This window comes from Vibrio sp. TH_r3 (assembly GCF_033101115.1).
Classification (GTDB): Bacteria; Pseudomonadota; Gammaproteobacteria; order Enterobacterales; family Vibrionaceae; genus Vibrio.
Map to the genome: position 1 here is coordinate 1 of NZ_JAWMPW010000024.1, position 49,914 is coordinate 49,914.

General features: G+C 39.1%; 44 protein-coding genes and 1 pseudogene. 16 read left to right on the forward strand and 29 right to left on the reverse strand.

What is annotated here, in order from left to right:
* The 5 genes and pseudogenes from R3X26_RS15690 to R3X26_RS15710 form a co-directional block, all read right to left on the reverse strand.
* A pseudogene (locus R3X26_RS15690) lies at nucleotides 1–227 on the reverse strand (transposase); the annotation flags it as partial.
* Between the two features lie 197 nt (nucleotides 228–424).
* Nucleotides 425–1,033 (reverse strand): Crp/Fnr family transcriptional regulator, encoded by a 609-nt coding sequence (locus tag R3X26_RS15695; protein WP_317718272.1) that lies wholly within the window; start codon nucleotides 1,031–1,033, stop codon nucleotides 425–427.
* Nucleotides 1,034–1,088: 55 nt separating this feature from the next.
* Complete coding sequence (guaD, locus tag R3X26_RS15700; protein WP_317718273.1) at nucleotides 1,089–2,441, reverse strand: guanine deaminase; 1,353 nt, start codon at nucleotides 2,439–2,441, stop codon at nucleotides 1,089–1,091.
* A gap of 74 nt (nucleotides 2,442–2,515) precedes the next feature.
* Nucleotides 2,516–3,226, reverse strand: a complete 711-nt coding sequence (gene deoD, locus R3X26_RS15705; protein WP_317718274.1) for a purine-nucleoside phosphorylase — start codon at nucleotides 3,224–3,226, stop codon at nucleotides 2,516–2,518.
* Nucleotides 3,227–3,331: 105 nt separating this feature from the next.
* Nucleotides 3,332–4,552 carry a NupC/NupG family nucleoside CNT transporter gene (locus R3X26_RS15710; protein WP_317718275.1) on the reverse strand — a complete coding sequence of 407 codons (1,221 nt, stop codon included), beginning with the start codon at nucleotides 4,550–4,552 and terminating at the stop codon, nucleotides 3,332–3,334.
* 514 nt (nucleotides 4,553–5,066) lie between these two features.
* Between R3X26_RS15710 and codB the strand changes: the two genes are divergently transcribed.
* The 3 genes from codB to codA are packed head-to-tail and all read left to right on the forward strand — an operon-like array spanning nucleotide 5,067 to nucleotide 8,758.
* On the forward strand, nucleotides 5,067–6,323 hold the full coding sequence (codB, locus tag R3X26_RS15715) for a cytosine permease (protein WP_317718276.1): 1,257 nt from the start codon (nucleotides 5,067–5,069) through the stop codon (nucleotides 6,321–6,323).
* A 6-nt stretch (nucleotides 6,324–6,329) separates the two neighbouring features.
* Entirely contained in the window at nucleotides 6,330–7,517 is a 1,188-nt protein-coding gene (locus R3X26_RS15720; RefSeq protein ID WP_317718277.1) for a PucR family transcriptional regulator, read from the forward strand.
* Nucleotides 7,514–8,758 carry a cytosine deaminase gene (codA, locus tag R3X26_RS15725; protein ID WP_317718278.1) on the forward strand — a complete coding sequence of 415 codons (1,245 nt, stop codon included), beginning with the start codon at nucleotides 7,514–7,516 and terminating at the stop codon, nucleotides 8,756–8,758. The genes R3X26_RS15720 and codA overlap by 4 nt, the downstream gene beginning before the upstream one ends.
* 190 nt (nucleotides 8,759–8,948) lie before the next feature.
* On the opposite strand, the gene R3X26_RS15730 is transcribed toward codA, so the two are convergent.
* The 4 genes from R3X26_RS15730 to R3X26_RS15745 all read right to left on the reverse strand — a co-directional run bounded on the left by R3X26_RS15730 (nucleotide 8,949) and on the right by R3X26_RS15745 (nucleotide 12,611).
* Nucleotides 8,949–10,307 (reverse strand): Na+/H+ antiporter NhaC family protein, encoded by a 1,359-nt coding sequence (locus R3X26_RS15730; protein ID WP_317718279.1) that lies wholly within the window; start codon nucleotides 10,305–10,307, stop codon nucleotides 8,949–8,951.
* 31 nt (nucleotides 10,308–10,338) lie between these two features.
* Entirely contained in the window at nucleotides 10,339–11,538 is a 1,200-nt protein-coding gene (locus R3X26_RS15735) for a pyridoxal phosphate-dependent aminotransferase (protein WP_317718280.1), read from the reverse strand.
* A gap of 2 nt (nucleotides 11,539–11,540) precedes the next feature.
* Nucleotides 11,541–11,915: a Rid family detoxifying hydrolase gene (locus tag R3X26_RS15740; protein WP_317718281.1), complete on the reverse strand. Its 375-nt coding sequence runs from the start codon at nucleotides 11,913–11,915 to the stop codon at nucleotides 11,541–11,543.
* A 66-nt stretch (nucleotides 11,916–11,981) separates the two neighbouring features.
* Nucleotides 11,982–12,611 (reverse strand): transcriptional regulator, encoded by a 630-nt coding sequence (locus R3X26_RS15745; protein WP_317718282.1) that lies wholly within the window; start codon nucleotides 12,609–12,611, stop codon nucleotides 11,982–11,984.
* 515 nt (nucleotides 12,612–13,126) lie between these two features.
* On the opposite strand from R3X26_RS15745, the gene R3X26_RS15750 reads away from it, so the two are divergent.
* The 6 genes from R3X26_RS15750 to R3X26_RS15775 all read left to right on the forward strand — a co-directional run bounded on the left by R3X26_RS15750 (nucleotide 13,127) and on the right by R3X26_RS15775 (nucleotide 19,777).
* Complete coding sequence (locus R3X26_RS15750; RefSeq protein ID WP_317718283.1) at nucleotides 13,127–13,645, forward strand: hypothetical protein; 519 nt, start codon at nucleotides 13,127–13,129, stop codon at nucleotides 13,643–13,645.
* Between the two features lie 123 nt (nucleotides 13,646–13,768).
* On the forward strand, nucleotides 13,769–16,189 hold the full coding sequence (locus R3X26_RS15755) for a fimbria/pilus outer membrane usher protein (RefSeq protein ID WP_317718284.1): 2,421 nt from the start codon (nucleotides 13,769–13,771) through the stop codon (nucleotides 16,187–16,189).
* Nucleotides 16,182–16,922, forward strand: a complete 741-nt coding sequence (locus R3X26_RS15760; RefSeq protein ID WP_317718285.1) for a fimbria/pilus periplasmic chaperone — start codon at nucleotides 16,182–16,184, stop codon at nucleotides 16,920–16,922. The genes R3X26_RS15755 and R3X26_RS15760 overlap by 8 nt, the downstream gene beginning before the upstream one ends.
* Complete coding sequence (locus R3X26_RS15765; RefSeq protein WP_317718286.1) at nucleotides 16,919–17,554, forward strand: hypothetical protein; 636 nt, start codon at nucleotides 16,919–16,921, stop codon at nucleotides 17,552–17,554. The genes R3X26_RS15760 and R3X26_RS15765 overlap by 4 nt, the downstream gene beginning before the upstream one ends.
* 70 nt (nucleotides 17,555–17,624) lie before the next feature.
* The gene (locus R3X26_RS15770; RefSeq protein ID WP_317718287.1) at nucleotides 17,625–18,620 is read left to right on the forward strand and encodes an OmpA family protein; all 996 of its coding nucleotides are present in this window, start codon (nucleotides 17,625–17,627) and stop codon (nucleotides 18,618–18,620) included.
* 137 nt (nucleotides 18,621–18,757) lie between these two features.
* Nucleotides 18,758–19,777: a hypothetical protein gene (locus tag R3X26_RS15775; protein WP_317718288.1), complete on the forward strand. Its 1,020-nt coding sequence runs from the start codon at nucleotides 18,758–18,760 to the stop codon at nucleotides 19,775–19,777.
* A gap of 90 nt (nucleotides 19,778–19,867) precedes the next feature.
* On the opposite strand, the gene R3X26_RS15780 is transcribed toward R3X26_RS15775, so the two are convergent.
* Entirely contained in the window at nucleotides 19,868–20,551 is a 684-nt protein-coding gene (locus tag R3X26_RS15780) for a PA14 domain-containing protein (protein WP_317718289.1), read from the reverse strand.
* A gap of 487 nt (nucleotides 20,552–21,038) precedes the next feature.
* On the opposite strand from R3X26_RS15780, the gene R3X26_RS15785 reads away from it, so the two are divergent.
* Nucleotides 21,039–21,230 (forward strand): hypothetical protein, encoded by a 192-nt coding sequence (locus R3X26_RS15785; protein ID WP_317718290.1) that lies wholly within the window; start codon nucleotides 21,039–21,041, stop codon nucleotides 21,228–21,230.
* A 103-nt stretch (nucleotides 21,231–21,333) separates the two neighbouring features.
* Here the strand turns inward: R3X26_RS15785 and R3X26_RS15790 are convergent, their stop codons facing one another.
* The 4 genes from R3X26_RS15790 to R3X26_RS15805 form a co-directional block, all read right to left on the reverse strand.
* Nucleotides 21,334–22,638 (reverse strand): TRAP transporter large permease, encoded by a 1,305-nt coding sequence (locus R3X26_RS15790; protein WP_317718291.1) that lies wholly within the window; start codon nucleotides 22,636–22,638, stop codon nucleotides 21,334–21,336.
* Between the two features lies 1 nt (nucleotide 22,639).
* Entirely contained in the window at nucleotides 22,640–23,131 is a 492-nt protein-coding gene (locus R3X26_RS15795; protein WP_317718315.1) for a TRAP transporter small permease, read from the reverse strand.
* 82 nt (nucleotides 23,132–23,213) lie between these two features.
* Nucleotides 23,214–24,173, reverse strand: coding sequence for a TRAP transporter substrate-binding protein (locus R3X26_RS15800; protein ID WP_317718292.1), 960 nt, complete (start codon nucleotides 24,171–24,173; stop codon nucleotides 23,214–23,216).
* 313 nt (nucleotides 24,174–24,486) lie between these two features.
* Nucleotides 24,487–25,797 (reverse strand): anaerobic sulfatase maturase, encoded by a 1,311-nt coding sequence (locus R3X26_RS15805; protein ID WP_317718293.1) that lies wholly within the window; start codon nucleotides 25,795–25,797, stop codon nucleotides 24,487–24,489.
* Nucleotides 25,798–26,173: 376 nt separating this feature from the next.
* Between R3X26_RS15805 and araC the strand changes: the two genes are divergently transcribed.
* Entirely contained in the window at nucleotides 26,174–27,010 is an 837-nt protein-coding gene (gene araC, locus R3X26_RS15810) for an arabinose operon transcriptional regulator AraC (RefSeq protein WP_317718294.1), read from the forward strand.
* Nucleotides 27,011–27,095: 85 nt separating this feature from the next.
* Here the strand turns inward: araC and R3X26_RS15815 are convergent, their stop codons facing one another.
* From R3X26_RS15815 to R3X26_RS15825, 3 genes are read right to left on the reverse strand one after another with little or no spacing between them, the layout of a single operon-like run.
* Entirely contained in the window at nucleotides 27,096–28,613 is a 1,518-nt protein-coding gene (locus R3X26_RS15815) for a tripartite tricarboxylate transporter permease (RefSeq protein ID WP_317718295.1), read from the reverse strand.
* Between the two features lie 9 nt (nucleotides 28,614–28,622).
* Nucleotides 28,623–29,072, reverse strand: a complete 450-nt coding sequence (locus R3X26_RS15820; protein WP_317718296.1) for a tripartite tricarboxylate transporter TctB family protein — start codon at nucleotides 29,070–29,072, stop codon at nucleotides 28,623–28,625.
* 19 nt (nucleotides 29,073–29,091) lie between these two features.
* Nucleotides 29,092–30,048, reverse strand: coding sequence for a tripartite tricarboxylate transporter substrate binding protein (locus R3X26_RS15825; protein ID WP_317718297.1), 957 nt, complete (start codon nucleotides 30,046–30,048; stop codon nucleotides 29,092–29,094).
* Nucleotides 30,049–30,335: 287 nt separating this feature from the next.
* On the opposite strand from R3X26_RS15825, the gene R3X26_RS15830 reads away from it, so the two are divergent.
* Nucleotides 30,336–31,658, forward strand: coding sequence for a sulfatase-like hydrolase/transferase (locus R3X26_RS15830; protein ID WP_317718298.1), 1,323 nt, complete (start codon nucleotides 30,336–30,338; stop codon nucleotides 31,656–31,658).
* Between the two features lie 237 nt (nucleotides 31,659–31,895).
* Nucleotides 31,896–34,406, forward strand: coding sequence for an EAL domain-containing protein (locus tag R3X26_RS15835; protein ID WP_317718299.1), 2,511 nt, complete (start codon nucleotides 31,896–31,898; stop codon nucleotides 34,404–34,406).
* 67 nt (nucleotides 34,407–34,473) lie between these two features.
* Here the strand turns inward: R3X26_RS15835 and R3X26_RS15840 are convergent, their stop codons facing one another.
* Nucleotides 34,474–34,722 carry a DUF3297 family protein gene (locus R3X26_RS15840; protein ID WP_317718300.1) on the reverse strand — a complete coding sequence of 83 codons (249 nt, stop codon included), beginning with the start codon at nucleotides 34,720–34,722 and terminating at the stop codon, nucleotides 34,474–34,476.
* A 211-nt stretch (nucleotides 34,723–34,933) separates the two neighbouring features.
* Complete coding sequence (locus R3X26_RS15845; protein ID WP_317718301.1) at nucleotides 34,934–35,419, reverse strand: VOC family protein; 486 nt, start codon at nucleotides 35,417–35,419, stop codon at nucleotides 34,934–34,936.
* Nucleotides 35,420–35,659: 240 nt separating this feature from the next.
* Here R3X26_RS15845 and R3X26_RS15850 point away from each other — a divergent pair, with 240 nt between their 5' ends.
* On the forward strand, nucleotides 35,660–36,082 hold the full coding sequence (locus R3X26_RS15850) for a universal stress protein (RefSeq protein ID WP_317718302.1): 423 nt from the start codon (nucleotides 35,660–35,662) through the stop codon (nucleotides 36,080–36,082).
* A gap of 88 nt (nucleotides 36,083–36,170) precedes the next feature.
* Here the strand turns inward: R3X26_RS15850 and R3X26_RS15855 are convergent, their stop codons facing one another.
* The 7 genes from R3X26_RS15855 to R3X26_RS15885 all read right to left on the reverse strand — a co-directional run bounded on the left by R3X26_RS15855 (nucleotide 36,171) and on the right by R3X26_RS15885 (nucleotide 46,005).
* The gene (locus R3X26_RS15855) at nucleotides 36,171–37,187 is read right to left on the reverse strand and encodes a LacI family DNA-binding transcriptional regulator (protein ID WP_317718303.1); all 1,017 of its coding nucleotides are present in this window, start codon (nucleotides 37,185–37,187) and stop codon (nucleotides 36,171–36,173) included.
* Nucleotides 37,188–37,258: 71 nt separating this feature from the next.
* On the reverse strand, nucleotides 37,259–38,356 hold the full coding sequence (locus tag R3X26_RS15860; protein ID WP_317718304.1) for a sn-glycerol-3-phosphate ABC transporter ATP-binding protein UgpC: 1,098 nt from the start codon (nucleotides 38,354–38,356) through the stop codon (nucleotides 37,259–37,261).
* A 2-nt stretch (nucleotides 38,357–38,358) separates the two neighbouring features.
* Nucleotides 38,359–39,321: a carbohydrate ABC transporter permease gene (locus tag R3X26_RS15865; protein WP_317718305.1), complete on the reverse strand. Its 963-nt coding sequence runs from the start codon at nucleotides 39,319–39,321 to the stop codon at nucleotides 38,359–38,361.
* A 6-nt stretch (nucleotides 39,322–39,327) separates the two neighbouring features.
* On the reverse strand, nucleotides 39,328–40,191 hold the full coding sequence (locus R3X26_RS15870; RefSeq protein ID WP_317718306.1) for a sugar ABC transporter permease: 864 nt from the start codon (nucleotides 40,189–40,191) through the stop codon (nucleotides 39,328–39,330).
* Between the two features lie 120 nt (nucleotides 40,192–40,311).
* A complete protein-coding gene (locus tag R3X26_RS15875) occupies nucleotides 40,312–41,661 on the reverse strand; it encodes an ABC transporter substrate-binding protein (RefSeq protein ID WP_317718307.1) in 1,350 nt (449 codons plus the stop codon).
* 62 nt (nucleotides 41,662–41,723) lie between these two features.
* The gene (locus R3X26_RS15880) at nucleotides 41,724–43,424 is read right to left on the reverse strand and encodes a sugar phosphorylase (protein ID WP_317718308.1); all 1,701 of its coding nucleotides are present in this window, start codon (nucleotides 43,422–43,424) and stop codon (nucleotides 41,724–41,726) included.
* Nucleotides 43,425–43,716: 292 nt separating this feature from the next.
* Nucleotides 43,717–46,005: a glycoside hydrolase family 9 protein gene (locus R3X26_RS15885; RefSeq protein WP_317718309.1), complete on the reverse strand. Its 2,289-nt coding sequence runs from the start codon at nucleotides 46,003–46,005 to the stop codon at nucleotides 43,717–43,719.
* A gap of 336 nt (nucleotides 46,006–46,341) precedes the next feature.
* Between R3X26_RS15885 and R3X26_RS15890 the strand changes: the two genes are divergently transcribed.
* On the forward strand, nucleotides 46,342–46,491 hold the full coding sequence (locus tag R3X26_RS15890) for a hypothetical protein (RefSeq protein WP_317718310.1): 150 nt from the start codon (nucleotides 46,342–46,344) through the stop codon (nucleotides 46,489–46,491).
* Nucleotides 46,492–46,616: 125 nt separating this feature from the next.
* Here R3X26_RS15890 and R3X26_RS15895 read toward each other — a convergent pair whose 3' ends face one another.
* Nucleotides 46,617–47,156 carry a ClbS/DfsB family four-helix bundle protein gene (locus tag R3X26_RS15895; RefSeq protein WP_317718311.1) on the reverse strand — a complete coding sequence of 180 codons (540 nt, stop codon included), beginning with the start codon at nucleotides 47,154–47,156 and terminating at the stop codon, nucleotides 46,617–46,619.
* A 233-nt stretch (nucleotides 47,157–47,389) separates the two neighbouring features.
* The gene (locus tag R3X26_RS15900) at nucleotides 47,390–48,274 is read right to left on the reverse strand and encodes a LysR family transcriptional regulator (RefSeq protein ID WP_317718312.1); all 885 of its coding nucleotides are present in this window, start codon (nucleotides 48,272–48,274) and stop codon (nucleotides 47,390–47,392) included.
* Between the two features lie 165 nt (nucleotides 48,275–48,439).
* Here R3X26_RS15900 and R3X26_RS15905 point away from each other — a divergent pair, with 165 nt between their 5' ends.
* Complete coding sequence (locus tag R3X26_RS15905) at nucleotides 48,440–48,940, forward strand: nuclear transport factor 2 family protein (protein ID WP_317718313.1); 501 nt, start codon at nucleotides 48,440–48,442, stop codon at nucleotides 48,938–48,940.
* A gap of 278 nt (nucleotides 48,941–49,218) precedes the next feature.
* Here the strand turns inward: R3X26_RS15905 and R3X26_RS15910 are convergent, their stop codons facing one another.
* Nucleotides 49,219–49,485, reverse strand: a complete 267-nt coding sequence (locus R3X26_RS15910) for a hypothetical protein (protein ID WP_317718314.1) — start codon at nucleotides 49,483–49,485, stop codon at nucleotides 49,219–49,221.
* Nucleotides 49,486–49,914 lie beyond the last annotated feature (429 nt).

Genomic DNA, 49,914 nt, shown 5'->3' on the forward strand with positions numbered 1-49,914 from the left:
ACCACAAGGTGGTAGTGATTACTCATCACCGCATAAGCGCAAATATCGATACAATAGACAGTGGTGAGCGCTTTGATGCGAGATTCAATCCAATCTCGTCGATGCTCGTAACTTGTTTGTGAAAAGGCATCATAACCACATAGAAAAGAGCGGCGAACACAACGAGAAATGCAGTGATAATAAGGGGTGGCGTCAATGCAAACTTGTTGGCTTCTTGCAGTGGTCATGGATGCTTCCTGTGTTAGGTACAGCAACCAATATAACGGAAATACGTTGAGAGCAGATAAACAATTAATCGCGTTTCGAGTGATGATTTGTTTTTTAATGCAAACGGTTAGTTTGTTTCATAAGGTGGCTGTCCCGATAAATTAACTCTAAAGTTATGGTGCCTGTCCTGATAAGTTCTCTGATAAGTTCTGATAAATTATCCGGTTTGTAGTTGTCCTATTAATCTATATCGGCGTCCTTCTTTCTCTAATATTCCTTCATTAATTAATTCATGAATAATTCTTCGATAAGTACGAGAGGTAATACCTAATTTTTTCGAATTTAAAGTTGAAGATAGCTCGAAAAAATCATGGTTAGAAAGGTTATAGGCTTGCAGGATTTGGTTTTCAATACTCGTTCGAGTTGGTTGAGTTAATCTCTCAATCAGTTTTTTGACATTGGTGTTATATCTTTTTGTAATTAATTCCATCAAATCAGAAAAAACTTCGGTATTGGTAGAAAGAACGTTTAATACTTGCTGCTTATTTAATTTGTAATACGTACCAGGTTGATTGGATTTTACATTAAACAATGAGTGGTTATCAGTTTGAAAAAACTCCATTTCTCCTAAAAATCCTGTGTAGTTTTCCTTAATTTTTAAGATGAATTCGTTACCGTTACTATTAATGTAAGAAATAGTTAAGTTAGCATTTACACAAAATAACAAAGAAGAAACTTCTACAGATTGCTCTAATAAATAACTGCCTTTTTGATAATTTTTTTCAGGGATCTCAGAGGATTCAAGTATAGATATAATATTTTGCAAAATGACACCAAAAACTGCTTATAAATAGAACGATAATTAAGGTGCCACTGATAGTTTATTTCATCGGTTTGACAACCTGACCATTTACCCAGACTTTCATAATATTACTTCTGTTAGTATAGGCAATGATTTTTTCAAAAATATCTTGAATGCTATCTAAGTTGATATGAATATTAAAATCTTCATGCGTTGTATCGACACATATCGCATCGAACAGTCGGCCTGTACTCATTACACCTGTATTTAGGCCTAACGTCTTAGCCCCACCGGTGGTTGCCATCCAATAGGCTTCCAATAAAGTGATTCTGCTATCTGCTGTACCTCTTTCTGAGCCTGTTAATGTATAGTCCGTTCCATTTTCACGTGCTCTCGAATGCGTTACTGCATCAAAACATGATCTAAATAATGAAGGATAAGGGGATGCAGCGACATCAGAACCTAAACCGATTTGAATTTTTTTGTCTAATAATTCTCGACAGGGCAGAGCGGCATTGGCAAAAAATATATTCGAGAGCGGGCAGTGCGCGATAGATGATTTGTGTTTTTGCACAATATCTATATCGTCATCTGTTAAGAAAATAGAGTGCGCTAGCAATGTTTTTGGTCCAAGAAGCCCGGCTTCTTCATATAGTTCTACATCTGTTTTACCGTATTTATCAGCACTAAAGTCTCTTGCCCAATCGCTTTCGCTGGCATGTGTTTGCACTGCGCAATCATATTTTTTTGCAAGAGAACCAAGACCATGCATTGCGTCTTTTGAGCAGGTCGGCACAAAGCGAGGAGTAACAATGGGCTCAACTAAGCCGTTATTCTGTTCTAGATTTTTTACATTGTTGATAAATTGTTCAGTAAGATCGATAGATGCTTGATAATTTTCATCTTTGTAATAATCAGGACACATGTCTACATCATCCATCGCTACTTTTCCTACGAACGCTCGTTGACCTTGATTCAAGCATTCTTGTGCCAAATAAGTTGAAGATTCAACATCAACCGTCGCGAAATAAACGGCGGTTGTAGTGCCGTGAGACAAATATGTGTTTATAAGATCAGGATAAATACTTTTGGCAAAATCAATATCTTTGTAACGGCTTTCTAGTGGAAAGGTATAGGTTTGTAACCATTCATCAAGTGGGAGATCCAACCCTTTTCCTGCTTGTGGCCATTGAGGTGCATGAATATGCAGATCGATCATGCCCGGCAGTATAACTTGCCCAGGTGACAGCTTTTCTAATTGCCCGATAGCTGAGAAATGTTCAACATTGCTCGCATAATCGTGATCTTGTGGGTTAACTACTCGCTCAATTACACCGGTATCGCTGTCAAAAATGATCAGTGCGTCGGCAAGGTGTTCAAACGAGCCTAATACTGGTGTATGAAAAATAGACCCGAGAATGGCATGTTTCATAAATATTCCTATTGATAGGCTTGGTTTTTGTACACTGTATTTTCATCTAAAACCAAACCCTTACTCCATCTAGACTAAAATGTTAGTGCAGTTTCCAGTGCTATTTCGACCATTTCATTTAGCCCCGTTTGACGTTCATCTGAGCTAAGGTGCAATTCATTAACAATATGGTCTGTTACGGTGCAGATCCCAAGGGCTCGGCAATTATGTTCTGCTGCTAATGCGTACAGAGCATTGATCTCCATCTCTACCCCTAATATTCCATACTTTTGCATTAGCTGATAATAATCTTCATCAGGGCGATAGAATAGATCAGATGAAAAAATGTTGCCTACTTTGTAGTTGACGCCGCGTTGTTTTGCCACTTGATAGCAGGTGTGTAACAGATCAAAGTTTGCTAGTGCGGCTAAATCATGGTCTCGAAATCGGATACGATTGATTTTTGAATCTGTACATGCACCTTGCGCAATAATTAAATCTTTTAGTTGTACATCGTCAGAAATTGCGCCACAACTGCCCACGCGAATAATATTTTTCACACCGTAATAAGCCATTAATTCATGGAAATAGATAGAAGCTGATGGGCCGCCCATACCATGCCCCATTACAGAAATAGGCATAGATTTATAGACGCCAGTAAAACCGAGAATGCCTCTGACATTGGTTACTTCACGTACGTTGTCTAAATACTTTTCAGCGATATATTTGGCTCTTAGTGGGTCGCCAGACATAATAATTGTTTCTGCGAAATCGTGTTTGTTCGCATTGATATGAGGAGTAGACATAATATTCCTTAACTGAAGATAATCAGTAGGACAGATGTTACCCTTGCGTTTGCGCGTAAAGCGGCAGAGCACAAGATAACATCTGATCCTGAATGATAAATGAGGTTAGCCGAGTGAAATAAGAGCACCAGCAATAGTGCCAGACATCAGATTAGCCAAAATAGAAGCAAGTAAGACTCGAGGCCCGATAGCGGAAATGAGTTCTCGTTTATCAGGACACATCGCACCAATACCACCAACCACCATGGCTAGAGAACCAATATTGGCAAAACCGCATAAACTAAAGATGACGATGGCTTGTGTTTTGGCTGATAGTTGCTCGGCAATGTCTAAATAGTTGATGTAAGCAACAAATTCGTTGATGGCAATTTTTTGTCCAATAATAGAACCCGCTGTTACGGCCTCCGACCACGGTACACCCATTAAAAATGTTAAAGGTGCAAGTAAGTAACCAATGATAATTTCCAAGGTGAGTGCATCAATACCGACAAGGTTACCGACACCGCCGATAATTCCATTTAGTAGAGCGATAAGCGCAACAAACGAAATAAGCAAAGCTGTCACGATAATGACCTGATTCATACCAATAGTTGAGCCATCGGTAATCGCTTCTAATAAGCCCTTAGGTTTATCCGCTGAATGAATATCAACCTCATTATTGACCAGTTCAGGTTCGGTTTGAGGGCACATTAGTTTGGCAAAAAGTAGTCCAGCTGGTGCGGTCATAAAGCAAGCTGTGAGGATGTAAGTTGGATCAATACCTAAATTGATATAACCAACCATTGTGCCGCCTGCCACACTGGCTAAACCTCCGGTCATTACAGCAAACAGCTCAGAACGAGTCATTCTTTTAACCAAAGGACGAATCATAGATGGTGCTTCGATCGGCCCAACAAAAATATTAGCGGTAGCGGAGAGAGATTCTGCTTTGCTTGTACCTAATACTTTGGATAACGCACCACCAATTGTATTGATAATGAACTGCATTATTTTTAAATAATACAGTACCGAAATAAGTGCAGAGACGAATACAACCACACAAAGTACATTGATGGCAAAGATAAAGCCCATTTTGTAATCAGCCAAATCGCCAAAAACAAATTTTAATCCTGCATTTGAAAAACCAATAATATCGTTCACACCATGGCTAAGATATTCAATGATTTTCATCCCTAAGGGGACATACATAACAAATGCGCCTAGAGCTATTTGTATAGATAGTGCAAGTAAAACGGTTCGAAAGTTAATTTTGTTGCGGTTTTCTGAGCATAGAAAGCCAATAAGTATCAGCGATCCGATGCCGATTAAACTCATAATGATAGACATAGTAAATTCCATTTTCTGTTATTGTTCCTTTTCTCAGTTTGCTAGCGATGAAAACAAAAAGAACGGACATTTTTCCTTTAAAGAAGAATAAATAGTTAAATTAGTCAATTTCAGGTCTGTTTTACAGGGACAGGCACCTTTGCAACAACCATGTTACAAGGACAGGCACCTTTAGAAATAGTCACTCTCATTATTTTTAGTACGGAATAATGATGCCTGTCCCTATTGGTTTCCATTCGTTTCTGTTGGTTATGCCTGTGTTGATTAAAGTGTCTGTCCCGATAGGGTCGAATAATGATGCCTGTCCCGATAGGGTCGGCTCTTTATCATTGGCTCCTCACTGGTGCAACTTAGGCTAACTTAGTGCATGTCGTACACTTTGCATTATTCAACAAGTGCAGTTGGTACAGTTATTGTTTGTGGATTTGTACCAATTTTGCGCTATTTTTATACAGTTAAAGTGGCACAAAGATTGTAGGCTTTTATTACACACTCAATGTAAGGGAACTACATTATGCAAGGAAACAACGATTACCCACTCAGTGCTGTGCCTGCTGGAAGTCGTAAGGGGCTTATTTCTATGTCCGTTATGCTGGCAGGGTTCACTTTTTTTACTGCAACTATGTGGGCTGGAGGGAGTTTAGGTGCTGCATTTTCATTAAATGAACTGCTTGTGATTTTAGTGATAGGTAACCTAATTTTGGGAACTTATGCTGCCGCGTTAGCGTATATTGCCTATAAAACAGGACTGAACACGGTGTTGTTGGGTCGCTATTGTTTTGGTGAATTTGGTAGTAAATTATCCGACTTTGTACTCGGTTTTACACAAATTGGTTGGTATGCATGGGGAGTCGCTACAATAGCAATTGTATTAACAAAATTGCTTGGTATTGATGAAACATGGCAAATACCTTTGATGGTTTTATTTGGTTTTGGTTTTTGTATTACTGCTTCTATTGGCTATCGTGCAATGGAATTGCTGTCTAAGATTTCTGTTCCAGCGATGTTGGCATTTATTGGACTTTGTTTTTATACAGGATTAGTCGACGTAGGCGGAGTAGGGGCTTTATTTGATATTGCACCACAAGAGAGTATGAGTGTTAGTGCCGCGGTTACCGTTGTGATCGGAACTTTCATTAGTGGTGGCACGCAAGCGACTAATTGGAGTCGTTTTTCAAAAACAGGAAAAATAGCGGTGGTATCTACCTTAGCCGCATTCTTTGTTGGCAATGGACTTATGGTATTCATTGGAGCGTTTGGCGCGATGATTTATCAACAGTCTGATATTGTCGATATCCTAGTTGCGCAGGGTTTCATGGTTACAGCTATCTTAATGTTGTTTGCCAATATTTGGACAACTCAGGACAATACGATTTATAACTTCGCTGCGGCGGGTTGTAACCTATTCCGTACCGATAAGCGTGGTTTAATTACGGTCATTGGTGGGGCGATTGGTACGTTATTAGCCATCTTAGGTATGTACAATTATCTCATTCCATTTTTGATTTTATTGGGTACATTTATCCCACCAATTGGTGCCATCATAATGACCAATTTTTGGGTAGTATATAAAGGAAATCCACCTAAACTGACTGATATTGAATTGCCTAATTTTGATACAAAAGGGTTAGCTGCATACGCATTAGGTTCATTAGCCGCCTATTTTTCTCCATGGGTCCCTCCTATTATCGGTATGCTAGTGGCGAGTATCAGTTATGTCGTCTTAGTTACAGTGTTGTCTCCTCAACGTTCGGAGATTAAGGTTGGGTAGTAATTAATGATTACTGTACGAGATATTCCGACTATAAAAGGGTTGGAATCAATACGTATACGCGCAGGTGCAGAATTCGCAGATAAGGCCATTCGTTGGCCTTATCTTGCCGAAGATCACGAACTCGACCCGTGGTTAGTGGGTGGCGAAGTAATTTTTATTACGGGTATCAATCGTAGTTGGACAGATGACGAGTTTATTTGTCTGCTTCATTCTGCAAAGAATAAAAATGCAGCGGCGATTATTCTGTTAACTGGTTCGGCACATATATCTGCGTTAAATCTAGATTGGGTGACTTTAGCCAATGAGCATCAATTACCGTTATTAGAACAACCTTTTTCACTACCAATGGTTGTGGTGACAGAAAGACTCTCCAACGCCATTATCCAAAGTACCTTTGCTCAGCGGTCAAAAGAATGGTTTTTAACCCAATTGGTAGAAAACCCAACAGAAGCCGAAGCGATAGCTCTGGAACAGGCACGAGATATTGGCTTGCCGCACGACAGTGAATTATCGATGGCAATGGTATTGCCAAATACCAGCGCAAGTAAAAGTATAGAATCATGGAAATTTGTACTGAGAGAATTTATTGCAGATCAAAAAAGCCCTTTCCCTGTAATCGAGTATCGAACAGGGTGGCTACTTTGTTTGGTAAAAAATAAGGATGATAATAATCAGGCAAAAATGGGGGCATGGCAACATCTACATTCTATGTTGCACAGTAAACAACTTTTATCGAGTATTGGTGTTAGTGATGGGTTTACGTTAAGTAAGTTAAATCGCCTCGCATTTCAAGCTAAACAGTGCACTGAATTTATCCACCGACACTTCCGCGGACAAGTCTTTCACTATAAAACGTTCGGTTTGCAACAGTTATTTGCTGCTGTTGATGATATTGAACGATTGCATGATTTTTGTCATCGATATCTTGGTCCCTATTATCAATTGAATGGTGAAGATGTGGGACAGATTAAGCAAACTCTACGCTGTTATTTCACCAATTTATGTTCGGTTAGAAGTACTGCGTCAGATATGGGTATCCATCGTAATACGGTGACCGCAAGAATTCAGAAATTTGAACAAAGAACACATCTCTCACTAGACGATGCAGGCAATCGATTAGCGATACAAAACGCACTCGTTATCGAGTCCTTTATTTTGCCGCAAACAGAATCCCATCAAGGAGCCTTATGAAAATCATCAACGCCCGTATGAGACATCAAACCTGTTTATATACAATTGAATGTATTAATGGTTATTTTACTCAAATTACTCAACAACAAGGTGTCAGTGAAGAGCCTTGTGATATTGATGCTCAACAACAATTGATTTGTGCTCCTTTGGTTGAGCCACATATCCACTTAGATGCTGTGTTAACGGCTGGTGAACCACGATGGAATAAAAGTGGAACCTTGTTTGAAGGGATAGAATGTTGGGCGGAAAGAAAACCGATGCTCAATGAACAAGACGTACAGAGCCGAGTACTAAAAGCGGCTGAATTATTAATTAGTCATGGTGTTCAATATATACGCACCCATGTAGATGTGACAGACCCCGATTTAGCAGCTCTCAAGGCAATCGTACCGTTAAAAAAGACGTTAGCGCCTTACTTGGATTTACAAATAGTCGCCTTTCCACAAGAAGGCATTTTGTCTTTCCCTAATGGTAAAGCGTTAATGGAACAGGCGTTACACATCGGTGCCGATGTTGTTGGTGGTATTCCACACTTTGAATTCACCAGAGAATATGGCGTAGAGTCAATGCGTTGGGTGATGGATTTAGCTAAAAAACACAATAAGCTTGTTGATGTACATTGCGATGAAATTGATGACGGCAGTTCCCGGTTTTTGGAAGTCCTTGCAACCGCAGCGTTAGAAACTGGCATGAAAGGCAAAGTAACCGCCAGCCATACAGTGGCTATGCACTCATATAATAATGCCTACTGTTCGAAATTATTTCGATTATTAAAAATGTCTGGTATTAATTTTGTTTCGTGTCCGACAGAAAACACTCACTTACAAGGTCGTTTTGATACCTTCCCGAAACGACGCGGAATCACCCGAGTTAAAGAGTTACGTGATGCAGGAATAAATGTCGCACTAGCTCAAGATTCAATTCAAGACCCTTGGTATAGCTTAGGTAACGGCAAGTTACTTCGTCAGGTGGACTTTGCACTGCACGCTTGCCATATGATGGGATACGATGATTTCAAAACAGCGCTCGATTTTATTACCGATAATGGCGCCCAAGTGATGAACATTACCGATAAATACGGAATAGAAATTGGTAAACCAGCCAACTTTATTATTTTACAAGGCCAAGATGATGCAACTGTCATTCGTGAACAAGCTGATGTTCTGTGGTCTGTGCGCAACGGAGAAGTGTTAGTGGAGCGCGCACCATCAATTGTCAAACAAGGTGTTTGTTTCAACTGATAGATAAGGGTAGATAAGGGGACAGGCACCTTTAAAGTGTTGGTTTAGCTTCCTCTTATAAGGGGACAGGCACCTTTAAAATATTAGTTTAGCTTCCAGTTATAAGGTGTGTGTCCCTGTATCAAAGTTGCGATTAACATAGGCGATGTCTTGGTATACAAGCAAGACATCGCCTGATATTTACTTATCGCTATGATTCTTTTTTGAAACCTATTCCAGTTATAACTGAACCAAATAATACGATGAACAGCATAACAGGATATAAGAAGGCAGCCGCTACCGCGTTTGGTTCGACACCACTTAATGCTGCGGCAATAAAGACGAACACACTAAAGAATGGAATGACTAATGCCAAGGAGTTAGAAAAACCATCCAAAAGATTTGCTCTGCGGTATGGGTGAATATTTAGTTGTTGTCCTGCTTCATTAATTATAGGGCCAACAGATAGAATCGTTGCACTAGTTACTCCGCCAAACAACATGGTTACGATATTAATAACAATGGCGCTGACGATTTCAAAACCTTTCGGTGTTTTACATAGTGATGAAGACATCAGAGTCTTGGTAAGACTTTCGATGATACCTGCATTTTTAATCACACCCATAATACCGAAAATAGATACAACAAGAATCGCCGTGCCCATCATTCCCTTAATACCGTCGGCTAAAAAACCAGAAGCATGGTTACCTAAAGAACCATCGGAATGGAAAAGTTGAGAGCCGTCGAAAATCCCAGTAACAAGCCCTAATACGCAACCGAAGACTAGCGCCACACTTGTTGCAATAAAAATATTATGGGTTAGCTTAGAAACAACTAATAGCACGATAACGGGAATTAACATTAACAAATTATAAGGCGAGAACTCTAACGCCTCACTGGTATAAGTTAGTGTGGTTTCAGGGGCTATCACTAAATATAATATGGTAGTCAACACCGCGGCAACGGCGGCGTATTTGAATCGTGAACGCACTACGCCACCAATATCTGCCGATTGTCCAGTTTTCTTGACGATTTGGGTTGATGCAGAAGCAATGGTTGTATCGGAAATTGGTGCAAGGTTATCGCCAAAAATACAACCCGAAGCAATTGCGCCTGCCAAAACCGCTTCATCGACACCTAGAGCAATACCGGTTTGATAAAAGACAGGAAACGCAGCAAACATGGTCCCGATTGAAGAACCAGTGGCGGTTGCAACGATACATACGGCAATAAACGAGAATGCAACAAATCCACCTGATGAAAATTCGAAAGATTGTGCAAACCAAATCAAGCCATTAGATAAACCGCTGACTTTAATCATTTGCGAAAACATTCCTATTAGCAGCAATAATAAGAAAATAGTGACGCTTTCTTTACTTGCTATCCCTTTTAGAACTGAATCCCAATAAGCGGTTCTATTTGATGCCACCAGGCTAGTCAACATCAGCCCGATAAATGCGGCTCCCGCTAGAACATGCATATCGTACGTCATATAGTGAGAAAAAAGCACAATACAGGAAATAAAAAAGAAGCTTAACGGAAGCAAGGCGATTGCTTGATTGTTAAACATTGGTAATTCCTTTACCGAACTGTTTGTCACGTTATTTAAAGTTAATGATCCCATCTTTTACCCTCTCACAAGCTTCGATTATTTTCTCATCATCACGGAAACATCCGTAAATCAGGCGAAGGTGGCCTTCAAATCCTTTTCCATATTGGCCACCAGGATTGACCAAAACATTTTGGTCTTTAAGTACAAATTGAGTGATCTCCTCACCATCTCCAACAGCATTCACGTCAAGCCACTGCAAAATACCACTTTCTGGTTTTTTACATTCAACTCCCGGAATGCTATTAAATATATCGGTAATCATGTCTCGACGTTTTTCTAACCGAGTTGTTCGTTCTGCGATAATAGAGTGGTCGTTTAGTGCGGCTAATGCACCGGCACACGATAAATGAGAAGGTGCGCCGAGTATGTTGACCGCTGCACCGTAATATTTGTCGATAAGTTTGTCGCTGGTGTAAATGTATCCAATACGAAGACCGCTTAAACCATAGCCTTTTGATAGAGAACATACGGTCACGGTTCTTTCTAGCATTCCTTCAATAGCTGCTGGGCTGACAAATTTAATACCGTCAAAAATGATGTCCTCAAATGCCTGATCACATACAAGAATAAGATCGTTTTCGATAACAAATTCACAAATCTCCATTATCGAATCTTCACGATAAACAACCGACGTTGGGTTGTTTGGATGACAAATTGCTAACATTTTGGTTTTTGGCGTGAGGTGTTTTTCTAAATCTGCTCGACGTATTTGGTAATTATCTTGTGGTGATGTAGGCACTTGCACTGCGTTGGCACCCATCAACGACACGTTAACAAGATTGTTTGGATACGTTGGCGTAGGGATTAGGACTTCGTCCCCCTTTTCTAAAAAAGGATACATGGCATAAAATAACCCTGAATCAGACCCAGGAGTAACAATAATATTACGACTAGGATCGAGATTTAAGCCGGTTTGGCTCTGTATTTTATTGGCAATAGCAACACGTAATTCACGCGGTCCTATTGGCATAACATAGTGTGATGAAATTCCCAATTGGACACTTTCCATTAGCGCATTTTGGACACTTTTTGGCATCGCTGGGTCAGGGAAATCAGGATCGGCCCACGCTAGAATTGTCCCACCAGATTCAAGAATTTTACCGGCGCCTTCACCCACATCTGCTTTGATTACTTCGTCGAATAGCCCACCTGAGACAGAGGCAAACGCATCCTTCATATGTTTATTCATAGTTATTCTCCCTCTATCGCAATGGTGTCAATTTCAACCATTGCGCCTTTAGGCAGTGCGCTAACCTCAACTACCGCTCTGGCAGGAGTGTGTTCTCCGAAAAACGATTGATATTCTTCATTTATTTCTGTGAAAGAATTGAGATCAGTAGTAAACACTTGAACCTTGAGGATATTTTCTTTTTTTGAACCCTGAGACTGCAAGATAGCCAATATATTGTTTAAACTTTGCTTGGTCTGCGTTCGCACGTCTTTTGCCATTTCTCCCTTACTGTCTATAGGCAATTGCCCGGAAACATAAATCACGCCATTATATGCAGTAGCTTGAGCATAAGCACCTATTGGTGCAGGAGCTTCGGTAGTATTAATAAATTCCATAATATCCCTATAGATAATAATAAAAAATCTTCCTGATAAAAATTTATCAATTTTTGGTAAAAAATTTTACTTAATTTTTTGTAAGTAGCGATACATAGTTGCGTCTGAAACTTTTAACGTTTTCGCTACTTCGCTAATAGAGCCTTTGAGAAGGAAGATGCCTTTTTTATCCAATTCCTTAATAACTTCCATTCTTTCTTCTTTGGTCAATCGTGTCACGTTAGACACTTTTTTGTTAAATACCTCTTCAATCACATTGGTTGGCAAGCTAGAAACAGACGGAACCAATCGCTCAGATACCGCAGCAGGTCTAGCAGGATTAGATGTCCTTAATATCCCTCCCAAAGCATCAAACATATTTTGATAATTAGTTAAATCTTGATTAATACAAAGTAACCCAACTAACTCATTGTTATCTTTTATAAAAAATGTCGATGAATTAAATGCTTTACCAGTGGACGATACACTTTTATAGATATCGGTGTAATCTTTGGTCAAGAACTCTTTATCTTTGAGCACCCTCAATACTAAATCTGTCGCAGAATCGCCAACAGTTCGCCCACTAATATGCCCATTACCAATAAATACAATTGAACGCTCTAGGTTGCTCAAATCATGTATTACGAATTCACAATCTTGCATTTGTTGTGCCAAAAAGGACGCTATGTTTTTGAATAGTTGTAAGTTATTGTTCATGATGGCTTTTTATTACCTTGATAATTTGTTCTCAATTTAGAATAGCATACTTTATTATTCATTTGTGTGCGAAATGTGGCTTAACTGCACTTACGTTGGGCAAATTTTACCTCAATAAGAACAAAAAACTGGTGGTACTGATTAATGTGTGTGTCCTCATAATTCCTTGGTCTTATAGGCTTAGATTTATCCCATTTTTACAAACTGAGCTCATATGTAGGGTAATAATCGCTCATATGAGCTTATATAACTTATTAAATAATATGCATAATTTTAAGGTTTTAGCAGAACCGAAAATTTTCCCTTGAGCAAGTGATAATCAAATAACTCAAAAAAATCAATATAGTGCCTTGGTTCACAGGATGGATATGCCGTGGTTTATAGGTGTAGATGTTATTTGGCTGTTTTTTTGACTTCATAAATATCAACTAAGTGAATACTCAATCAATGTGTTTGTTACTCGTGAATCTAATGTATTTCTGAGTCAAATATTTTTTAATAGGAAAGGAAAACGTATGAAATTAAATAAAATTACTCTCGCTGCGGCATTAGTGGCTTCGTCAATAACAGTAGCTCACGCATCAAGTGACACAGTAAATTTTGTTGGTGTAGTTACTAGTGTTACTTGTGATGTGTCTATTGAAGTTGGTGGCGTTGATACACCAAGTAATATTGTTGATTTAGGTACTATTGCAACAAGTTCAACTGGTTCGGCAGTTGAATTTACTATTATATCTGAAGCTACCACAGGCGGAGAATGTGCGGCTACAAAAGGTGCAGAAGTAACTTGGTCAGGTCCTACTATGACAGCAACTGGCTTTGATAATAGTGCGTCGGCTACAGCGACTGGAACCACAATGACCTTAACAGGCAAACCAGCAACTGGAGATGTAGCAATAACATCAACTACTACAGTTGTACCATTTACTTCAACAGAAGTAGGTACGGGTATGCCATTTGAAGCAAAAATGACGTCTAGCACTACACCTGGTCAATTTAACACAACAGCGACTTATAGCGTCGCATATCTTTAATAGCTATTTCAAACCTCTACCGTTTGGTAGAGGTTTGAGTTGTCAACTTTTAGGCACATATTGTTATAAGTTATTAATGATAATTGCAATATCTAAGGTAATGAATCACGGGTAAGGCGAACCATGCTTGTAAACTTCAATCTACTTATTAAGCCGGCAAAATTGAACTTATCAGTGACGCTAATTTTTACTTTATTATCGTTGTTTCTCGAGTCTTTTAGTGCGGCTGCGTATGCAGAGGAAACATACGCATATCAATTTAATACGTCATTTCTACAAGGTTCGAATCAAAACCCGAAAGCACTTCGTTCTGCTAGTGGCATTATTGCGGGCCGTTATTTTGCGATGATTACTGTCAATAATAAATCGATGGGGCGGCATGAATTAGTTATTAGTTCAGAAGAAGAAAATGCAGACAAATTTTGTTTGAGTCCAACATTCTTTAATGGTTTATCCATCAAAATAACTCAGCAAGCGTACTCTCAGATATTAACAGAACAACAATGCATCGATTTAAGCCTGATAGACTTTGCGACGGTTGAATTTGATCTTTCTGCTCCTTCGCTTAATATTACAATTCCTCAACGATATATCGATCAATCGGCAGTAATAAACGAATCTGTACACGGAATTAACGGTTTAAAACTAGGTTATAATTTTAATACTAGTTTCGACAGTTTGGGTTACCAATCTGGTTTCGGTTCATTTAATGCTCAACTGAATTTATTCGATTGGGTAACTCATGCCGACTTTTCTAGTCGATGGAGTAAGTCATCAAGTATAGAACACAACCTTTCTAACCTTTACGCTACACGTCCGTTAACCAGTATTAACGCCGACGTAGTGATTGGTAAAGGCTACACTTCAGGTTATTTTGTCGATGGTGTTTCATTTGGTGGTATTGGTTTAACCTCTAACCGTTTAATGTCAGATTCTACAGCCAGTTTTATACCTGATATCTCTGGTATCGCTAACAGTAATTCACGAATTACTATACGACAACATGGCAGGATCGTTTATTCTGAAGTGGTCGCTCCAGGGCCATATAAAATCACCAATTTCACTGTTTATGGATCAGGTGATCTTGAGGTGGAAATTGAAGATATTAACGGTAACGTAGAAAATAAAATTTACCCTTTAGTGTCCATGCCTTCATTGCTACGTGAAGAATATTTCGACTACAGTGTTGCCGTTGGTAAGCGTCATCAAGAAGCAGGTATCGCTCATTTATTTGATTCAGATCGTAACTTCTTATTTGCTGAAGGTCGCTATGGCTTTTCCTCCTTTACTGCCGGTCTTGGAATGATTCTAGACGAAAAATATCAGAATCTTGGTTTTGGTTCTACATTGTATTTAGGGTCGTATGGTTCTCTATCTCTTAAAGGTGGGATATCGTCAGCAGAGTACGACAATGGTGAACATTTAACTGGGCTAACCTTTGGTACCGAGTACGCATATCAATTTTCTGAAAAGATCCACTTACAGTTGGCAGCTTATCGTTACCGAGATAAAGATTACGTCACTTACTCTTCATTTTATCCAGAACAATCAGATAGTGCCCGACAACAACAAAAACATCGTTTTCAGACGGTAGTCAGTTCTAAATTAGGGAAAGTCAATTTTAACCTAATGGGGTGGCAACAGACCTACTGGAATGTAGATAGAAGTGACCTTGGAGCGTCGCTTTCAATGAGCAGTACGTTATGGGGACGAGTAGGGAGTAATCTTTCTGTAGGCTACTCAGACAATAACGGTCATCACGATGTATCCAGCAACTTAATGTTTTCATTGCCACTTAATTTTGACAAGAACTTTCATTACGTTAGTACGTCAGCGTCGGTAAGCACTAATAGTGACTTTGCTATGACCGCTTCTGTTAATGGGCAAGTTAATAACCGGTTGAGCTACAGTGCCAATGTAGGGGACTATGGCTTGAGTAGTAATCTTAGCTATATGCATGACAACTCACAATTTAATGCGAGCGTCAATTATTATGACGGTTACTCATCTTTCTCATTAGGAGCAAGTGGTGCGATGGTATGGACTCAGCCTAGCGGTTTGTTATTTTCGCGTAGTAACAACGACACGATTGCGATAATTGATACGAATGGATTGGATGATGTGAGAGTCAATGGTGCTCTCACTAATTCAAATGGCTTCGGATTAGTCAATTTACGTCCTTATCAAGAAAACAGCCTGAGTACTGATGTGGGATCTGTGCCTATTTGGGCAGAAATGGATACCTCTTCTCATAATGTTAAACCTGTTGAAGGTGCTATTTTACATCACGTTGTTAAAAATCGGAAAATCTATCGTTTTACATTACTAATACAAGATACCCAAGGACAAAAACTAGACAGTGGCGATGTTGCCTATCAAGAATACTATTTAGGAAGTATTGCACCTACAGGAATGATTACTATCGCATTACAAGACAAACCTGTTCAGCTTGTTTCCGTACAACAAAAAAATGGGCAATGCCACGTTAATTTAAGTGCTATTGAACCAAATTTATCCAAGATTTTTGAGGTGATATGTGAATAAAAACAGACCAATTGTATTAATTTTATTAGGTTTAACAATAAGCGTGAGTTTTTCGGCGCACAGTGCGTTAGTGCTAATGGGGACAAGATTTATATATAACGAAAGTGATAGAGCCATTCCGGTTGCGGTACAAAACTATGCAGATACCGCTTATGGTGCGCAGTTCTGGATAGAAAATACTGAAGATACGGCCACTATCCCTTTTTCTGTCACACCGAGTGTATTTACCATCAAACCGAATGGCGGAAAACAAGTGGTACAAGTATCAAAATTAGATGACGATTCCTTTAAAAAAGACAGAGAATCATTATTTACTATTAATGTGCAAGAAATACCACCTGTGCCTGAAGATGACAGTTTAAGTGGTAATGTACTAGTTATGGCATCGCGCATTATTGTAAAAATGATGTATCGCCCTAAATCCATTGAAGATGGTCGCGACCGAGCAGAAGAACAGGTCAACATTAAGAGGCAAGGAGAGGCATGGGTATTTAAAAATCCAACCCCTTATTATTTCGCTTTTATGTCCATTAATAATGACCCATCTCTCGCCACTAAGGCGTTAAATCGGATGGCGCCTTTTAGTCAAACTCAAATAGTATTACCCAATACTAGTGTTAGCACCAAAAATGTGAAGTTTTCGGCCATCGATGATTTTGGTGGAGTACGTCAGTATTCGTGTGATGTCACTAAAAATCAAAATCAGTGCTTGTGGCTAAAAGAGACGGAATGATGAATTTTATGGTACGTCTACTTTTATCTTTACTTACGTGGGAGGTACTGCCGATGTACAAATGTGGTTGTTTTTTTTGTATGCCAATCCGCAAACAATATGGTAAGCGTATAAGTACAGTTCAACTTACCAATTTGAGGAAGCTTAGATATTACTTAGGTGTGATGTGCTTCTTGTTTGGTGCAGCTAATATTCCACAAGCGATGTCAGCCATGACTACTGGTCCATCGGTTTATATAGAATTCAAGATAAATTATATAAAAGTTACCTGTAATGTAAATGCACCTGCAAGTTATGAACTAGGGCATTTGTTGATTAACTCGTCTACTACAATCGGAAATATTGACATAGAGCTTGAATGTAGCAATACCGGATTTACCAATGCGTTAACGGCGAGTACTTCTCATTTAATTACTGGCGACAATCGCAAGGTAAAATTAACGTCGGGAGCATGGATGACATTAAAAGACAATGGCACAGAAGTGGTGTTTGATAATAATAGTGCTTTTTGTCTGTCGCAACAAAATACATTGAGTCGAACCTGCTCCTTAGAAGTTGACGCAACCGTTACTCCTACTGCTAGTGCAGGGGCGTTTACTGTTCCGATAGTATTTACTTTAGCTTATCTATAATTATACATATTAAAGTACTAGCTCAACCTTCCACCATCATTAAGTAATCAGATCTAAATAAGGAACAATAATGAAACCGATAATTAGGCTCAATCCCGTTGTTGTCGTGCTTGTTACGGCTTTGAGTTCACCTGTTGTTTACGCTCAAACCGCACCTGCATTTTATACGGGATTACAACTTGGATATGGCGGGTATCAAAATGATGTATTTTCGGATAGTGACGAATTCATAGGTGGTTTGTTGGTGGGTTATCGTTATAACGACTATTTTGCCACTCAGTTAGACTATCAATATTTGGGAGATAAGCACGTTAAAATTGATTCAGGTCTGTATGAATATGATTTCCAACAAGCCATTGTTAGTGGCCGGATAATTTACCCTGCAATGCCTCAATTGGATGTGTCTCTGAAGCTGGGGGCAGCTGCATGGTTTGGAACCGAAAATGATCATTTTGAACAAGGAATATCTCAACTCATCGGCGGTGGCATTCATTATCATCCTAATGAAACGTTCAGTATAGGCTTAACTTATCAGTATATTGATTCGGTCGGTAACGATTATAAAATGGATCATAGCGCTACTTTACTCGAGTTAATCTGGTCGTTTGGCGGTAAAGAAGCGCAACCAACAACAGAAATACGCATGATATCTGCAACGCCAGTCGATACGACGAGCATCGTTAGACCAGTTGAAAAGCCAGTTGAAGAGAGCCCAGTGGTCATACAAGCGCAAGATGGTGATCAGATATATCGAACGCATATTTTATTCAATTTTGATTCTATAGAGTTACGTGATCCACAACAATTAACTACTTTGGTTGAAACATTAAACAACAATCAAACGTTATCGGTGCGTCTTGAGGGGTACGCAAGCCCAATAGGTTCAACAGTATATAACCAAAAACTATCGGAACGCCGTGCTCAAGCAGTCGCCAGTTATTTACAACAAAAAGGAATTGATGTGAATCGGATCTCTGCTAAGGGAGTGGGTGAGTACTCATCACCATCAAATAAACGACAATCTATCTCTTATGGCCAACGTGTTGATGCCTTCACTATTAAATAGCTAGAGTAAGTTTGTTGTAAAGCAGGATGACAAGGGTTTGTATTGAGTATCAAGTGCAAAATATGTTTTTTACAGCTAATGTTGGTTGAGTGGCTATTTCAGTGTTAGTTTGCTTTTGATAGCGAAGGATTATAGTTATGATTAAAAAAGTACGACTGCGTAAAATACTTATTGGTACTACGATGTTGTGTTCATTATCAACGTTTGAAACAGTTGCCGATGATTATTTGAGTGTGTCCGATATAATTAAGACGTACGAGACACCAGGATACACAGAAATTATACAGGTGACTCAAGTAGGTGGAATAAACACAGGTGCTGGTTATACTAGTCCAAATTATTCTTATGACTCGAGTACATCAACTGTAACCTTTCGAGCCGAAAGTCTTGAAACGGGGAATTATGTTGATGGAGGTCGTTTCATTAGTTTGTACACGTGGCCAATAGGTTTTTATCTACAATCTAGCACTGACATTTATGAGCCTTCTCCTCAACCTGATTCTTATTCACTAATCGCACCTAACGGGGCGTTGATACCTGCCTTAACATCTTTGACAGTACCTAATAACTGTACTCTGTATACGAATATATCTAATAGAAAGGGGTTAACTTGTAATAATGGCAGTTTAGGGTTTGAGGTTGTGTGGGCTAATCTTGATTTTAATACGCTAATGCCTGATGTTTACGATAGCTATAATTTTAATACGGGCTCTATTTCGTATGTTTTGTATGATGGTCAAACTGCGAGAAGCGTCGGAAGTGGTCCCGGGTATACTCTTTATCTAAGGCGCGTTAGGGCACATACCACGATCAACTTACAAACAGAGAATGAAGTGAATTTTGGAGATTTGGTTCAAGCAGGTTTAACGAGCAGCGTAGAGAAAGATTTCACTTTAACACCAGTAATCGATGGTCAATCTGTAACCATTCCTTCCGGCTTAGCCAGTGCATATTATTATAGTTTATCCTCGCCTTCTTGCTCTGGTGCCAGTTTATCATTATATCTAAATGATGGTACGCAATGGTTAAGTGCCGATGCACATGCAGTGGACGCGAATAATTTAATGAATGATATTACCGCTAGATGGACAACTCCCGGAAATTGTACCAGCGGTAGTGACTCTTCAACATTAAAATTTACTATTCAATGGATTTGAAATTAATACAAGAGTGATTTTGGATTGTAAAAAAAGCTGACAAAAAGGGGCCATTGAGGCCCCTTTATTGTAAAACTATTGGTTCTGACACTATTTTACGGTGTTGCGAAATAGACGTCGAGAAGCCAAACCTATTAAGCCCATAGCAAATAGAAGAGAAGAAGCGGGTTCTGGAATGTCTACTACTGTTGCTACACTATTTACATCGTTGAAATGAGTATAAGCAGTTGAATACTCGGAAGCTATGCTTAATTCTAGTGAAGCCTCCCCTGCATTTTCAAAGAAATACAGTTCCATACTGTGGATACCTGAAGTTAAATCTTTTTGACCAGAGCGTCGTTGCTCTGCATGAAGGTTTGGATCATCAATAATCAGCTCACCATCAATATATAGGAAGATGCCATCATCGCTATACGTTTGGAAAAAGTAGTTCGCATCACTTGCAACTGAAAAATCACCTGTAATTCGAACAAAGAACTGGTCGTTAAGACTTGCTGAGCCACCTGTTACCCCAGCTTGAGAAGCTGAAGGCCAAGGGTTACTACCTGCAATATCACCAGCAAAACCTGCCGGGTCATCAGTAAAATCAATGTAATCCCACTCGGTAATTGTATTTGCTGTATTATTAGCAGCGTAATACTCTAACGCGCTAAGATCTGTACTCCAATAATCATTATACTGTTCAACAATAAGCGCTGCGTTAGCGGACAAAGACATTATTGCCGAAACCAATCCTATAGAAACAACCTTTAAATACCTTTTAAAACTAGGCATAACACCTCCAATTAATAGTGATTTTTTATTTTTTGAGCTAAATAGACACTAAATCTTATTTATATTTCAATACCACCTAAATTTAAGCAATATACATGCCATTTGTTATCTTATTGATTTTAAAGTAATTTAAATTTTTGTATGATGATAGGTGTAAAGTAATCTGACATATTTATTGAACTAATGTCACAATTAAACATCGGAGGTCATATTATATGTATTTTAAATTAGCCGGTTTTGAGCGGTATTTCTCATCGCTAATCCCTGTCTAATAGAGATCATCTATCGATATAATAGAGATTGCCAATTTTTACTTAGCTTTGTTCTGGTTGATAATTGTACACATAGCATAAAGGCTGTAGGCAGAAGTTGTAATCAGGATGGGTAAACAAAGCTTGTAGGGTAACAACTTAGACGACATTAATATGAAGTCAATCTTGGCGTACTGCACAATTTTAATTAGTGACTGTTAGATGAGAATTAGATTATGACTGAGTTTGGGTTATCAATAATATATATGGTTTGGTTGGCATTTGTATTGACGGTGCTATTTGTTGCTTACGAATTTAGTCTTTTTATACGCGCAGAGCACAAAGTAACGACGATGAATGGTCCTTGGCCAACTACAGGTGACGCACAACAGCGAAAAGATAACCAACCCGTTACTTTTTTTGCTTAATTTTCTTATTCTTTAGCTTTTCATTTAGTCACTGTTTTCTTTTAGCGACTAAAAAGGGGCAGGTGATTAATCTCCCGCCCCTTTTTAGTCGCAATTGGTAAAATTAGTTAATTAAACCAAACGCTCTTGGTAAAGCTAGACTGATTGATGGGATGAACGTAATCAGTAACAGCGTGACAATAAGTACCGCACAGAATGGCAGTATTGATCGTATTACGCTTTCAATTTTGGCCCCACTTACACTGCAACCCACAAACAATGCCGTTCCCACTGGAGGGGTGGCAATACCAATACACAAGTTGAATATCATCATCATAGCGAAGTGGATTGGATGCATACCTAGTTGTGTTGCAATAGGCATGAATATTGGCGTAAATATCAGTACCGCTGGCGTTAAATCCATAAACATACCAACAATAAGCAAGATTATGTTCATCAGAATGAAGATAATAATTGGATTATCAGAAATAGATAGCATCCATTCGCTTATCATACTTGGCAAGCCAGTAAACGCCATTGCCCAAGACATGATGGTCGATGCGCCAATCAAAAACAGCATAATACCGGTAATCTCTGCTGTTTCGACACAGATCATTCGTAGCTCTTTGAGACCAAGGGTTCGATAACAGAGCGATAACCCAAACGAGTACAATACCGCTATACAAGCCCCTTCTGTCGCGGTAAATATACCACCGATTATGCCACCAATTACTACTACAACTAACCCCAAACTTGGTATCGCACGCCATGTAATAACCAGCTTTTCGCGAATAGTCAGTTCAATAGCAGCACTCTTATAACCTTTTTTCTTGGCAATAATGTACGCTACAACCATACAGCTGAGCCCCATTAAAATGCCTGGAACATAACCTGCTATAAACAAAGCTGCGATTGATGTACCGCCACTTACAACTGAAAAAACGATCAAAGAGTTACTTGGTGGAATAAGCAATCCAGCAGGACATGAAGCAACGTTTACTGCTGTTGAATACGATTTATCATATCCCTCTTTTTCTAATTCAGGTTCAAGTGTTTTACCAACTGCTGCTGCGGCGGCAACCGCAGACCCAGACACAGAACCAAATAACATGTTCGCTAACACATTTACGTGAGAGAGTGCACCAGGCATTCGGCCTACTATTATTTTGGCGAATTGCACTAAGCGAGTGGCGATACCACCACGGTTCATTATGTTACCAGCTAAAATAAAGAAGGGTATGGCAAGCAAACTGAAACTGTCGATACCGGTAACGATTTTCTGTCCCGCCGTCATAAAGGCGACGTCCATAGGAAGAATAGAGCACATGATCACCAATGAAGACATGGCGATAGCAATGGCGATAGGTACGCTAAATGCGATTAGAAAAAGGAATAGGCATAACAGCCAAAAACCAACTGAGATATCCATATTATTTGTCTTCCTTAATTGATTGGTTAGGAGCAAATACTTCAACGGTATTTAGAGCGAGATAGATCAACATAAGCACCCCAGCAAGAGGTAAGATGAAATAAACGTAAGCCATTGGGATTTGTAATGCAGGCGAAAATTGCATCATTGTTCTGCCCATTAGCTGTAGACCACCTTTGACCATGGCTAAACTGATGAAGACAATAGAAACTAAATTAATTAACAAATGAAAATATTTACGGTGGGTTACTTTGATTGAGTCGATGAACAATGTAATGGCTAAGTGGCCATTTTTGCCGAATAAATAACTGGCTCCTGCAAGACCAAACCAGATCATAGTGTATCTTGCCAGTTCATCGGTGAACGAACTTGGGTTGTTGAGAACATAACGACTAAATACTTGCCAGGTAACGGTTATGACTAGAGTGACAATAGCGAAACCACAAAATGTGAGAATAGCTTTATCTAGAAAAGTTTTAAATTGACGTAAAATTGAGTACATCTTCACTCCAAATCAATATCAGAAAATAAGCCCTCCAAATAGGGAGGGCAAGTAGTTAAATGTAGAAGTTAGCTTATAGAGCTTCAATTGCTTCTATGTAGCTTTTTAACGTTTCATCTTGTTTCGCTTCTTCAATCATAGGCAGCACTTTTTCACGGAATTTACTTGTATCTACCTCGATAAAGGTAACGCCAGATTCTTTAGCAATCTTCATGTTTTTAGCGTCAGTAGCCGCCCAAATTTTGATCTCTTCTTCCATAGATTCTAGTGCCGCTTCTTTAACGATTTTTTGTTCGTCCGCGTCTAAGCTGCCCCAAGTAGCTTCAGAAATCATGATAAGATCAGGGGTCATCATATGTTGATCCATCGCGTAGAACTTCGCTACTTCTGAGTGTCTCATTTCTACCAAGCTAGAAATGTTGTTTTCAGCTGCGTCAATAACGCCTTGTTGAAGAGCCGTATAAACTTCAGTAAATGGTACTGGCGTCGCACGTGCACCAAGTAGACGAACCATTTCCATCATAGTTGGAGATTCAGGAACGCGAATTTTCAAACCGGCTAGATCTTCTGGTGTGTTAATTGGCTTAGCACTATAAAAACTACGAGAACCTGAGTCGTATAATGTTACACCGACAAAACCTTTACCTTTACTTGAAGCAAGCAGTTTCTCAGCCGCTTCACTACGCATAAAGTCGTGCATGTGTTCAGCGTTACGGAATAGATAAGGAATTGAGATAGCTTTGTATGTTGGCTCGAACGACTCGGCTAAAGAGCCATTGATTTTAGCCATGTCCAATGCACCAGTAACAACTTGTTCAGCTTGGTCACGTTCTGAACCTAGCATGCCGTTTGGAAAAATCTTAACGTCTAGATCGCCGCCTGATTTTTCTTTTACTTTATCTGCAAAGTAAACCATACCTTGGTGAGCCGCACTGTTTAGGTTCATTGCGTGGCCTAGGGTAAGTGTTTTGGCATTAACCGTAAAAGTGGCTAGTACAGAAGCTGCAACTAGCGATATCAGAGTCTTTTTCATTCACGAAATCCTTGTTTTTATATGCTAAAGTGTTAAATACTAAACTTTCAAATCCAAATTTAAGTAATTTATAGCTAATCAATGAACTGCAATTTTGTAATATTTAGTAGTACAAAAGAATAATTGCTCACATTGATTTGAAATCACAATGTCATCTTATAATACAAATAGACGCTCATTTGGGAACTAAATCGCATTACAAAAAATTTCGGTTATTGATTTGTAATTTAGTGTCTTTGATCACGGTTTGTGAACAAACAACGTTGCTATATCACAAGATAGAAAAGGGCAGCTTGAGGTTTTGTTTTATTAGCTAACCACAACATTTTTTGAATTTTTTTCCACTGCCGCATGGACACGGTTCATTTCTGCCTATACGAATAGAAGGCTCGGGCTTTCCGGTGTCGTTATCTTGTATGGCATAATAGGCCATGATTTCTGCAGCGGGTCGACGTTGCCTGAGCAATTGAGCCATTACTTGCATAGCTTTCTCACTATGGCGAAAAAAATCAAAGTAACCACTGCACAAATAGTTATGATCGGGTTTACCGGATGGCCCTTGTTTAAATCTATGCTTTGGGCAGCCACCAAAGCAGGCGAATTGGTAACGGCACTCTCGGCATTTCTTGTTTAGGGTAGTGAATTTATCGACACTAAATTGTATCGCCTTGTCACTGTTGTTTAGCGTAGAAATATCTGTGTTATGAATATTTCCGAGTTTGTATTCTGGGTAAACATAATGGTCACATTGATACAAATCGCCATTCGCCTCTAGTGTCAAAACATGGCCACATTGTTTGGAGAAAATGCAGATTCCACTTGCGTTACCAGTCCAACTGGCTAATGTCGAATCAAACATTTGTACAAAGGTAGAACCAACATCGTGGCGAACCCAATAGTCGAAAATCGTAGTTAAGAATTGCCCATATTCTTTTGGATCTACCGACCAAGGTGTCATTTTTGCAAGTGAGTCGGACGGCCCAGCAAGGAGGTGTGTATCATTATGTGAGGTTTGAGTACTGCGTTCTACTAAGGGAATAAACTGTAAAAAAGTCGAGCCAATGGATTTTAAGAACTGATAAACGCGCAAAGGATGCTTTACATTCTCTGCGTTAACAACAGTGAGAGTATTAAACTCGATGTTATGTTTTTTAAGTAAATTAACCGCCGCCAGCACGTTTGCGTGTGTGCCTTTTTTACTACGTGTTACTCGATAGCGGTCATGTAAATCTTCTGGCCCATCAATGGATATGCCAATAAGAAAGTGATGTTTTTTAAAGAATTGACACCATTGGTCATTCAAAAGTATGCCATTAGTTTGGAACGCATGGTTAATGGTTTTATTACCACGGTATTTTTCGCACAAGTAGACAACCTTTTGGTAAAACTCTATGCCGAGTAGAGTTGGCTCGCCGCCTTGCCACGCAAATTCGACTGTATTGTTAGGTTGTGCTTCGATATGTTGCTTAATGAAGACTTGTAATGTTTCGTCTGACATGCGCCAATTAGCTTGCCGCTCAGGGTAGAGCATCTCTTTCTCTAAATAAAAACAGTATTCACAATCTATATTGCAGACTGAACCGGAAGGTTTTGCCATTACATGGCAACCGATAGTTGAGGTCATTGTTATTCCTTGTCTTGAAGCATATTAAACCCAGTATTAGAATGGCTGTTCAAGCGAGTACAACGAATAAATAGTAAACATTGCTTCGGGATGAAAAAAGTGTCTTCGTTTTAGTTTAGCGACATAGAAAAAATAATTTCAGCTTTCTAATAAGGTTATTAATTTTTATTAATAGTGGTACTTTACTTTATATCCTTATTAATAAGTATGATCTTAGGCATAAATTTCAGAGTATATTTAATGATGGTATGGTTTGATAATATAGCCTTGCTATAAATATAGAGTGGGTTAAAGTGAAACTTACAGCAATGAATAAACAGTGTATACTTTAATGATATTTTTTATGTTCTCTTAGTATAAATAGAAAGGACTTAATGTGGAAACAGACCCTTCCAAACCAGATTATCAATTTGGTAATGATTTAATGTCAGGTCGTACCTACAGTGAAAAAGATAATAATAGAGATTTTTTAGTCAATAGACCAAATGGTATGAAAGGATTTACATTAAATATCACGACCAAAGGCAGTGGTTTGCTTGTGAGTGATAATGAAACCTTTGTAGTGAAAGAGAATGACATATTGCTATTGCCACCATCTGTACCGCATTATTATTTTAGAAATCCAGATTTTGAGTCATGGGAAAGACGTTGGGTGTATTTTCGCCCAAGAGAACATTGGCAAGAATGGTTATCTTGGGACAAAAAAATAGGTAGCATATATACATCACATATCATTAATCAAAAAGATATTGATGTATTAAATAGAAACTTTATAAAAATTGAGAAAAATATTAAGAGTGATTTGCCTTTGAGTACAGAAATTGCCTATGCGATTTTGGAGAAGCTGATTATTCAATGTAAGTCATTACAGCCTAGTATTTATGGTAATCGTTATGATGAGCGTGTTTTAAAGGTTATTGATATTATCTCGCGTAACTTAGATAAAGATTATTCGATTGAATACCTAGCAGAACAAGTTAATTTGTCTGAGTCTCGATTAATGAATTTATTTAAAAATCAAGTGTATATGAGTATTATAAAGTGGCGAGATGAACAGCGCATCTCTTGTGCAAAAAACATGCTAGCAAACACTGGCGATTCTATTAGCGACATTGCAAAGTTAGTTGGATACAATGATCCGCTTTATTTTTCAAGAGTGTTTAAGAAAAATGTTGGTAGAAGCCCAAATCAATTTAAAAAAGAAAATAGCTAATGCTATTTTCTTTTTTAATAAATATTCATAACAAGTAATAAAAATAAATTCATTCTTAAATAAGAATAAAGCACCTATTATTATATTATGTCTGTTGTTGTATTTCTTTGTTTACTGTGCGAACTTGTTTTATACGAGAATAAGCAAACCAAACTAGTAAACTAATAAATATAGCAATAAGAACCAGTGAGGCTGGGCGACCAAAAAATATGAACCAATCGCCTTGAGCCATGGTAATTGTTCGTCTTAGGTTCATTTCAGTTAAATTACCAAGCACTAAGCCCAGTAAAATTGGTATAGGCGAAAATTCAAGTTTGATCAATATGTAAGCAATAACACCAAATATAATTGAAACGTAAATATCGTACATGGTGTTATTAATTGAAAATGTTCCTGCAAAACAGAATATAACGATGAGCGGCGTTAATAATGCGAAGTCAATTTTGGTGATTTTGGCAAAAAAAGGCATCAACAAACGACCTTGAATTAACATAAAAATATTGATGAATATGAGACCAATCATAACCGCATAAACTTCTACACCATGTTCTTGAAACAAATTGGGTCCGGGAGTTAATCCGTTTATCATCAATGTGCCCAGTAGTATCGCTACTGCCGCATCTCCAGGTATTCCTAAAGTGAGTAAAGGAATGAGTGTTGCCCCAGTAACCGCGTTGTTGGCTGACTCTGCCGCCGAAATACCTTCTATTGATCCTTTACCAAATTGCTGTTTATTTTTTGAGTTTCTACGAGCAGTATCATAGCTAAGAAAAGAGGCCATTGAGGCGCCTGTCCCCGGAATGCAACCAATGATAGTACCAATAACCGATGAGCGGAAAAGTACTAAATATGAGGCAAAAAACTCTTTCAGTGACAGCGTATCTTGCGTGTCTTTGGTTGTGGACAGGCGTTCAGATTGGCGCGTTTTATTATACTTACTGGCATTAGATATCGTTTCCGAAATAGCAAATAAACCAATAAGAACTATAACCAAATTTAACCCACCATACAGATTGAAATCATCAAAGGTGAAACGGAAAACACCACTAATACTGTCCATTCCTACTGTCGATAATAATAATCCAAGACAACCCGCCATTATTCCTTTTACTAAATTTCCGCTGCTGACACCAGAAATAATGAGTAAGCCGAAAATGCATAAAATAAAGTATTCGGGAGGTCCAAAGTTTAAAGCAATATTGGCCACTAATGGTGCTGCAAACAATAAGACTAACGCGCTAAATATTCCACCAAAACCAGAGGCATATAAAGCTGTCAACAAGGCTTTATTAGGTTTGCCTGCTTGAGCCATCGGGTAACCGTCTAGCATTGTTGCTGCTGCGTGAGGTGTCCCTGGTGTTTTTATTAAGATCGCAGAAATTGAACCACCGTAGCTTCCCGAACAGTAAATACCGAGCAGAAACATAAATGAGGAAATAGCATCCATAGTGTATGTGAATGGCATAAATAAAACCAAACACAACATAACAGTGAGGCCGGGAATAGAGCCAAATACCAAGCCGAGTAACAAACCAATATTTAAATAAATGAAACTCGATGCGGTGAAAAAAGCAATGAATCCATCTGCAAATAAACTATCCATTATTCATTCCTATGGCAGCTGTACTAATAACAAATTTTTGAATACATAATTGACCAACAAACAGCAGGCAACGAGAAATAACGTATATTTCATATTGGTGATTCTAAAAAAAATCAGAGAAAGAATACTGAATGCGATTGAGGAAAATAAGAAGCCTATTTTAGGGGTGGCTAAAGCGTAAGCGACAATTAATACAATAAATAGTAGTGATCGCATCTCAGTGTTAAGTTCAATTTTGAATGCTTTCTCTTCCGTTTGTTGTTTGATTTGTAACCGTACTTCATTAATGAAAAGGAAAATACTACTCACCAACATCAAGATAGTGATCCAACGAGGGAAAGATTGAGCATTAATCCCTACATTCGAACTAGCCAATATTTGTTCTGGTATTGCATATAAAATAAATAATGACAGTCCTATAAAAAGGGCACTACCTATGATGTTGGTGGTTATTTTCATTTTGATACCTTTTGATTGATTATTTTTTAGCAATTTCCCAGAAACGATTTACTTTTTCTATTGTGGTTTCTACATGCTGATTCAGTCCATCACCATCAATCGGATCGATATTTACCCCTAGGTTATCCGCGACTTCTTGGAATTTAGGGTTCTGCAAAATATTAAGGAAATGATTACGTATTTCTTGTACTAATTGTGGGTCTGTCCCTTTGCGAGTTAACATCATCATGCGATTTACTATCCAAGTGTCGTATCCAAATTCTGTTACAGGAGGCAGATCGTATACATCCGTTTTAAGTGGTTTTTCATCAAACACTAAAATAGCTTCAAGTTCATCCGCTTTAACATACTCTTTAGCTAATGAACCATGCGTTACGGCTAATACTACATCGCCAGATATAGTGGCATTCATTGCTTCATTTGCGCCATTAAAGCCGACCGCTTCATAATCAATGCCCATTTCAGACAGTAGAGCTGAAATGATTAAAAATTCAGTTCCGTTAAGGCCATTGACACCAAACAGCACTTTTTTATTTTTACCGTAATTTTTTAAGTCTTCAAAGTTCTCAATACCAGACTCAGGGTTAGCCACCAGTACAAACGAAGACGTATAAATGTTCATAATAGGAGTAAAGTCTTCCCATTTGTAAGCGACTTTATTTGTTTTTGGACTAATTGAGAAGTTACCTTCACTACCATAAATAATTTTAGTGGTATTCGGTCTTTCACGCAGATATTCAGTTAAAGCAACCACACCTCCAGCACCTAATCTATTTGTTGGGACAATAGGTTGGCCAAATTCATCGGCACCAAATTGCGCCATCGCTCTGTTTACTTGGTCGGCAAGTCCACCTACAGCCCATGGAACAACCGTTGTAATCGGTTTAGTCGGCCAATTTTCAGTGGCTGATTGTGCCGAGAATGCTATCAATCCTAGCGATAGTATTGCGCTTATCTTTTTGACTAATTTCTTCATGACTCGCTCCGTTATAGTTGTATTATCCATATTGTTGTAGGTTTGTAATCGTTAATGTTTCACAGTGGAATTATTAATAAAATGTTATCAACACGGCCAATAATAGATAAAAACCACTAAAATAAAGAGATTTAGATCAAATAATTTAACTGGTTATTCATTTTTTAGAGAAAAATGTGAAGTTTGTCAAACTGCTAGTTTAATAGTATTGTCCATGCTTTTTTCTTGTACAATACTAGAGTTAAATTCGCTAGGATTTTATTTATTAACTATTAGGAGAAGATGAAATGGGGAAAAAGAAAAATGTTTTGATCTTTTTTACTGATCAGCAAAGAGCGGACACATTGGGTGTGCATGGCAATCCTTTAGATCTTACTCCTAACTTGGATTACGATGCATTGAATGGTACGCATTGTGAAAATGCGTTTACTGCACAACCCGTGTGTTTGCCTTCCAGAGCATGCTTACAGACCGGTAAATATGCGTCTGAAATTCAATGTAATACTAATGATGATATTTTACCGACCGACGAATTAACTTTAGCCCATTATTTTAATGATGCTGGCTACAATACTGCCTATTTTGGTAAGTGGCATTTGCATGCTTGTGATACTGCGCCTTTTTCACAACCACAAGGAGGCTATAAAACTTGGTGCGCAGCCAATATTTTAGAGTCGATTTCGGACGCTTATGAAACGGTTTTGTATGATGAAGAGGGCAATGAAGTGCGTCTTCCTGGTTATCGAGTTGATGCAACGGTTGACCGTGCAATTCGCTATATTGATGAAAACAAAGACTCTCCATTCTTTATGATGGTATCGTTACTTGAACCACATATGCAAAATACCAGAGATGATTATCCCGCACCTACAGGCTATCAATCACGATATATTGATGCATGGACTCCACCCGATCTTAGAGCCTTATCAGGCACGTCTGCACAGCATCTTCCAGGCTATTATGGAATGGTGAAGCGTATAGATGAAGCGTATGGTCGATTAAAAGATGCACTAAGAAGTTTAAATTTACTGGATGATACTATTGTTTTATTCACGAGTGATCATGGGTGTCATTTCAAAACAAGAAACACTGAATATAAGCGCTCTTGTCATGATTCTTCGCTCAAAGTGCCGATGGTTTGGTCGGGTGCTCAGTTTGCTAGAGGAGGACGGTTGCCGAACACAATTAGCTTAATCGATGTACCTCCAACGTTATTGGATGCCTGTGATATTCCGGTTCCAGATTATATGAGTGGGCAGTCCATTTTACCTTTAGTTAATCGAGTTGATTGCCAGTTTAGAAATTATGTTTATGCAGAGATTAGTGAATCTCACGTTGGGCGTTGTATTCGAACTCGCCGTTGGAAATACAGCATTCGACTAGTAGAAGACAATACCTATGTTGAAGATTTTCTATATGATTTGATGGCTGACCCGTGGGAGTTAAATAATATCATTGGTTTTAGGAGTCATAAGCATGTTGTTTCGGTACTAAGACAGAAGTTAATTGACCATATGCTCCAAATCGGTCAAATAGAGCCGAATATTGTCGAAGCCGCTGAAGTTGATTCAAAGCAATATCAAATAACTATTGAAGAGGCTTATTGTTAATTATGTTTGTTTGTTAATCTATTGTGTCTTTACACTTATGAATATGATTTATTTTGCATAAGTGTAATGACCTCAAAAAGTAGAGCATCTACATTAGCCAAATAGGGAAAACTAATATAATAATTACATAAAAACTTCTTATAATTTAAATGAATAGATTATATGGTATTCATTTACTACTGCTACGACTTAAGTATACTTAAGTAAGGTTAAGTAGAATAATAGTAAGTGAATTGCATGGCGAATGAGTCGAAAGTACATGAAAATAAAATTTTAATTGTTGATGATGATCCTTCCGTCATACATATACTTAAACAGTCTATGCGTGAGTTAGGGAAGCTCTATTTTGCTACCAATGGTAGTGAAGCTATTCAGCTTGCAGCTACGATTAAGCCAGATTTAGTACTTTTAGATATTCAAATGCCAGATTTAGATGGTTATCAGGTGTACAACGTACTGAAAGACAACTCTGAACTAAAATATACTTCTATTATGTTTATCACCTCTCAAGGTGACAGCCAAAGTGAACTAAAAGCGCTCGAAATGGGAGCAGTCGATTTTATCCAAAAGCCGATTAATCAAAAGATTGCTCGAGCTCGAGTCAAAACTCAACTCGCTCTAAAAGAAGAACAGCGTAATCTGAAGTTAGCGCGAAGTACTCTTGATACCATCATTTATCATTTACCTGTTTTTGTCTCTTATTGGGATGAACATGCACAAAATGTATTTAGCAATGATTATGACGGATATTGGTTTGGTTTAGATACCGAAGAGTTGCTAAAGAAAAATTTCATGCAAGTGATTCAGGGTTGTGAAGGATTAAACCAAAATACGGTTGAATCACTAAGCTTAGCTGTAGAGGCTCTTCCATTAGGAACACCACTTGATATCGACTTTACGCTAACTAAAACTGCAGATAATTCAAAATCTTATCAAGATGTTAACAACGAAATCTTTGTTACAGCTTCACTCGTCCCCACACTAGTTGACGGTGTTTTTAAAGGGTTTGTTATGTTGCTCAACGATATAACGCCGCTAAAAGCACTGCAAGTTGATTTACACCAAGACAAAGAGTTATTGCGCGTCACGTTAAATTCTATTGGTGATGCGGTTATTACTACCGATATCACGGGTAAGATCACATTTATGAATCCGATTGCTGAATCACTAACAGGTTGGAGTAATGAGGCCGCGTTGACTCAATCAATTGAACGAGTTATGCCATTAAAAGATGCAAGCCGAAATTTTGAGTTAAACAACCCTATTTATACTGCCATGGGTGAAAAAAGGGTAGTAGGTATGGCGTTTAATACCACATTAGTTGGTACCGATAACACCATTTATGAAGTGGAAGATTCAGCGGCTCCTATTCTTGATACTAATGACCAAGTATTGGGCGGGATTATCGTTTTTCATGATGTGAGTGAAGCAAGAGCGATGTCTTTAAAAATGACGCATCTTGCTAATCATGATGCATTAACAGGTCTGCCAAATAGAATGTTGTTACAAGACAGAGCTAGGTATGCGATTGATAGTGCAAAAGACAATGAACAACTGGTCGCAATGTTAATATTGGATGTCGATAACTTCAAACACATAAACGATGCAATGGGGCATGCTGTTGGTGATACTATTCTAAAATATGTAGCCGATCGTTTAGGAAACATAACGCGAAATGTTGATACGTTAAGTCGTCAGGGAGGCGATGAATTTACCGTTATTTTGACTCAAATAGATAGTCAAGCAGCGATTATTAATTACTTAAATAAGATCAAACAAACGCTCAGTGACGCCTTTATTTTAGATGGGGAACGTTATGAGGTAAGTTGTAGTATTGGAGTCAGTATTTTCCCTGATGATGCACAAAATGTTGAAGAACTATATAAACATTCCGATACCGCCATGAACTTAGCCAAAGCAAAGGGTAAAAATGGTTGGCACTTTTTTTCTGGCGAGATGGCTGAACAAATGTCGCAACGTCATGAAATAGAAAAATATTTACGTTATGCGTTACAAGAATCGTTATTTGAAGTGCACTATCAACCTAAAGTGGATGTATCTAATCATGCAGTGGTCGGGGTGGAAGCTTTATTAAGATTAAAAAGTGCCCAAGGCGAGCCTATACCCCCGGGTTTATTTATTCCAATAGCAGAAGAATGTGGCCTGATTGTACAACTTGGCGCCTTTGTTCTGGAGCAAGTGTGTAAAGATGCGAACCAATGGCAAGCTGATGGTTTAATGCATATTGTTAGTTTAAATATTTCCACCTTACAGTTTAACGACGATGATTTTATGTCGAGCGTTAAAAATATATTTGAAAAATATTCAAATCTAAATTTGAATTTGATCGAGTTCGAAATCACTGAAGGTGTATTGGCTAAGAGCATCGAGAAAACTCGCCAGAAACTGATGATTTTGAAAAAAATGGGGATCAAGATTTCTATTGATGATTTTGGTACGGGTTACTCAAGCTTTACTTATATCAAAAAATTTCCTATCGATACAATAAAGATCGATCAGAGTTTCGTGCGAGACATTTTTGTCGACCCTAGTGATAAAGCAATTGTCCGAGCTATTATTAATTTTGGAAAGGCGTTGGATTTAAAATTAGTTGCGGAGGGAGCAGAAACTAAAAAGCAGGTGGATTTTTTAGTGGATAATGGCTGCGATATCGTACAAGGTTACTACTATTCAAAACCTATCCCATATAATGATACGACCGCGTTTATTCACGAGTTTCAGAAATAAAATCACAATCATAAGGAGTCAATTTTCATCTAGGCTTGACTCTTCATGATTGATTCAAGATAGGTGATTAACGATAAAATGCTTCGACTATGCCTTTTAACGTGATCAATATGGGTTGCCCACGACGGTCTAGTGCTTTAGGTGATGGAATTTTAACCCAACCTTCACTAATGCAGTATTCTTCAACGTCGAAACGTTCTTTGCCATTTAAGCGAATTCCTATCTGATGAGCAAAGCAAGCTTCTAGATGATGTGGGCTACGTGGATTGCCTGAAAGGCGATCTGGTAACTCGGGTTTTGCGGTTGTATCGTTCATATTCTCTGTCTATCACCAATAAAAAGTAGCTCATTGTAGACAAAGTGACTATAACGCTCAAGGAACTATAATACTTAAACTGTAAATAAAGGGTAAAGTCAGACTTTACCCTTGAAAGGCTAAGTGTTTTGATAAGCGTAATGGCCTACGTGTTTAAAATTAGCTTAATTAGCTTAATTAGCTTAATTAGCTTATAGGTTAATGGCGCTATTTATTCGTACTCTGAAGAATAGGTTTCCGCATACGGATGCGAATACAGTTCGAAAAGTGTGCCAAACGGGTCTTGTAAATAGACCATCTTATACGGTCTATTGTCATCTTCCGGATGATATCTCATGATATCCATTCGTACTTTGCCGCCATATTGTTCAACTTTGTCAATTACGCCCTCAAAATCGTCGGTTTCTAAACAAAAGTGGAATAGGCCGATTTTTGAAAAGTCGACTTTATGTTTTTCTTCTCTCTCTTTCATTTCGAAAAGTTCAAAGCCAATGCCATCTTTGCTTACAAGGTGTGCAATATTAAATCCTTTAAACCCTTCGCCAAATACAGCGATACACATGGCGCCAATCGCGGTCTCTTTTTCTTCTATTATTTCAGATTTTTCCATGATGACGGTTAAGCCTAAAGCTTTGGTATAAAACTCAACCGCTTTATCCATATTACTTACCATTATACCTACGTGATTCATTTTCATTTTGTTCTCTCTATTATTGTCTTTGTGCTTATTGGTCTCGATGAAGAGATTATAGGGCGAACAAATAATCACATAAAATTATTATATTTAATTATTTTAATAATTTTATGTAATGATGCGAAGGTGATATTTGTGGGCTTTGAAAAATGAGAATAGACGAGCAAAATAGGTCGTTTTGTGGTGCTATTCTTGTTAAGAGCGTTATGTTTTTCGTCACTATAGTTTGAGGGGGTAACCGTTATGTATAAACATATTTTAGTCGCAGTTGAGCTTTCTGAAGAGAGTAAAGCGCTGATAGATAAAGCGACGGTTTACGCTGAAAAATTCGGTGCTGATGTGTCACTGGTTCACATTGATAGTAGCCACGGTGAGATATACAGTGAGATTTTTGATTTGACAAAGCCGGAAGAAAAATCAAATGTAAATGATAAAACCAATCGTTATTTCCAGCAGTTTATACAGAGTGCTCAAATACCTATTGAGTATGCGCTGGTCGGAACAGGAAATATTGCTAACAAGCTGCCGGATATTATTGAACAATATAACGTTGATCTGTTGATATGTGGTCACCATCACGATTTTTGGAGCCATATTATTTCTACTTCACGTCAATTGATCAATAGCAGTTCGGTGGATATTTTGGTGCAACCAATTGAGGAGTAATGATTAAACATTTTAATGTTTAAAGAGATAAACACAAACTGGTTCAGGTCTAGATAGATCTGAACCTATATATTGTTATATTGAGTATTTATGAGTTCACATTCACTTGAGCGTCTGACTGGCGAGCAATAATTTCGGCTAGATACCAGTTTTGAACTTGGAACTTCTTATTTTCTAGTTTGTTGAGCATAAGTTTTGCCATCGCTTCACCGACATCATGGGTTGCGTATTTTAGTGAGGTAATGGACGGTTTGGAGTAACGGCTATGTTCGTAATCGCCATAACCAGCAATAGCAACGTTAACTCCAGGTTGGTACCCGAGCTCTTCACAAGCGGCTATTGTACCCAGTGCCATGGTGTCATCGGCACACAAAATCGAAGTAGGGCGTTTGGCAAGTGACATCACTTCTTTGGTCATAGTCATTGCCGCACCTTCATTAAGATCACCGTTTAAAAGCCAACGTTTATCAATACTCAGATTGGCTTCTTTCATGGCTTGTATATAGCCTTGTTGACGGGCTTGAGATAAGGTCAATTCAATGGGCGCATCAAGGAAAGCAATACGAGAATGACCGAGTGATATTTGTCTTTTGGTTAGCTCATAAAATGCCTTTTTATTATCAACATCGACGAAGCTATCAATGGCATAGCTAGCATCAAAACCGTGGCAAACGTACGGAAATTGGTGTTTTTCCAACATCTCGATTCGCTCGTCATTACTGCGCGTTCGTACAATAAATAAGCCGTCAACCAATCCGCTAGTAATAAAATCTAAATAAACCTGCTGTTCATTTTGCCATTCAGATATGGTGGTTACGATGAGTTGATATTCGTGCTTGGCTAAAAACGCTGACGCTCCGGCGAGAACTTTAGAGAAAGCGGGTGATACAAACATCCGAGAACTAGCAGGTAATATAATACCGACATTACGTGACTTACCTGACGCTAGTCGTTTTGCTGTCGGGTTGGCTTTATAGCCCATTTCCTGTGCCGCGAGCAGGATTTTTTTCCGAGTCTCTGCGTTCACATCAGTATAACCATTTAATGCTCTGGAAACGGTGGATTTTGATATCCCCAGATGCTCAGCAAGTTTCTTGATAGACATAAATTACTCTATATTTAATATTTGGAAATCGTATCAAGGGGGCCAGAGTTTGGCCCCTAATTTATATCAATTTACAGACGATTTTCTGTTTCTTGGTCAAATAATAACACGCGAGAAAGATCAACTAATAGATCCACTTTTTCGCCTCTGGCTAATTCTGAACGTAGATCTAGACGAGCTTTAACATTTTCACCACCAAGGGTAAATAACACTTCTTTGTCAAAGCCCATTGGCTCAATAAGATCGACGGTTATGTTATCGAATGTGAAGCTTTCTCCATCTTCTGCGAAAAAGTTTTTATCGTTAAAAAAGTCAGGACGAATTCCCACTTTTACCGCTAAACCTTGTTCAGGGATCGCTTGATTGTACGTGACACTTGAGAGCTTTGTGCGTGGCAGTTGATAATGACCAATTTGTAAAAAATCATTATATAACGTGCCGGGCATGATATTCATAGAAGGAGAACCGATGAATTGGGCGACAAAGATATTGACGGGATTAAGATATATCTCCATCGGTGTTCCGGCTTGTGCTATGTGACCATCATGAAGTACAACAACTTTATCGGCTAATGTCATGGCTTCTACTTGATCGTGAGTCACATAAACACTTGTGCGACCAAATTTGTTATGAATTTTGCCTATTTCAGTACGCATGTGCCCACGAAGCTTAGCATCAAGGTTAGAAAGCGGTTCATCAAATAAGAACACATCTGCATCACGGATAATTGCACGCCCCATTGCAACTCGTTGACGTTGACCGCCAGATAAATCGGCCGGCTTTCTTTCCAGTAGCTCTTCTAGTTGTAGCATTTCAGACACTTCTACCAGTCGACTTTGAATTTCGCTTTCTTCCACTTTCAAACGACGTAGTGCGAAGACGATGTTTTCTTTGACCGATTTGTGCGGATATAACGCATAGTTTTGAAAAACCATGGCAATATTTCGATGTTGAGGTTCAATGTCGTTAACCACCCTATCACCAATGGAAATTTCACCAGAGGTTGCTTGCTCTAAGCCGGCTATCATGCGTAAAGTGGTTGATTTTCCGCAACCTGAAGGGCCAACAAGTACCACAAATTCGCCGTCTTCAATGTCGAGATCTATCCCTTTTACGACTTTAGTTTGGTCGTAATTCTTAACGATATTTTTAAGTTTTATAGCTGCCATGATTAACCTTTAACCCCGCCTTCAGTTTTTCCGCCTTTCATAAAGCGAGAAGCAAATAAGAAACAAACTACAATTGGAGCAAGAGTCAGCATAGAGGCTGCCATTATACGGTCCCAAATTGCGTTTTTAGAAACAAACAGCTCTTGTAGAGCCAGTGGTAGAGTGTGAAACTCTGGGTATTGTTTTAGAAATACCGAGGCAAATAAATATTCGTTCCAACCAATAATAAAACAGTAAATAAATACCGTAGCTAACATTGGCAAAGAGAGAGGAAGTACCACTTTAATTATCGCTTCGGTTCTGGAACATCCGTCCATCATTGCCGCTTCTTCTAGTGCCATTGGTATGCCGCGAAAATAGTTACCCAACATGTACATACCAACAGGCAGGGTTTGTACGATATAGATGAGAAATAAACTAAATACGCTGCCCCACATCGAAGAAGCTAATCCGATATTCATGGCCATTTGATACAGTGGCACCATCAATAACACCCCACCCACCATATAAACAAATAATACCGAGCGTTGTATAACGACTTTGCCTTTAAACCTTAGCCGGCTAATAGAGTAGGCCCCCATTACCGCAAAAATAAGCGAAAAGGTGGCGGCACCTACCGAGAATATCACGCTGTTGAACATGTATTTGCCAAACGGAAATAGGTTGTCGTTAGACGTGAATTTAGCCGAAATAGCCGCTTTTTTTTCCTCTGATAACTTAGGATTAGCCAAAATCTTCTGAATGGCTGCCGGTATTTCAACTTCTTGCGGTTCGGTTAATCCGAGCAATTCTTTGTACGCGTCAAGGTTGATCACTTGAGGAATAAGTGATGGGTTACCCCAATCAAATTGATGTTTGAGTGACGTCGATAAGATTTGTGCGAAGGGTAGTAAGCTAAAGCTGACTAATAATCCCACCGCTAAAACGAACCCTAACCGTCCTTTTAATGTTTTTTTTGCTAGCATTATTAATTACCACTTCATGATTTTTTTGATGTAGAACCAGATAAATATACACAGAACACCAAGTTGAATCACTGATGTTGCGGCCGCTAGGCCTTGATCTATAACACCTGTAAAGGCTTGGTAATAGGTAAAGATAGGCAAGGTTTGCACGTTAGGTGCAAGTAAATACACATCTTCAAATCTATTTAAGTTCCAAATAAGTCGTAGCAAGACCACGGTTGCTAAAACAAAATGCAATTCTGGTAGTGTTACGTGGAAAAAGCGTCCGATTGGCCCGTAGCCATCCAATGATGCCGCTTCATATTGATCGCGTGAAATTGATACCAATTTGGACAAAATCAACATATAAGCAATAGGCGCATGTTTCCAAATATCGAAAATAACCACAACCCACAAGGCGGAATCTGGGTCGCCAATAAGATTGGTACGTTCGGCCCACAGATGTAAAACATCGACCATGATGTAGTTCACCACACCGGAGATAGGGTCGAATAAAAATTGCCACCCAAAAACTACTGAGATAACAGGTGCAACGTAAGGAAGCATGATGGCCGCGTTGACTAATCCTCTTCCTTTAAATGGCTCACGCAATAGCAAAGCCATCGCTAAGCCAAGTAGAGTTGTGCCTACAACAGTACCAAAGAGGTACAAACCTGTGGTACCAATGGCGGCATAATAGTCGGCATTTGATAACAATTTTGTGTAATTTCCTAACCCGACAAATGTTTTGTCACCATTTAGCTGAACATCAAAAAAGCTCAGGTAAATGTTATACACAAGAGGGTAAAGAATGAGTAAGCTAAGAATAATGATTGTTGGAGCAACAAGCTTCCAACCGAATCTTGCTTCAGCTCTTTCTAATGGAGTCATGAGTGTCCCTTGTAAGAAGAAGGGGGCGACAGAACGCCCCGTTCTCTTTTCTACAATGATGATTTAGTTCTATGATAATGATTTAGCTATACAACGCTTCTTTCATAACTAGTTTTGAACTTACTTCGCAACCACTTGTTGCATTTGTTCATCTGCCCAATCTAACGATTCTTGAGTATCCTTATTCTCAATAGTTGCGCTGTATATCATTCGAGGAATAATTTGTTTCGCAAAAATCTCACCAGAAGCAGGGAAGGCTTTTCCATCTACAACAGAGAAGTTTTTGATGTTGTCAAAGCCAGCAACAATCTCTTTGATAGACTCTTTACCATATTGCGCGAAGATGCCTTTAGGATCGTCTAAGAACTCATCAGTTTCGGCAATATCTCGTAGCATTGGTAAATGACCACCTACCGCCATATGTGAATATGCAACCACTTGATCTTTTTCATTCATATATTCTATGAATGTTTTAGTTGCATCGATTTCGTCTTGGTTGTCGTTCTTCATTATAGAAAAGCCAACTAAAGTACCAAACGATGAAGGCGATGTTTTAGTGATAGTGGTGGCTAAACGCGTGTTTTTGGCTAAATTTGGATCAAAAGCTGCACCTTTGAGATCTTTAAAGTTTTCAGAGCTTAATGAACTGGCGGCCGCTTCGGCCAACGCGATATCATCTAGGATATAAGATGAATAGAAAAACATGGCCAATTTACCTTGTAAATAGTAGTCGCGAGCACGCCATGTTTGTGGGCCCGGAGGGTTATATTGAGACAAGGTTTTATAAAAATCTAACACTTCAGCTTGCGCTTTTGAGTTGAAGATAAGATCGCCGTCTTTATTAAACTGGCCGGCATCATTTGATAAAGCGAACTGCGTATAACATTGCTCAGCATAGCTATCGGCTTTGGTACCAATTAATATGCCATATTGATTGTCTTCAGGTTTATAAAAATGCTTGGCTGCTTTTTCAATGGCGTCCCACGTTGTTGGTGGCTCAAGTCCCGCTTCTTTAAACCAGTCGGCACGATACCAAATACCCTGAACCCAACCACGATAAGGAACCGCAACATGTTGTTTCAGATCTGGGTTTTCCACTAGAGTGAGTGCGCCGTCGTAAAAACGTGATTTGCCAAGGGTGTTAATGACATCAGTGTTTGCTGCAGTATCAATAATGCCTTCTTCAGCGAAAGCCAATGATAGATTAGAGCCCACCTCGATTAAATCTGGTAACGTATTTGAAGCGGCTGCGGCAGCGATTTGTTTTGGCATATCGTTTTCATCTACACCAATGATCTTTACATCGATTCCGGGGTTAAGTGCTTCAAATACATCAGCCATAATCTCGATGGTTTGGATTCGGTCTGATTGAGTTTGTGTTGTCCAGTACTCTACAGTAGTTGCATTCGCCAAACTTGGTAATATTAAACCAGCTGTCGCGAGTCCGAGGGTGAGGGTCTTAAGTTTCATCGTCCTATCCTTATTTGATGTTCTTAGTTATTGAAGTCGTATTTACAATGTCGACATTCTTGTTATTTAGCGCATAGCCACATAACTTGGTAAGGTGCAAGCGTAGTGGTTGTGGTTATTTTTTGCCCAGTTATCAGGTCGGTATTTAAATGGTCTAATAATATACTGGTATTAAGTTCTACTATTTGGTTACTAATATTGATGACGACTGCAATCTGTTCATCGCGTATTAATGTCAGTAGTCGAGAATCGGTTTTTACAATTCGTTGCGAAGCATTCGGCATAAAGGCCGGTTGCTTTTTACGTAACGTTAATAAGTGTTCAAATCGTTTTAGTACTTGATAACGTCTTGTTCCAGGATCGCTTAATTCTTTAATTACGCTATCGGCGTCTAATTTTTCTCGATTGATCGCTCGGTTGTAGCCGAGTTTTTCTAGCCCTTCGAGATCGTTTTTTGACCCTAATAAGCTGTGAATATAGATACCCGGCACACCGGCCATTGCGAGTAATATGGATTGGGCAGCCATAAAGCGTTTTAAGTTAGTTTGCTCGTCGGCGCTATTGTCTCGGATGGCATCAAAATAGTTGATGTTTAATTCATAAGGGCTTTGTGTGCCGTCACCATTATCTTTATAAGAGACGCGACCACCGTTTTGTTCTACTCCATTAACTAAATCTTGTACTTGATCTTTACTTAGTATGCCTTCAACTGGGCGAACACCAATTCCATCATGTGAGGCAAGGAAATTGAAGAATGTAGTGTTGTTAGAGCATGGTTCTAAGCCTTCAATCCAGTCTACAATTTTATCGCTGTTGCCGGTTTGCAGAGTATGCAGGGTCAATGGTGGTAATGGGAATTGGTACACCAAGTGCGCTTCATTTTCACCGTTACCAAAGTAACTGATGTTATCTTTATGAGGAACGTTCGTTTCTGTAATCAGTTTTAAATGTGGCGCTGTATAATCTAAAACAACACGCATTGCTTGGATCAACGCATGAGTTTGTGGCAAATGAATACAGGCGGTATCGAGTTCTTTCCACATAAAACCAATTGCATCTAAACGGATAAATGTCGCGCCTTGTTTGGCATAAAATATCAGTAGTTCGACTATTTTTTGAAACACTTCTGGAGTGCGGAAATTAAGGTCTATCTGATCTTCACTAAAGGTTGTCCAAATATGCTTGCTGCCGTAAGCCGTTTCAAACGGTGTGAGCAGCGGCAATGCTCTTGGCCGAGTAACCGAGCTATAATCTCTGTCTGGGTTGGCTTCGACAAAATAGTGTTTATATTTCTCATTACCTTTTAAATAACCTTGAAACCATTCACTTGCTTGAGAAATATGATTGATAACCCCATCAAACATTAAATCGTAATCGTTGGCTAGCGCTTTAACATCACTCCAATCGCCAAGATCCGAGTTAATTTGCCAATAATCGGTAACTGAAAAGCCATCATCGGAAGTATAGGGATAACAAGGTAAAAGGTGCACAGCAGAAAGTACGTTATTTGCTTGTTGATTGAGAAAATTATGTAGTGTGTTAAGTGGTGCTTCGCCTTTTCGTATGATCGAGTCGCCATAGGTGATGAGCATGATATCGGTTTGGTCAACCCATAACTTATCGTTGATCGGCATTTGAGATTCGGACGCTAATTTGACTAGTTGGGGAATAAGTTGTGAAAGTTGTTCTGGCGAATAAACGCCAGCAAGAATCTGTTGCAGATCTTTGCTTAGGTTGTTCAGTTTATTTATTTCTACAGTCATTTGGCGTCATTCCACACAATGTTTAGTTTTGAAACGGCTAGCTTCGATATCGTTAGCTAACAGATGGTCAATGTTTAATTTATTTTTAGTTCTCTACTATGAAACATTTTAATAACAAAACCGGTTTTGGGTTTAGTTTTAAAAAAACGAGATAATAATCTCGATACTTCCTTAGAATAGAACTCATTGAATGTTATTTAGTCTAGTACAACTTTTATTGTCGATATATTGCGCTACTTCTCACTTTTCACACTCAACCAAAACCGGTTTTGGTTGAGTGTGAGGTGGATCACTATTTTAGCTTGCCTTCATCTAGTGCTGACGCTACCCATACGAGCGGAGCATTCCAATTAATGGTTATTTCGTTCAACGTCCATGCGCCGATATTGTCTCGGTAACAGGTTTGTCCGGTACATTTTCCTTTCATTGTTGCCGCAATTGGATCACTAAAGCTTACAGAGTTCGGTCCACCAATTAATGCACCGGGTGCAGGAAGTGGCGAGTTTTCATTGGCTGCATGAGCCCAGAAGCGATGATGTGGATTTTGCGCAGCGCGAGTACCATAACCAGTGATATAAGAGATGTTCATTGGGTTAGCACCTAACAAATAATCCATTGCGCTGGCAGCACTTTTTAAGTACTCAATATCTTGAGTAAAATCATTGGCATAAATTAGGAAGATCGAGCGGTTAACTAAGTTGGAATTTGATCCCCATGAGTATTCTTCAACCGTATAAGGAATACGATAACCTTCATTAGCTATTTGATCTTGATAGTTTGACGCTGTATTGATAATGGCTTGTTTAGCTTTATCTGTTTCGGCTTTGGTTAATGAATTGGGTACAACAGCAAGACTGATGGTGCCAAGTGGGGCGGTGTATTGCCAAAAAATATCGCCCTCACTCGATAAGTTACCTTTTGGTGATTCTAAATAGTGAGGTGAGTTTTCAAGCTGTTTTCGGTATTTTTCTTTGCCAGTAGTGATGAAAAGTTCTGCTGAAGCCCAATAAAACTCATCATCCAATTTTAGATCATCATATGGTCCTGAACCAGTAAAGTTGTCATAGGCGTATAGGTCTGGGTGCTGATTGGCGGCTTGCCATGCATTTTCTGCAGCGGTTAAGCAGCGTTGGGAAAAGTCTTTGTCCAGCGTCTGCCAAATTCGCGCACATTGAGCACCAATAGCGGCCAAATTGAGCGTTGCCGCGGTACTCGGCTGACCAACATAGCGTTTTTGCGTGTCTTTATGCGGAGGCAGTGGCATGCCTGTCCACGCCTCATCGGCTATTTTATGCATCGCGAGATAAGAGCCATCAATTTCTGTAAGAGTGAGTTTTTTATCGCTTGATTGATCACCAATCGGCGCGGCTACATGATTACCTTTCGGAATTTGCATCGACAGCATAAATTCGATATTCCATCTTGCCTCAGAAAGCACTGGGTTAATACCGTTGTCAGCTTCAGGGATTTTCACTTTTGGACCATGAGCAAAAGGGATACTAGCGTTATTTAACCATTTTCCTCGTTCGTAGAGATTGAGTAATGTCCATGTTGAGATGCCACTATTAACCACATATTTGCCGTGATCACCTGCATCATACCAACCGCCGGTTGCATCAATAGTGAAATTGCACCCGGGCCAATCATTACCCCATGCGTCTTTTTTATCAAAGCATGTGACATTGTCACTTGTGTGCCCAGCAGGACGAGCAAGATCCGCTCGTTGTACATACTGCTCTTCGATTTTAATACCACTCCGATTTTGATAAAAATAGGATAGGGCATCATATTTCAGCGTGCTGAATACGTTGTTGCTGATATCAAATGGCAAACTTTTATCTTCGTTCACGGTAATCGTTAGGTCTTGCATTTCATTGCGGTAGTGAGATAAATCGATGCGATGCAGCTTTTCACCTGACGCTTTGTTTAAGCCAATCGGCTCAGTACGTCCCATATCTATATTAATGCCTTGAGCATTTTGCATCGTCCAACGCACGGCTTGCTCAGAGTCACTGGCAAGATAAACAAATTTATCTGCTTGAGGGTAATAGCCTACCTGATTGGCTCGTATTGGCGATATATTTGCGCTTTCAAGATAAGGTTTTCCGAGCAGAGAGATATTCGAAACACAAATTATCGCCGCTTTCTGAGCGCCCATTTGGAATTGAAATTCAGCCCCAGCATCACTTTCGCCTTGTTGAACAAATTGATACTCGAAAGACGCTTTGTTTGGTGTAATCAAGGTATCTGTCACAAAGTGATGGGTATACGGAGCGCCTTCATGCTGAATTAATGTTTTAACTTGAGTGTCTATATTAGCGTATGCGTCAAAACTGAGTTGATACGTTTCGCCTTGTTCAAGGCCTACACCCGCGTGACCAAGGATAACATTCCAAGGGTTGGCACCAGGGTTGGCTATATCCATACAGGCTTGGTTATTGTCTGTTGTGACACTGGCTCCTGCTGTCCACCAACCATCAATTCCATCGTTAAACGTGCCATTGCGAATCATTTCATCTGCGTAGGCTGTTGACAGCCCACTGGTTAATCCTATCAGTAACAGTGATATCTGCTTTTGCATACATCCTCCTCGTATCGTAGGAGGGTATTAAAAAATAAAATGAAACAGCAGACTGTGTGCACGTAACGTTTTGAATAACTGGGATGGACTATTGATTTGAATCGTGATTGTTATTACAGCTTGTCCTTATTAGGTGAAACGATTTCATGGGGTAGGGAGCACGCGATATACATAGGGATGTTCAACACTCGCTTATCATATGTACCGAATATAGTTAAGCTGTACCAATATAGTTAAACTGTGCCAATATAGTTAGACTGTACCAATATTTGTTATTCTGCCATCATTACTTTAGATGATTTTCCGCATAGTATTTTCAATGATATGGAGCGTAACTTGACTAACTATTTTGATGCTTTAGCCAGCACATGGGACAACAACCCAGAAAAAGTAGCTCGTTCAGAGGCTACTGCTAACAAAATCAAACAGATAAATTTTCCATCAAACAATAGTCTAGTTGACTTTGGAAGTGGGACAGGGTTGTAGTCAGAAGAAAATGGACAAAAAATTATTAGTGCAAGCGCACTCACTCATCCAAGATAGATTAAAAGAAGTAATTTGACACCATAGCCCTTTGTTAAGGTATGGTGCATAAAATAACCACTCTAGGATCAAATAGGGAAGCGTTTTGTATGAGCTTTGAGCTTTTTGATTGCCCACTCATAGTGACTTGGCATGGCCGAAACGCAATAGCTGCCCAACGTCGTTGTCCCTGTCCAATCAAAATGCTTCTTAGTGAAAAGCTCCTCATTGGAAAACTTTGTAGTCAGATCAAGAGCGGCTTCATGGCTTTCTTTAACCAATTCTTTTGCCAAAGAGAGCTTCGTTCCTTGGTGTTTTTCAAAGAACTCGATGTTCATTTGGCCATAGGTTTTCCAGTTGTATGGCTCAGGTAGAAAACTGCTCTTTTTACCTGCCATATTAGAATTAATCCAATTTAACAGTAGCTGATGCCACTCGTATAGATGTACTAGAACATCTCTCAGGTTTCGGTCACGACTCCAGTGAGCTTCCTTTTTGCTAGCCTCCATCGAGAAGTCAAATTCGGTCATCAGCTCAGTTTCAGACATTGACTCGATATGCATAATTAGTTTTAAGAAGCTATCATTGGCTTGCGAGATTAGTTCTTCCTTTGTCTTAGGTCTTGCCATCGTAGATGATTCCATTTGCTGCGACTTTGACAATCATATTCACATGAGAAAAAGTAAGTCAAATTGCTACGTTGCAGAATGAGGGATTAAATCGAGTAGCTTGTCTTGGGGCATTTTAATGGTAGAAGTTGTCTTAAATGCTGGCTGTAGTCAAGGCAAAAAGCTAAATACTCATGCGGCTAGCCTGGTTAATTAGCCTCTTATTGAACCATCAAAATAAGAGGCAATAAGCGCTAATTACCGAAACCCGCTAATTGATTGTGATCTGGCTTTATAGCCTCTTCCATAAAGTTGAAAAACGCCTTCACTCTGGCAGAGTTTTCCAGATCGTGGTGAGTCATCATCCAAAGGTATGTACTCTGGTGTTTCACTTCCATATCCACTTTATGCAGAGTTCCAGAACTGTCACCAATGAAACAAGGTAGATAAGCAAGCCCCATCTTATTCTCAGCCGCCATTATCAGAGGTTCGAAAGAATCTGTTTTCATAACTATCTTTTCTTCCGAAATCAGTTCTGAGACTTGTAGCGAAGCGCTGCCTTGATCCATAACTAACCAAGATGCAGACTCAAGAGGATGCTTGCCTTGGAGACCTTTAATGTAATTTGGTTCTCCATAAACACCAAAGGCCATTTTGCACAACTTAGTCCCAACAAAAGACTCCGGTAACTCACTGGTAGGACGGATCGCAACATCCGCATCTAAGTTTGAAATATCCAATCGACGAGAGGTTAGACTGAGCTCCAACTGAATTCTTGGATAAAGTTGATGAAAAGCAGCCAAATGAGTACTCAGAATCAGACGAGACAGCGCGTCTGTTGTCGTCAACCGCAGCACACCTTCCAGCTTCATTTCCTGTCCGAAAATTTTTCGCTCTAACTCTTTCACTGTGGTTTCTATATTGAGTGCGGACTCCAGCAGCATTTGCCCTTCAACCGTTAACTTGTATCCGGTAGAAAGTTTATGAAAGAGCTGTAATTTATGTCGGTGTTCAAAAGCATCAAGACGACGCAACACAGTACTGTGATTCACACCAAGTGATCTGGCAGCAGCAGATAGTGATCCTTCATTCGCCACCGTCAGGACATATTGTAGGTCACCCCATCGTATGTTGTGCATTTTTGCATACCAAATGTGTCTAATTAGTGAATTTACCAAAAATTTAACACAGGTATAGTTATCACATCAACGCAATGAATAAAATTGAAGATCAAGGCATATATAGATAGCGGTTCTTATCTCTCAAGCGTTGAACTTCACAATTTGACAATCAGGAGAAAGATAATGTTTAAGAAATATCTACTAATCGGTCTTACTAGCCTTCTGGCTTTCTTCCAACTAACCCCAGCACTAGCGGATGATACGGAAGCAGTTGACCCAGCTAAGACACTAGAAACGGCTCAAGCATTCCTATGGGCAGCAGGCTCTGGTGATATGGAAAAACTTGAGGCACTGATGACAGACGATTTTGTCTGGCACAACGAAGGTGACGTAAGCATCCCGTGGATCGGTAACTGGGATTCAAAAGAAAAAGTACTAAACACCTTCCTGCCTCGCTTTGGTGCAGGTTTGAAAGTAACAAGCTGGTCTACAGACTATAGCTTTGCAAACGGTGACCAAGCAGTATTTATGGGCAGTATGAGTGCAATTGCTAACGAATCTGGTGTAGACACTGGCAAATTCAGCTGGGCAGTACGTGTTCAGGTTGAAGATGGCAAAGTGAAAAACTGGAACTGGTTTGAAGACAGCTACGCGGTATCTAAGGCTTACCACGCCATGAAATAATTACTGCTAACCAGCTGAGTCCTGAAAGCTCAATATGTTCTCTGGGCATATTGAGCTTGTTGCTTACAGTGCATTGCATAGTGATGCATATTTGAAAGCCTATTCTGAAACCCGACACTTGGAAGGAAATGGGAGAAACCTTCCACTCGCATCTCGGCTTACTTTCAGGCGAGGACGGCGGGAAGGTAGGGACGAAATCTATCGGCTAAAATTCTCGCCAGCTTGAAAAGGGGCATTTTTAATTTAGTCGATTAATTCTGTAACACAGAAATAATGGCTCACAGATCTTCTATATCAACGTCAATTTCTGGAGAGTTTTCTCTTTGTTTAACTAGTTCTCGGTCTTGTTCATCTTCCTCAAATTCAATTCGGCAAGAGTCAAAAATATCGCCTCGTTGAACTAGAAAATCGCTATCCGCTTTATCCATATCTTCCGAATAAGATCCCCAATCTTGTTCACTTGTAGTCGCGAGTTCATCAGAGTGTCCAGTATGACTTGTTAATCCTTCCAAAAGCTCTTTTTCTGACAACCGTTTTTTATTCATAGCTTACTTCTCGCTTCGACAATGACATTAGATAATTTATAGCATATCGAGTAGCTAGCCATAATGAAAGTTAACCCTGAAACAAGGTTTGGGGCAGTAATCATTCAGAGCAGAAGTCTGGATTGTGTTTTTCCCAAAACAACGACCATTGTCCAGTAAACAGATAGCCAAATAAGAATTGTATTTTACTATCGATACATTTACCTTCACTATGTATTAAAAACTAGATATAACAATCTTTATAATGTATGCAAAATTAGATACTATTAACGTTGTGATGTATTTAATTAGAGATACAGAGTTATGAAAAAATCCGGTGTCTATGCCGTTGCACTCAAGCAAGTCAAAGCAAAAATCAGCGCTTTACTCAATTTATCTGTGCCTAAACCGCCGAAAAATGGTTGGGTGCGCAGTATCCGTGAGGCCTTA

Bases quoted from the DNA above. Each gene is read 5' to 3' on its own strand.
- guaD (WP_317718273.1), bottom strand. From the start codon at position 2,441: ATGAAACATGCCATTCTCGGGTCTATTTTTCATACACCAGTATTAGGC.
- deoD (WP_317718274.1), bottom strand. From the start codon at position 3,226: ATGTCTACTCCTCATATCAATGCGAACAAACACGATTTCGCAGAAACA.
- R3X26_RS15710 (WP_317718275.1), bottom strand. From the start codon at position 4,552: ATGTCTATCATTATGAGTTTAATCGGCATCGGATCGCTGATACTTATT.
- codB (WP_317718276.1), top strand. From the start codon at position 5,067: ATGCAAGGAAACAACGATTACCCACTCAGTGCTGTGCCTGCTGGAAGT.
- R3X26_RS15720 (WP_317718277.1), top strand. From the start codon at position 6,330: ATGATTACTGTACGAGATATTCCGACTATAAAAGGGTTGGAATCAATA.
- codA (WP_317718278.1), top strand. From the start codon at position 7,514: ATGAAAATCATCAACGCCCGTATGAGACATCAAACCTGTTTATATACA.
- R3X26_RS15730 (WP_317718279.1), bottom strand. From the start codon at position 10,307: ATGTTTAACAATCAAGCAATCGCCTTGCTTCCGTTAAGCTTCTTTTTT.
- R3X26_RS15735 (WP_317718280.1), bottom strand. From the start codon at position 11,538: ATGAATAAACATATGAAGGATGCGTTTGCCTCTGTCTCAGGTGGGCTA.
- R3X26_RS15740 (WP_317718281.1), bottom strand. From the start codon at position 11,915: ATGGAATTTATTAATACTACCGAAGCTCCTGCACCAATAGGTGCTTAT.
- R3X26_RS15745 (WP_317718282.1), bottom strand. From the start codon at position 12,611: ATGAACAATAACTTACAACTATTCAAAAACATAGCGTCCTTTTTGGCA.
- R3X26_RS15750 (WP_317718283.1), top strand. From the start codon at position 13,127: ATGAAATTAAATAAAATTACTCTCGCTGCGGCATTAGTGGCTTCGTCA.
- R3X26_RS15755 (WP_317718284.1), top strand. From the start codon at position 13,769: ATGCTTGTAAACTTCAATCTACTTATTAAGCCGGCAAAATTGAACTTA.
- R3X26_RS15765 (WP_317718286.1), top strand. From the start codon at position 16,919: ATGATGAATTTTATGGTACGTCTACTTTTATCTTTACTTACGTGGGAG.
- R3X26_RS15770 (WP_317718287.1), top strand. From the start codon at position 17,625: ATGAAACCGATAATTAGGCTCAATCCCGTTGTTGTCGTGCTTGTTACG.
- R3X26_RS15775 (WP_317718288.1), top strand. From the start codon at position 18,758: ATGATTAAAAAAGTACGACTGCGTAAAATACTTATTGGTACTACGATG.
- R3X26_RS15780 (WP_317718289.1), bottom strand. From the start codon at position 20,551: ATGCCTAGTTTTAAAAGGTATTTAAAGGTTGTTTCTATAGGATTGGTT.
- R3X26_RS15785 (WP_317718290.1), top strand. From the start codon at position 21,039: ATGACTGAGTTTGGGTTATCAATAATATATATGGTTTGGTTGGCATTT.
- R3X26_RS15790 (WP_317718291.1), bottom strand. From the start codon at position 22,638: ATGGATATCTCAGTTGGTTTTTGGCTGTTATGCCTATTCCTTTTTCTA.
- R3X26_RS15800 (WP_317718292.1), bottom strand. From the start codon at position 24,173: ATGAAAAAGACTCTGATATCGCTAGTTGCAGCTTCTGTACTAGCCACT.
- R3X26_RS15805 (WP_317718293.1), bottom strand. From the start codon at position 25,797: ATGACCTCAACTATCGGTTGCCATGTAATGGCAAAACCTTCCGGTTCA.
- R3X26_RS15815 (WP_317718295.1), bottom strand. From the start codon at position 28,613: ATGGATAGTTTATTTGCAGATGGATTCATTGCTTTTTTCACCGCATCG.
- R3X26_RS15820 (WP_317718296.1), bottom strand. From the start codon at position 29,072: ATGAAAATAACCACCAACATCATAGGTAGTGCCCTTTTTATAGGACTG.
- R3X26_RS15825 (WP_317718297.1), bottom strand. From the start codon at position 30,048: ATGAAGAAATTAGTCAAAAAGATAAGCGCAATACTATCGCTAGGATTG.
- R3X26_RS15830 (WP_317718298.1), top strand. From the start codon at position 30,336: ATGGGGAAAAAGAAAAATGTTTTGATCTTTTTTACTGATCAGCAAAGA.
- R3X26_RS15835 (WP_317718299.1), top strand. From the start codon at position 31,896: ATGGCGAATGAGTCGAAAGTACATGAAAATAAAATTTTAATTGTTGAT.
- R3X26_RS15840 (WP_317718300.1), bottom strand. From the start codon at position 34,722: ATGAACGATACAACCGCAAAACCCGAGTTACCAGATCGCCTTTCAGGC.
- R3X26_RS15845 (WP_317718301.1), bottom strand. From the start codon at position 35,419: ATGAAAATGAATCACGTAGGTATAATGGTAAGTAATATGGATAAAGCG.
- R3X26_RS15850 (WP_317718302.1), top strand. From the start codon at position 35,660: ATGTATAAACATATTTTAGTCGCAGTTGAGCTTTCTGAAGAGAGTAAA.
- R3X26_RS15855 (WP_317718303.1), bottom strand. From the start codon at position 37,187: ATGTCTATCAAGAAACTTGCTGAGCATCTGGGGATATCAAAATCCACC.
- R3X26_RS15860 (WP_317718304.1), bottom strand. From the start codon at position 38,356: ATGGCAGCTATAAAACTTAAAAATATCGTTAAGAATTACGACCAAACT.
- R3X26_RS15865 (WP_317718305.1), bottom strand. From the start codon at position 39,321: ATGCTAGCAAAAAAAACATTAAAAGGACGGTTAGGGTTCGTTTTAGCG.
- R3X26_RS15870 (WP_317718306.1), bottom strand. From the start codon at position 40,191: ATGACTCCATTAGAAAGAGCTGAAGCAAGATTCGGTTGGAAGCTTGTT.
- R3X26_RS15875 (WP_317718307.1), bottom strand. From the start codon at position 41,661: ATGAAACTTAAGACCCTCACCCTCGGACTCGCGACAGCTGGTTTAATA.
- R3X26_RS15880 (WP_317718308.1), bottom strand. From the start codon at position 43,424: ATGACTGTAGAAATAAATAAACTGAACAACCTAAGCAAAGATCTGCAA.
- R3X26_RS15885 (WP_317718309.1), bottom strand. From the start codon at position 46,005: ATGCAAAAGCAGATATCACTGTTACTGATAGGATTAACCAGTGGGCTG.
- R3X26_RS15895 (WP_317718311.1), bottom strand. From the start codon at position 47,156: ATGGCAAGACCTAAGACAAAGGAAGAACTAATCTCGCAAGCCAATGAT.
- R3X26_RS15900 (WP_317718312.1), bottom strand. From the start codon at position 48,274: ATGCACAACATACGATGGGGTGACCTACAATATGTCCTGACGGTGGCG.
- R3X26_RS15905 (WP_317718313.1), top strand. From the start codon at position 48,440: ATGTTTAAGAAATATCTACTAATCGGTCTTACTAGCCTTCTGGCTTTC.
- R3X26_RS15910 (WP_317718314.1), bottom strand. From the start codon at position 49,485: ATGAATAAAAAACGGTTGTCAGAAAAAGAGCTTTTGGAAGGATTAACA.